Source organism: Wolbachia endosymbiont (group A) of Urophora cardui (genome assembly GCF_964028435.1).
In the GTDB taxonomy this organism is placed as follows: Bacteria; Pseudomonadota; Alphaproteobacteria; order Rickettsiales; family Anaplasmataceae; genus Wolbachia.
This window is the reverse complement of record NZ_OZ034774.1, coordinates 1,095,758-1,153,428: the sequence shown is the minus strand read 5'-3', so window position 1 is coordinate 1,153,428 and position 57,671 is coordinate 1,095,758. Positions and strand designations below refer to the sequence as shown.

Genomic DNA, 57,671 nt, shown 5'->3' with positions numbered 1-57,671 from the left:
CAAATATTTGCTTCAACCTATAGAAAAAGACTTCAATATAAGACCGTGCTCCATACTTAACTTTTTTCTTCCATTCATTAATACCATCTTCATAATTCTCATATGACCTAATTCTACTAATATACTTGTTTCTTTCTGATAAGTAGTCAGCTAAACAAATTTTAGTATCCTTCCTAGGGCGAATAATAGGCACAATATTGTATTTTCTGCATTCTTTATACACACTTTTTATATCATAAGCCGCATCTGCTCGAATAGAACAAATGTTATATTTATCACTGACTTCTTCTAACATATCGCAGACCGGCAAATAGTCTACAGCAACACCACTAGTGTAGTTCATGCTTATTGCTTTCTTATCATTTATGTTTAAAACAACATGTAATTTTCTTACTTGACCATAACCACTGTATTTTCTTTTTCGAATATTAAGCTTACTATGCCCACCGTTCTTATTGTAGATACTAACTCTAGTGCTATCTACGGCAATTTCAACATTTTCCAGATCATCTTTATTGCTTCTATGGTCATCAATCTTCAAATTAAGCTTTTTAAATCTTCTGGAAGCTTGTGTATAGCTGATAATCTTAAGTTTTTTGCCTATTTGTACCATATAACCTTTTACAAAACCTACAGCTTGTCTCAAGCCAATTCTAAAAAGATGAACTATTATGTGTATTAAAATTACAACTTTATCACTATAAGTGTTATTGCCACCTGCAACTTTTGGACTATTTTCATACCAATTTTCTATGGCTTGATTAACAAAATGAAAAACATTTCCTCTTTTTTTGAGAAACTCGTTATATTCTCTTTGGTTACTTACTCTCATTTTTTGTGGCATAAGTTGTACTTGTTTGAAAAATGCCTATTTTACAACAAAATGCGTTAGTAGCCATATATTAAAAAGCTTTTCTTCTTACAATAACCTCAACCAACACTAGCTATGCAACAAAGCCATTCGGAAGTGCAGATGTGTATAGTGCATCAGATACGCAACTCACTGAAGTATGTGGCCAGTAAAGATGCGAAGAGTTTTTTGAGCGATTTAAAGAAGGTATATCAAGCTTCAAGCAAGGAAATTGCCGAGAATTATCTGTTGGAATTGGATGAAAAATGGGGCACAAAGTACCCTATGGTTATAAAATCTTGGCAGAATAATTGGGAAAACTTGTCTGGTTATTTTAAGTATTCTGGTCCAGTTAGGAGGATAATCTACACCACCAATCCCATAGAGGGGCTACATAGGCAAATTAGGAAATTCACTAAGACCAAAGGCTCATTTACCAGCATAAATGCCTTGTATAAGCAGGTATATTGTGCTATAAAGAAGGCAGAGGAAAAGTGGACGATGCCTGTACATGATTGGGCATTAACTATCTCTCAACTTGATGTTTTCTTTCCTGGCAAATTGAAAATTGAGTTGAACTAAAAATGCGGTTTGACACAGTTTATTTAACACTCCCTAAGAAATTACTGGGTTGCTGAGTGTCTTGCTGGTTACTTTTTTCCTCTTCTACATCTACATTACTTTGCTCTACTTCATTTGATTTTTCCACCTCTTGTTCAGGTTTACTTCTGCTTATATCCTCTTTGGATTCTTTTCCTGATTCTGGTTGGCTTTGTTGCATCGCTAGCTATGATGGATTAAAGATAAAAAAGATGGAGAATATCAGTAGCTTATTATTCTGGTATTTATAACAAGAACGGTCAGTGAATACCTAAATTTGAGTAAAAGAAATTTCACTACCACTCACTAATCCGGCTAAAATTCAAGAATTTCAATGCTTTAGCTATTTTCAATAGAATTAAGTTTATTAATATAAATAATAAATTACTATTCTTAAATTTGATCAGATTGATTGCAAAAAAACAAGATTTTCAATAGGTTGCTTATAATCCTAGCTATAGTTAGCCTTTCATAAGTAGCGATGCAACAAAGCCATTCTGGTTCAGGCTCTTTTCCTGGTTTTGGATCTGTGTCATCCACATCTTCTTCAGACTTACTTCTGCTTATAAGTGTCTTATCTAACCATTCGGACATATTCTTGTCTGGATTATGAAAATACATTCGACTTATCTCCTTATTTTCATCAATAGAAATTACTACAGTTGCATTCTGACTTAATGGCCCCTCATTTAATCCATCACATTCACTAATGAGCGATTCATGAGAGTTCTTAATGTCTTTGATAAATTGAAGTTTTTCTTTTTCTGAAAAGTACTCGCATTTTACGTTATAAGTGGTGCCTTTGTATTTAAAACTAAACATCGATCCATGGTCTTTATATTCATCTACTAGTTCATGAATATTCTTGACATTTTGTATAGCTTTAAATTTTTCTTCTTCTGAAAGGTTCTTGTGATATTTATAAAGTGTACCTTTATATTTAAATTGAAACATCGATCCACGGTCTTCATATTCATCTAGTCCAAAATTCTTGACACGTTGTATAATTTGAAATTTCTCTTCTTCTGAAAGGTCCTTGCGGTATATACTATAAGTTGTATCTTTATATTTAAATTGAAACATCGATCCACGGTCTTCATATTCATCTAGTCCAGAATTCTTGACACGTTGTATAATTTGAAATTTTTCTTCTTCTGAAAGATCCTTGAGGTATATACTACCAGTTGTATCTTTATATTTAAATTGAAACATCGATCCACGGTCTTCATATTCATCTAGTCCAGAATTCTTGACACGTTGTATAATTTGAAATTTTTCTTCTTCTGAAAGATCCTTGAGGTATATACTACCAGTTGTACCTTTGTATTTAAAACTAAACATCGATCCATGGTCTTTATATTCATCTACTAGTTCATGAATATTCTTGACATTTTGTATAGCTTTAAATTTTTCTTCTTCTGAAAGGTTCTTGTGATATTTATAAAGTGTACCTTTATATTTAAATTGAAACATCGATCCACGGTCTTCATATTCATCTAGTCCAGAATTCTTGACACGTTGTATAATTTGAAATTTCTCTTCTTCTGAAAGATCCTTGCGGTATATACTACCAGTTGTATCTTTATATTTAAATTGAAACATCGATCCATGGTCTTTATATTCATCTACACCCATCTGCTTGCAAATAGCTTTATAATTTTTTTCTTCTACTTCAAGTCCAATTGCATTTGCCATCAGCTGATTATTTATACGGTCTAACTCCTCTACTTTTGCTTCGGAAAGCTTGAATTGAAACACATGACCGAATTCATGGGCTAAAACGTTGTCCGTATAAGCATCTTTATAGAGCAATACGCTTTCTCCGTTCGTCATCCCACCAGAAATATTGAGCGAAGATTGACTCCGTGAAAACCCAGGAACCAAAGTGCCATATCTCCTATAATCATCTCCATTATTAAAAATATAGGTATGCACAGTAACTTGAATATTACTAGCAATACAAAACTTTGCTTTATATGCTTCATAAGCATTTTTAATATCGAGCTTCATTTGCTCCTGTTCTTGTTGCGATACATTGTCATAATGTATTACGCAATTCAACTTTCCGTATTCAAAATTAAATTGATTAGGCAGCACATCTTGTACTCCTACGTATTTTGTATTCTCACCAAAGTTTCTTGATTGTGCAGTTTTATATAAATTATTATAGTATGTAAAAGAGTTTCCGTTAGGCAACTTAGGTATTTGTGCAATCGTTCTTCCATGGTTATCGTGGAAAGAAATTTTAGAATCACCAATCCTAAAATCCGTTATAGATTGCCCGCAAGTACCATCGTTTGCACAATCGTGATTATCTTTCTTATAAAACCATGCGTTAGTGTATTTTCCCATTTTGATACCTCACTACCAAACCTTACTATATTATTATCTTGGTAAAAATCATAATAATTCGTTAACTTGTATTTTAAATCTGTATATCAAATGTACTTTTCTCATAAAGTGCCAATTGTGAAGCTAATGAACTTTATTTGTTTAAAATTTTGCTGAAATAGCTCTTTTTATACTATGTTTTATATAGCTAAACTGACTTAGATTTACCGACAATTTGAAAAACGACAAATTCGTCATCCCGCTACTAGTTAGCGGAATCTATGCCGAGATACCGCGAATGAATCGCGGTATGACGGTTCGCGGCGGGATGACGATAAGCTCGTCATCCCGCTACTTGTTAGCGGCTGAGAGATACCGCGGCGGTATGACGTAGGAAAACCTTTCTTAGGTTAGCTATAGTTCGCTATATTATGTGATTTTATTTTTAGCGTTGCTTCTTATATTATGTGATTTTATTTTCCATAATGTATATTATGTAATTTTCAATGCTAATAAAACTACTTCCCAACCTTTTAAACAGCAACTTGTCGAACCTCCAGATTAGTACTTAAGAGAAAGTGTTAAAGTATCTCTTTAAGTATTACATATTAGTATTTGGAGATCATACTTATTATAGATCTCCAAAGTACTCATAACGCGTAAACTATGTATTCCACTGGGTTATCAACCAAGTTATTCACAATGCCGTGAATAACCTCAATATATGCTTAAATAAGAAAATTGGTATTTCGGTAAAAGACAAGGAAGAAGGCTTCTTCCTTCTACTGTTTTTAACTTAACTATATGGCGAATTTCTAAGCAGGTACCTTTTCTTTTTCTTCTTGTGCGTGAGCTTCTTCTAGTCTACCACTAGGTTTTAATACTGCATATGTAATAACGCCAGCAACAATCCCGACTGGCTTTGTTGCATCGCTAGCTATGATGGATTAAAGATAAAAAAGATGGAGAATATCAGTAGCTTATTATTCTGGTATTTATAACAAGAACGGTCAGTGAATACCTAAATTTGAGTAAAAGAAATTTCACTACCACTCACTAATCCGGCTAAAATTCAAGAATTTCAATGCTTTAGCTATTTTCAATAGAATTAAGTTTATTAATATAAATAATAAATTACTATTCTTAAATTTGATCAGATTGATTGCAAAAAAACAAGATTTTCAATAGGTTGCTTATAATCCTAGCTATAGTTAGCCTTTCATAAGTAGCGATGCAACAAAGCCATCCCGACTGCCAGCGCAGCAGCTACAGCTATGCCAACTATAGCTAATACTGATAATTGAACACCGGCAACACCACATCCAACACCGACTGCCAATGCAGCTATAACACCACAAGTGATACCAATTCCTATTGCTTTATTAGTTACTTGTTTAGTTTCTATCTCATGTTTCTCTTTCATTTTATCATTAAAACCTTTGGCAAAACCCTTGGCAAAACCCTTGGCAAAACTCTCGACAAAACTCTCGACAAAACTCTCGACAAAATCCCCAAGTTCATCAAAAAGCATTTGCTTGTCTTCAGGCGGCGTCCCATCAAATTTTACAACGTTGGGGAATTCAATATTTATAATCTCAGCGTTTAATATTTCATCAAGTGATATATCTTTCTTTGTCATCTCATTAGAAATAACTTTCAAGCCTTCTTGATTCTTAATAACTCTACTATAGTAAAATAGTTTTTTAGTATATCTTTCACCATTTTTGAACTCTATGGTTGTACCACGAGCACTAAGAACTGCTAGTAAATCATCTTTTGAAACTCCTTGTAGAATTTCAGCAACGTTACCATGATCTTTTATTGCGTTCTGTAACCGATCATATAATTTCCTTTGTTCTTCTGTTAAACCAAACATACAATTACTCCCATAAGTCTACTAAGTTTAATTATTGCATGTTTTATGTAAAAAATCAAATACAAAAAGTCTTATTAGGAATTATCACACACACTCAAACAAGAGAAAGGTGCTTGTGCTCGAAAAAGAACGTTACAAATACATATTTATTCAAACCTTTGCCTTCTTCTCAATATACCTACATATCAAAATGGACAATTCATATAGAATCAGCATTGGTATTGCAAGCCCTACTTGGCTTAATACATCAGGTGGAGTTAAGATTGCAGCGATAATAAAAATTACCACTATCGCGATTCTGCGTTTATTTGACAAACTTTGTGTAGTGAGTAACCCTACTCTCACCATCAATGTGAGTATTACTGGAATTTGAAATGCAGTGCCAAATGCAAACATAAATTGGAGAACGAGGTCTAAATATTCGCTAACTGATGGCATAAACTCTATCGGTATATCGAAGGATTTACCACTGTGTTCGAAGTTGATAAAAAACTTCCAGGCTAAAGGAAATATATAGTAATAGACTACAGTAGCTCCCGTTACAAATAAAACCGGGGTTGCAATTAAGTATGGCAACAACACTGCCCTTTCACTTTTATATAACCCAGGTGCTAAGAACATATAGAATTGCCATGCAAACACAGGAAAAGAAAACAAAAATGTGCTCATTATTGCGACTCTAAGATACACAAAAAATGCCTCTGTTAAGTCTGTGTAAATTAAAGAAAAACCTTCGCTATCTTTTGTTGCTTCTATTAAAGGTGCAAGTAAAAAACGGTATATATTTTCCTTAAAGTAGTAACAAAAACCAAAAGTAACGCAAAAAAATAGAAAGCAAAAGATAACTCTTTTTCTGAGTTCCGCAAAGTGCTCACAAAATGAAGCATATTTGTTTGGGTTTCCATTCATACTTTACTATGGCTCAATAATGCTATGTCTAACATTCTCAGCGAAAAAGCCCACTCATTGTCATACCACGCTGCAACTCTACAGATGTCGCCTGTAACATATGTACCAGTTGAATCCACAATTGCGCTATAAGGGTTATGCACAAAGTCTATTGAAACTAAAGGTTCCGTGCATATAGAAAGTACATTTGACATTGGAGAACCCTCTGTCATCCTAGTACCCTCTGATGTCATCCGAGTAGCTGACACTGGGATCCAGAAATTAGATTCCAGCGTCACGCGCTGGAATGACGTAGAGGAGAGAGCTGCATCCTTAAACATTTCATTTATTTCTTTAACGGTCGCTTTCTTATCAGTCGTAAATTTAAAATCAACCATAGAAACATTGCTAACTGGAACTCTGACGGCAGTGCCATCTAGCTTTCCCTTTAATTCAGGAATTACAGAACCGATTGTTTTTGCTGCCCAGGTTGTAGTTGGCACCATAGATAATCCGCAAGCCCTTGCTCTGCATAAGTCTCTATGATTGCCATCAAGAACATTTTGATCATTCGTATAGGCATGTATAGTAGTCATAAAGCCACTTTTTATACCTAGATTAGAGTGTAGGACTTTCACAATCGGAGCAAGGCAATTTGTAGTGCAAGAACCTGCTGATATTACTTTATGCTCTTTTTTGAGCATATCATTATTCACACCATAAACTATAGTTACATCAGCATCTGGAACTGGAGCAGAGACAATCACTTTCTCTGCATTGTGCCTTATTGCTTCTTCACGCTTGTTAAATGCACCAGTACATTCAAGTATTACATCAACATTCCAAGGAATATTTTCAGGGCTCCGTTCTCTATATAAAGAAAATTTTCTGCCATTTATAGATAGCCAATTTTGAGACTCATTAAAGTCAATATCACCACTGAATTTGCCATGAACAGAATCATATTTAATCAAATGTGCATGCTGCTTTGCACTGAGCGATCCATTCACAGCTACAACTTCTATTTGTTTGCTATATTCTTCTATTTCGAAAATAGCACGCAATACGCCTCTGCCTATTCTACCCAGACCATTAATTCCTACACGAATCGTCATCTCTTCATTCAAAAAATTTAATTATAGAGGATATCACTTGATATTTCATTCTATTCTTTTGCTTTTCTATCGATATGAACATTATAGCAAGGAGACAGGGCTAAAAAATTGCTTTACAAACTCCGCCAGCCCCCTTATCATGATAGTGAAGGTATTCAGTTATCTTCATCTGTGCAGATTAAACAGCAAGAAAACAACGTAGTTGGCGTCTTATTTTTAATTTTTTGCACTATGTGCACCTTATGTCTTCACAACATTTCTGGGTTTTTACCCACACAAGCTGAAACGCGCTTATAAGTCGTTTAAGACAGTATAGTACGCCAATTTGCAGGATTAGAGAGTGAACACTAATTACCACGGGGTTTCTTTTGCCTTTTTTTCTGCTTAGTAAATTTCTCAAACATTTTAGTTAAGGTTAGTTGCACTTAAAAGCAGCTAAATTGCAGTGTTTAAGACTTAAAAAACGCCAATACAGAAAATAGACAATGACTAGGGCTTCTTTTGCCTTTTTTTTCGTTTGGTAAATTTCTTAACGTTTGTAGCTAAAAGAGCCCAAGAGAGGTGTCATCCCGCTGCTTGTTAGCGGGATCTAGAGATACCGCGGCGGTATGACGTAGAAGCTATACTTTTATAACCCAGTGTCCAATCTGGATTCCAGTTAGCGTTTTTAGTAACTAAGAAAAGTGCTTTCCCTTTTTAGAGAACTGCAGTCTGGGCACTGGGATGACACCCTGACAACCGTCATCCCGCTGCTTGTTAGCGGGATCTAGAGATACCGCGGCGGTATGATGTAGAAGCTATACTTTTATAACCCAGTGTCCAATCTGGATTCCAGTTAGCGTTTTTAGTAACTAAGAAAAGTGCTTCCCCTTTTTAGAGAACTGCATATAATAGATTTGACATTGCAGTGCATTGTGCAAACAAAATTCCCAATACTACAGGAGGCTTTATGAATAAGAAATTTCTCTATTCACCATTGTCAATAAAAAGCATAGGAGAAAACGGTGTATTTTCTGGTTATGCTAGCGTTTTTAATATAGTTGATAAACAAAATGACCTGATCTTACCCGGAGCATTTGAGGAAAATTTAAACAGAAATAAAATAAAACTCCTTTGGCAGCACAATCCAGGTGAACCTATAGGTAATATTATAGATATTTGCGAAAATGATGTTGGCCTGTATATAACCGCACACTTACTTTTGGGCATCCAAAAAGCAAAGGAAGCGTACTTAATGCTCAAAACTGGAGTAATCAATGGACTTTCCATCGGCTATATACCTATAGAGTATGATGTTGATCATAAAAGCGGAGCTAGAGTGTTAAAACAAGTGGAATTATGGGAAGTCAGTTTGGTCACTTTTCCTGCAAACTTAGCTGCTCAGGTAATCAATGTGAAAAATCAGAACAATGAACAGGAAATGTTAGCAAGAGCGATAGAAAAAGCAAATGCTGTACTTACAGACATGTACATTTCTGCTTAAAGTGTATTAGGCGGGCAAAGACTTTACCATAATTTGATACCTGCGTTAGTATTTATTTAACATTTATACTAATATATATAACTTTACTACTGTTAAAATTTTCTGTAAATCGAAGTTAAAAAATAAGGTAATTTTATGCTAAATACTAACAATACGGTTAATTATGAAATTAATGTTAAACGAAAGGAAAAAAAATACAGTTGGTCTACTGTATTTGCTTGGTTGTACTTAAAAACGATTGGACGAATACTACCAAAGAAATGGAACAAATGGGCGGAAAATATTCTATCTAATAAAGTAACATTTCAAGATACGACAATGCAGACCGAATGTGTTGAAACAACGGATAAAAATATTGGAGCTGACTTAAAACCTGAGGTTGCAGAAAAAGGGAGCCAGAGTGAAGTAATAAGTAAGGATGGAGAGGTTCAAACTGAAGAAAATAGTGAGTTCACTGATGAGAGTTGTTTTGATACTATAGTAAATGATGAATTCATTGATGAAGAATACGATAGTATGGAAGAAGTAAGCATAGAGGAGGAAGGTGTAAGTCAGGAACTAGAACTTGAGCGTTTACAAAATGCCTTCTTAAAAAAGGAAAATGAGGATTTGGAATCTAAACTTGCAGAATGCAAAGAAGAGTTGGTAGAGGTGAAAGAAAAAGACACGAAAATAAATAGTTTAATGCGGTTAAATGAAGGATTAGATGAAGATAAAAAGGAAATGGATGCTAAAAATAACGAACAACAGCGCACTATATCTGATCAAGAGAAAAGAATAAGAGAGCAAGAAGCTTTCATTAAATCACTTATCGATAAAAATAAAGATATAAATGAGGCTGTTAAGAAAGACAATGAAGATTTGCAAGCGCAAGTAACAAAACTCAAGGAAAATTTATCTGTAAAAGAGAAGGAGTCAACAGAACAATTGGAGAAGATAAATTGTCTACAGCAAAAAGAAACAGAATTGAAGCAAGAAAGAAAGGAAGATGTTGAATTAAAAGACAGAATTAATGCTTTAAATAGTGAAAAAGAGGAGCAGTTAAAAGCTATGAAAGAAGAACGCAAAATGCATGAGGAAAGTCAGCGTGAGTTAGAACGCAAATTAGAGAGCTTGGGAAGTCAATTAAGAACTGCTGAAGTAGAGAAAAAGAGCTCAGAAAATGAGATTGCTAGGTTGCAAGAACAAGTGCAGATCTTAGAAGGAAGTAAAGAATGGGAGTTAGCTGGAATAGGTGATACCTTAAATAAAACTTCTTTGAGCGTGATGGAATTGTTAGCGCAGCAACTACCACTAAATAATCAAGAGCAACAACTACAGGGAAAAAAAGTTGACTTAGAAGATAAATTAAAAATTTTAATCAGTCAGCTAAACGCTACTGAAGAAGAAAAGCAGATCTTAGAAGGAAATAAAGCTGAAGAAATAGAAAGACTAAAGGCAGAATTGGAGAGAAAATTAGAGTCTTCACAAGGGGATAATAAAAAGTTACAAGAGCAAGTTGAACATCTGAATGTAGAATTAGAAAAAGTAAGAAGTGTTGCAATGTCATCTGTTAAAGCGCATACAGACACACTTGGAGAAAATTACGAGTTGAAAATACAGCAAGTTGAAAATTCAACAGCTGAAGATGAACAACAAAATGGGAAGTTAACAGAGAAAGATATACAAGAACAGACAAAAGCTCAAGGATCAAGTATAATAAGCTTAAAGCCAGCATCTACTAAAAAATCACTTAATTATTGGGAGTGTTAAATAAACTGTGTCAAACCGCATTTTTAGTTCAACTCAATTTTCAATTTGCCAGGAAAGAAAACATCAAGTTGAGAGATAGTTAATGCCCAATCATGTACAGGCATCGTCCACTTTTCCTCTGCCTTCTTTATAGCACAATATACCTGCTTATACAAGGCATTTATGCTGGTAAATGAGCCTTTGGTCTTAGTGAATTTCCTAATTTGCCTATGTAGCCCCTCTATGGGATTGGTGGTGTAGATTATCCTCCTAACTGGACCAGAATACTTAAAATAACCAGACAAGTTTTCCCAATTATTCTGCCAAGATTTTATAACCATAGGGTACTTTGTGTCCCATTTTTCATCTAATTCCAACAGATAATTCTCGGCAATTTCCTTGCTTGAAGCTTGATATACCTTCTTTAAATCGCTCAAAAAACTCTTCGCATCTTTACTGGCCACATACTTCAGTGAGTTGCGTATCTGATGCACTATACACATCTGCACTTCCGCATTAGGAAAGACACTGTTTATAGCTGCAGGAAAGCTTTTCAGCCCATCAACGCAGGCAATAAGGATATCTTCTACTCCTCTTTCTTTGAGGTCATTTAGCACTCCCAACCAGAAGTTAGCTCCTTCACTTTCAGCCAAATAAAAACCTAATACTTCTTTTTTGCCATTTTGATCTATGCCTAATATGTTATACATGCATTTACTTACGCAATGCCCGTCCTCTTTGACTTTAAAAAACCATGAAAACTATCGGATATACAGACTGCAGCGGGCGACTACGCCATTCGTTGATTACTGGTAGCAATTTGTCAGTAATACTTGATATCTCTGCCACCGATATTTTGTGATCATAAATTTCCTCAACATGTGACACTATATCTCTATAGCCCATACCACTGGCAAATGTGCTCAAAATCTTCGTTTCAAGCTCTGGATGTAAGTTTGTTTGCCTTTTTTTGACTATTTGTGGTTCGAAACTTCCTTCCCTATCTCTTGGCGTCAAAAGCTCAAATGACCCTGCGCTTGTACGTAAAGTCTTTGCATTCCTCCCATTTCTTCGATTATTCTCTTCGCTTTCAGCCGACAAGTGGTTTTCTATTTCACCTTCCAGGCTTACCTCCAGCAACTTTTTTATAAACGGTGTTAATGCTCCATTTCTTCCTGTCAACGGTCTTCCTTCTCGTATAGACGACAGGATATTTGTTTCTAATTCTTTATAATCTACCAAACCGGTAGTTCTGTTTACTACTTTCTGACTCATTGTCAAACCTCCATTTTTTTATATCAATTTATTACTTTTTTTTCGGTTTGACACAGTTTATTTAACACTCCCATTTCTTATCCAATATTTTTCCAGCAATTAAATCCGTTATTGATTCTATCTCATCATTCTTTTCATGGTTATTTGGGTCTAAAGAGGAAGAACAATCTGATAACAATCTTTCTTTGCTTAACTTATTAGAAGAACAATCCGATGATAATCTTTCTTTGCTTAAACCTGATGTTAATCACGATGCTGACGAAAATTACGTAGGCAATTACTCAGATTATCACCAACATGATGACCTAATATAGTGAAATAACGAACTTTTATCCCCTACCCTTCTAGTTGTATTTATAACTTTGCAGATATGGGAGGCGATAAAGGGAACTTAAACAACTAGATAAAAAACTAGGTGGATCATTCCGAAATTCTTGCATTTTTTGTCTATAATTTTGTAAAGAAATAACTTTTACTTTATCATAATCAAGTTTCCAGAAAGAGAGTGGTATTGCTTAAATAATTAGATAAAAAACCAGGTGGATCATTCGGAAATTCTTGCATTTTTGTCCATAATTTTGTTAAACAACTTCCCTTTTGGTCATGTCGAACCAAATTTCTTTTTCACACCACCTTTTAAGCCACCGATGACAGCTTCGTTAGTTTTTGTCATAATGCGATCAAACACTCCCAATAACCTCTTTAATAGGTTTGGAGTTAGCGAAGAGATAAGATCAACAGATACGTTATTGTTTTTGTCATCACCACTTGCTTTATAGTCTATTGAAACGATTCCCCTACTTTTCCCGCCAGTAAGAAGTTTCCCAATTATAGGAATTTTTAACAAAGATTTATTAATTGAATATGCTGGTATTACCTGTCCTTCAACTTGGAATTTATAATTTCTAATGTCGAGCTTACCGCTAGTGCTAATGCCTAATTCCGCCCCTTCAAGCCAAGATTCTTCAATTTCGACAGAGCCATCTTTGTATGAGAAAGGTACATTACATTTATAAAAGTATACACCTTCATCCTTTATAGCATTTACAATACCAGGAAGCGAAGACATCGATAATAAAGTAGTGAGTAGTGGAGCATCTTTGATATAAAAATTACTAATAGATAACATGCCATAATGTTCTTCATTTTCTCTTTGAGGAGATAGATAAAGAGAAAGTTTACCATTTTTGACTGATTTACTAATGCCTAAGGAACGCGAAAGTATACCTGCATTATCCGCATATATTTCGAGCCCTATTCCACTGTATTCCGCTAGTATGTTGCTGCTATCTTCTAGAAACTGTCCTGTAAATTGACTTCCATTGCAATTACCTTTAGTACAGGTTACATTCAGCTTAGCATTTTTGATAACGACGCCTTCTTTCATAATTACATTGTCAACATTCATACTAATTTCTATATCTTTGTTTAATCCATTATTGTTTTTGCCAAGCAAGCCTAAAATATCACTCAAATTGATTTTCTCACCATAAATAGTTATGGCATTTTTTTCCTTACCTGATTCAATTTCTATACTAAAATCATTATCAGGCAATTTAAAACTACTAGAATTTAAATATAAATTTCCATTTCCTACTCTTCCGCTGAATTTTATATCTAGGTCATTTCCTATAACATCTAATTTGTCTACTAACAATTCATCGGCACCTTTTAATTTTACAGAGAACAAAACTTTATTGTGATCTTCAAAACGATTTTTCCACCCAAAATAACTTGAACGTGATTCAAGCTCTGATAAATCCATATTACCATTAACATGTCCCGTCTTATCTTGATTTATCACCGATTCTATATTTGTATTGACATAGCCACCTATATTTTCATCAAAATCAAGTATTTGAGCGGGTAAATCTCCTGTCAAATTCCAGGCAAAACTTTCATTCCTATTGCTACTTTTCAGGTCAAATAATAGCTGTGTGTTATTCACCATACCACTACCATTTAAATCTATAAAGTCACTGCCAAAACTAAGCTTAATGTCATATTTACCAAGACTTGCATTATAGACGGCCAAATTATCAATTTCAAAATGAAAATTTGCTGAGAAGTCTACTTTTTTGTCATCATCATTTAGATTAAAAATGCGAAAATTAAATACAGATTTTGCCATTCCACTTACTTTATCCCTTTCAACCTTCACCACATCATCCAGCTTAAATCTTATAGGCTCATATAAACCATACGCATCACTTACAGCTTGGCCATTAATGGTTAGAACTGAATTTTCCTTATTGAGAGATTTCATTTCAATATCACCACCATTAATAGTGAAATTCTGAAACTTAGCGCTATTTGCAGTAATTTTGAGATCGTTATTCTTGATGATCAAATCACCCTTTAATTCCTTTACTTGCTCAAAATCTTCATCAAATTTTACGCTACCATTTTCTATATCAGCAACAATTACAATGTCTGACAGATCGTCATCAACCAAATTGTTAATTTTGCCATTGAAACTTACAATGGTATTTAAAACATCCCCATTAATATTATCACAATACCAGCTTCTAAATTTACTATTCACTACACCATCTGGTACATAAGTACATAAATCCTTTGCAGCAAACTTGCTAATATTAATTCTAAGCAAAGCATGACTTGTACTAAAGTTCATCTTGCCTATTAAAGAGAGATACGTGTCATTTAACTTAAAATGGAAGTTTTTTACACTAATAATTCCATCACTATATGTTAAATTTATATTTACATTAGTTAAGGCCAAATTTTTGTTCAAATAATTTTCTGTATTCAATACGTATATATTTCCATCTACAATTTCATCCTTTTTATTAATTTTCACTGAGAAGCTTCCTTTGAATCCTATATTTTTGTCCAAATTGTAGCTTTTAACTAATGTAGAAAACTCGCTCAATAGTCCCAATTTTAGATTATAAAATGTCCCGTATACATTTAGCAAATTGTTGCGATTTTTTATTGTAATTGATAAATCATCCAAAAATCCCTTGCCATCTTTTGTATTCACATGAATATCTAAAACATTAAAATCTTCCCCCTTCCCTATATATAATTTATCAATAAAAAATTCATCTTCTGTGCTTTTATCAATAGCGATGTTAGTAAATTCAATTTTTGAATCCGCATTTAAGTCAAAAAAAAATTCCCTTATTGTTTTTAATAGATTTTTTGCACTGCTTTCTGTCATCTTGAAATTCTTCCCTGTCATTCCAGCACTCGTCCTTGTCATCCAAGTAGCTTGACTACTTGTTTCTTTTTTTCTAGATTCCAGCGTCACGCGCTGGAATGACACCGAAGGAAGGCGGTTACTATTTAAATAATGATTATCCAAAAGGTCTAATGAGTTTTGCGGATTAACATTAGTTTCTTCTCTCTTGATACATACATGCACATTATCAGCTGAAACCTGAGAGAGATTTGTGCTAGCTTTAGATAAGGAACTTAACTTAAAATGTACAAAAAGCTCAGGAACTTTTATAGTAAAATTAGGGTTTGCTATTGCCAAATCTGTAATGACTAAATACGGATCTTTGCCATCTTTCTGCCAAACAACTGAGGTATTCTCCATATTAACGCTTGAGCCAACAAATATTTTTGATATTTTATGTTTAACATAAAAATTAATATAATTAATATTGATTTCTAAAGGCTTTAAAAAAATAAAGAAGCACAATATGAACAATAAAGCTACGGAAAATAATATAGTAATTTTTTTAAGCATCGATTATTGCTTTTCTTGCTAAAATATCAGCCTCCTCATTATATTTATTGCCACTGTGTGCTTTAACCCACTTCCAATCAATTTCGTGTTGTGAAGCAACGTTGTCTAGCTCTTTCCACAATTCCATATTTTTTACTGATTTTTTATTACTTGTTTTCCAGCCATTCATTTTCCACTTATTTATCCACTCTGTTATGCCATGCTTAATATAAAGACTATCCGTATATAAATTAATATTACAAGAAAATTTCAATACTTTTAGCCCATTGATCACCGCTGTTAACTCCATTTTATTGTTTGTGGTATTTTCTTCTCTACCATAAATGTCTTTTCTATAATCTTGAAATAATATGATAGCTGCCCATCCTCCCGCTCCAGGATTACCAGAACACGCCCCATCCGTGTATATTGTCACTTCTTTCTTACTCATCTTTGTTTATATCGGTTAACAAAGTATATAGTTGCTTTTATGAAAGCACAATTTCTAAAGGTAGTTTAAGCTGCACCTTTAAATTTTATTATAGAAACAAAAAAAAGTGTGACAACGAGCATTACCAAAAGGAAAAGTAAAAAATAGTTTTTATGCTTCTGCCGTTCTTTCATAACTAAAATAAATCAATAGAACAAAAAATAATACTGGCGAATAGGGAAAATAGATAAGAAATTGAATAAGAAAACATTTGTTTCTGTGAGTTGTGGTTCTTGAATCTGAGAATTGATATAGCGTACCAAATAAAGATGCAACCTGCAAAAATTGCCATGCTTAGATAAAGTAAAGCCTTTTTCAAAAATAGAGCTGGAAGCAAGCTGGTTAATACCAGCAACACACTATAAATTAATATATATTTTCTTGTTTTTTCCGGACCATAAACAATATTGAACATAGGAATCGATGCTCTTGCATAGTCTTCAGACTTATTTAAAGATAGGGCCCAAAAGTGTGGTGGAGTCCACATAAAAATTACTAAAAATAAAATGAAACTTTCCCAACTGACAGAATTAGTCACAGCTGCCCAGCCAATCATTGGAGGAAAAGCACCTGCTGCACCACCGATAACGATATTCTGTGGAGTACGCCTTTTTAGCCAAATTGTATATACGAAAACGTAAAATAATATGCTAACTGCAAGCAAAGCAGCAGAAATATAGTTTACTGCTATTGCCATGATAAATACTGACAATATTCCAAGAGTTATACCAAATTCAAGCGCACTTTCTGCAAGAATTCTTCCTGAGGGTATAGGGCGGTTTTTTGTCCTTTCCATGAGCAGATCTATGTCTCTGTCATACCACATATTTATAGCACCTGCAGATCCTGAGCCAAGAGCAACACATATAAGAGATATTAGTGCTAGAAAAGGGTGCATACTACCTGGTGCAGTAACCATACCAGCAACTGCAGTAAATACCACAAGATACATTATCCTTGGCTTCAGCAAACGCCAAAAATCCAGTATTGTTGATTCAACATTTAGCAAAACACTTGTGTACATTCTATTTTACCACTGGTGGCTTTTCGAAAGTATGAAAAGGCGGTGGTGAAGATACTGTCCATTCCAAGGTGTCACCTTCCCAAGGATTATCTCCAGCTTTTTTGCCCCATTTAAAGAGATGTATAACTATAAACACAAAAAACATAACTGAAACAAAGGACATATATGAGCCAATTGAGGATATATAATTCCAAGGAATAAACGCATCAGGATAATCAGGTATACGCCTTGGCATGCCAGCTAATCCTAAGAAATGTTGAGGTAAAAAAGTGATATTGGTACTAATAAAAGTAAGCCAAAAGTGGATTTGACCTAAGCGCTCATTATATTGTTTACCCGACATTTTACCAATCCAATAATAAAAGCCAGCAAAAGCTCCAAATAATGCAGCAAGTGACATGACATAATGGAAGTGAGCAACAACATAGTAGGTATCATGCAGAAGCTTATCTATTCCACCATGAGAAAGAATTATTCCCGTTATGCCACCGCCAACAAACATGAAAATAAAACCTAGTGCAAATAGCATAGGGGTCTTAAACTCAATTGCTCCACCCCACATAGTTGCAATCCAGCTAAAGACTTTTACACCAGTTATAACACCGATAAAAATTGTGGTAGTGCTAAAAAATGCAGCAGCGTCAGCACTAAGCCCAACAGTGAACATATGATGAACCCACACCATAAAGCCAAATACTGCTATACCTATCATAGCATAAACCATCCCTATGTAACCAAATACAGGTCTGTGAGAAAAAGTTGATACAACCTGACTTATGATGCCAAATGCAGGAAAAATAATTACGTAAACTTCTGGATGACCAAAAAACCAAAATAGATGTTGAAATAACACAGGATCTCCGCCACCGGCAGGATCAAAAAAGGAAGTACCAACATTGCGATCAGTAAGAAGCATAGTTATAGCACCGGCAAGCACTGGTAAGGCAACAATCAACATAAATGCTGTTAGCAAGACAGACCAAACAAACAGTGGCATCTTAGTTAATGACATTCCTTTTGTGCGCATGTTAAATATAGTAACTATAAAGTTGATCGCCCCAACAATTGACGACATACCAGCAACATGAAGTGCAAGTATAGCAATGTCAACTCCTGCACTTGGATGGGACATTACCTGTGATAAAGGTGGATATAAAGTCCAACCTGTACCTGGACCTTCACCAATAAACACTGAGAGAATGAGCAAAATAAAAGATGACACTAATAACCAAAAACTTAAATTATTCATACGAGGAAATGCCATATCTGGTGCGCCAATCATGAGAGGTACAAACCAGTTACCAAATCCTCCCATGAGGGCTGGCATTATCATAAAAAACACCATTATCAACGCATGCCCTGTAACCATTACGTTATATAATTGATAATTATTGTTAAGTATATTAATGTGCATTAGCTGAGTGCGAATAATCACCGATAATAATCCACCAATAATTCCAGCTAATATGGAAAAAATAATGTACAGTGTCCCTATTTCTTTATGATTAGTGGAAAACAACCAACGCTTTATGCCCTTTGGTACGTCACTCATATCTATACTCCAAATTTAACTCACTAATTTTCTATTTTCAATCCACTTATTAAAATCTTCTTTGCTTACTGCTTCAACAACAATTGGCATAAATCCATGGCCTTGACCACACAATTCATAGCACTGCCCGTAATAAACACCAGACTTTTTGATATTAAACCACGCCTCATTCAGCCTACCTGGTATCGCATCAATTTTTACACCGAAAGCCGGTACTCCCCAGCTGTGTATCACATCTCCTGCTGTAACTTGTAAACGAACGTTAGTATTAATGGGTAAAACGATGTTGTTATCAACAGAGAATAGCTTTAAATCTCCTTCGATAAAGTCTTCTTTTCCCTTAATATAACTATCAAATGACACACCTTGATATTCTGGATATTGGTAACTCCAATACCATTGATGGCCAATAACTTTCAGTGTTATATCAGCTTTCGGTATTTCTTCCTGTAGCTTCAGTAATTTAGCGTTTTCAAAGGCTAATATACCAACAATAATCGTTGGTATAACAAACCAAACAATTTCTAAAAGGACATTGTGGTTAGTTTGGCTTACGTTTGCCACTTTGCTTTTACGAAAGCGAAATACTACATAAGCAAGCAGCGCCCACACAAAAAGCATTATTGCAACCATCACAACCATTACAAACGAATGTGACCTAACTACAGCCTCCATTACTTCAGTTGCAGGAGCAGGAAATCCAAATTGCCAGGAAGTAGGAGCAGAGGCAACAGATATATTTGAGTAAAATATTATCAATAGTGCAAATAACTTCACCATATCTTTTGTTTGTTTGCTATAAAACTAAATGATATACTGTATAATAGTATATATAAACTTACTATGCAAATAGAGATTAGTGATGGTTAATAATTTTTTAGCATTCAATAAGTATAATAGTACAATACTAATTTGAGGAAAAAAGCATTTACATAAATCTATTGTAAGGAAAAATATTATAATATTTTAAATTAAGTATTTACTTTAAGTAAATTCTATAATAAGTTTAATAGTGTCTGTTACTGCTAATAACCCTCTAGCCTCACACCTAAAAGCAGTAACAGACACTATTAATTTATGACAAGTTTATAATTTGCAAGATCAAAATCTTACAAGTTCCTTTATTTTATTATACATTGCAGTTTGTTAATTAACTTTTAATGCCTATGGTAGCATTTACAGCTTGGACCAAAGATTTACGCATTATAGAAAATAATTATAAAAAAACACACTATATTTGTATACCATACAAACTTTTTTCATTCTGCATAGCTGAGTTACTAGATTCTGTAAACGAAATCTTTAGAGAAGCCAAATAGAGCTACCTTTCTATAAAAGACCTATCGACTGTTGCAATTATAGGTGTAAACAAGAATGATAAAAGAGTACGGGATTGAGTAACTATGTACACTTCTGCTGGCATACCAGGGTATAGGTATACATTTTTAAATTGAGCAAGCTCTGACTTTGGTATCACCACGCGCACTGAATAATAACGCCCTAGTCTTGGATCATCAAGAGCATCAGGAGAAATATGGCTTACTATACCACTAATTAAACTTAAACGACGTGCACTGTAAGCACTCAGCCGGACTTTAACCTTTAGCCCTTCTAGCCCATCAATAGAGACTATGTTGCTATCTTTCTTTTGTGCTGACAGTACCTCTTCTATGTTTCTGGTCTGAATTTTAGCATCTATTATTAGGTCATCATCCGATGGCACTACGCTCATGATTGGAACTCCAGATTGTATAACACCACCTTCAGTATGGTATCTTATATCTGTGACTATCCCATCTTGAGGGGATTTAATTATTGTACGTGCTAATGAATCTTCAGCAACCATCAGCCTCTCTTTCAAGTCTGCAATAGACGTACTAACTTCCTTAAGTTCAGCGTTTGCTCTTTCTTGAGAATCATTTCTCACGTTTATAATTTCTAATTCATTCTCTCCAATTTTTTGCTGCACTTGAGATATTGCAGAACGGTAATGTCCAACTCTGCCTTCAATTTCAGCAAACTGTTTTTCTAAAGCTAAAATGTGTGGTTTGCTTATATGGCCACTATCAAGTAATTGTCTTTTTGTTTCCAACTCCTCAGTTATCAAGTCATATTGCTTATGAGCTGCATTTAGTTGAAAGTTTAGCCCAGCTAATTCATCATTTAACTGCTTTATACGTTGTTGCAGTATGTCTGTTTTTCCCAATATGCTCTTTCTCTGAGAGTTGAACAACTTTACTTGATTCTTTATCGCTTTATTTACAAGTTCATCGTGAGATAATTTTTTAACCTCATCAGGAAACTCGAGCGTGTCTAAATCTCCTCTGATTGCAATAAGCCTTGCTTCTGTTGCTAAAAATGATAAGAGCTTCTCTTTGATAATACTTAAATTCGCCTTCTCGTTAACATCACTCAACAAAACTAGAGGCTCATCTTTTTTAACTGCTTGGCTCTCTTTGACTAAAATTTTGCTTATTATTCCTCCGCCCAAGTGTTGAACTATTTTCCTATTTGAAGATACAATAACTTCTCCACTTGCATGCACCGCACCGTCAATTGGAGCTATAGCCGACCAAATACCACCTATCCCAAAAAAGATGAGTATTACTACCAGACCAAAAAATAGTGGTCCCCATGTTACTCTCAGAACTTCATTTACGTTATTACTTTCGCGTTTTAAAATAAAATTTATCACTGCATCAATCAATGCAAACGTCTTATCCAAAAATTTTGGGTACTTCTTCTTTTTATTTTTTGCTCCTTGCATATTTATATTATCACTATGGCCAATCAGGCCTGTCAAAGAAAATCCAGCGCTAAGCTTTTTTAACTTACTTATCATAATACTACTGTGAATTTGTGTTAACTCAAGATAACACACAAAAACAAAGAATCTATAATTTAGGCATTCCATTTAGACTGCAGAGCACCAGAATAAACTATTTAGTAACAATTCCTGCATCAACTATGTTTTTAAAATTTTTTGACGTTTAACTTTATTATAACTTTTCCTTTATTTTGTGAATATCTGAGTTACTTATATTATGTAAGAAATCTATTGCCAACCAGTCGATATTCTGTTAGGAATTAAGATAATATAAAGTTATTATGTTTAGATTGGAAAGTAGAAAGTTCCTGATCACTGGCGCATCAGGCAGAATAGGGCAAGCAATTGTAAAAATTATGCACAAAGCCGGAGCAACTTTATGTATTTCTGGCACAAAAAAAGAAGTGCTCGAAGAAGTTGCTAAACAATATGAAAAAAATATGCACATACTCCCTTGTGACTTATCAAATGCTGAGGAAGTAAATCAACTAGTAAATAGAGCAAGTGAGTTGATGGAAGGCTTTGACGGGCTTATATGCAATGCGGGCATTACGCGAGACAGTTTATTATTGAGAATGACAGATGAAGCATGGCAAAAAGTAATTGATATTAACTTGAGCTCTACATTTAAGCTGAGTAGAGAAGCATGTAAGAGACTAATTAAGAATAATTGGGGAAGAATTATAAATATTTCCTCAATAATAGGGCTGACAGGAAACGCCGGGCAAGCAAATTATGCAGCGTCTAAAGCTGGAATAATAGCTATGAGCAAATCTATAGCAAAAGAAGTTGCAAGTCGTAATATAACAGTAAATTGTATTGCTCCTGGGTTTATAGATACTAAAATGACTGAAGTTTTAAATGAAGGACAAAAGGGAAAAATATTAGATAATATTCCAATGAAAAGAATGGGAACAGGGGAAGAAATAGCAGCAGGGGTCTTATTTTTAGCAAGTGATGAAGCAAAATATATAACAGGGCATGTGCTTAACATTAATGGTGGGTTATTTATGTAGCAACACTTATGTATAGACAAATTATAATTTTTACTTTAAAATAAAAATATGTGTAGGTTTGCGTTTGCGTTAATTTATTATTTAAAGGCAAGAAAATGAGCTCTATAATAAAAAGATTTTTTAGTGTTTTTTGTGTAGTATTACTTTTCTCTTTCTCAGGTTATGCAGCTACCACTGATCCTGATATGGATGACACAACTAAAGTAATATGCAATATTATTGGTTACGTTTGGGGAATAGGCGGTCCACTTATGACGGTAGTAATAATTGGTGCAGCTTTGCTTGCAATATTTGGCAGGATGCCGTGGCCAGCCCTCTTTGCTCTAGGCATGTTCTGTGGTGTATTTTTTGGCGCTAAAACTATCATAACGAAAATTATGCCCAACGTAAGTGATGAAGCAAAAGCTATGTTGGAAAAGTGTGGAAAATAACCCATAAAAGTGCAGAAATGCTTTTTTGTTATCCATTAAATTGCTTCATATCTTCAACTTGCAACAAATAAGGACTATCTTTTGGTAGAGTTTTAACAGCTAGCTCAGCATATTTTGTAAATTGCTTTAAATCACCTTCAATACAAGCCTTTTTTGTCAAGGCAAAATAATGCATTGCCGTATCAGCTTCACATTTATATGCAATGCTTAAATATTTCCAGACAAAAGCGTTATTTGGTTCTACATTCAAAATCTGCTCCAGGTAAAAAATCGCCTTTTTTGCATCACCGTGTAATAATAAAGTATGAGATAATGCAAGTTTCACTAAATAACTGTTTTTCTCAGATAAATACCTAAGCGATTCCTCATACATTTTTATTGCTTCACTTAAATTTCCGGCCTTGTATAGCATTTCTGCTTTTAATTCATATAGGTATGGGTCATTGCGTGACTCTTGAATCAATGAATTAACTTTAGCAATAGCCTCTTCTATCTTTCCTTGCCTATAGCAAACTATAGCATTTACATACTCAGAATTATTTTCATATTTATTAGATAACACATGAATAGGAACAAAGAAAGAGTCTAACTTTGCAACCACACGCTCAAACTTTAGTAACTTATCCGCAAAAATTGGTTTTACGTTGTTTTTGACCTTATAATTTTGTACAGCAAATATGCGTTTCTCACTAAGTGGGTGAGTGCGGAAATATTCCTCGGTGTTCTCATGCTCAATACTTTTAAAATAATCAAAAATCTCTTTCATACCTGAATTATCATAGCTAGATTCATCAAGGTACCTTAAAGCATAGCTATCTGCTACACTTTCTTGCTCTTGAGAATAGTTAAAAAATAGCCCTGAACTGAGTGCTACACCACTAAGCAAAATTGCACCAGCAACCTGAGGGTTAATGATAATACTAGAAACTAATCCTACCATATAACTAATCATTGCTATCGATTGAAAATAACCCATAGCACTACTCATTTGCAATATATGACCAGCAGATATGTGAGCAATCTCATGTGCTAATATACCAAGCAGGACATAAGGTTTAGCCGAGTATTGTAAAAGTCCTAAATGAATGAAGATACTGTTGTTGTTAATTACAAAAGCATTAATCGAATTATCATTAATTATAAAAACTTTCATTCGGTCACTATCAATGTTTGCAGCGAAAAATAAAGGTTGCGCTAGCTCTTTCACTATTGCTTCCACTTCACTATCTCTAATAATGTTAATAGAGTAAGCATTATTATAATATGCAAAAAAGAACAATAAGGTCAAAAACTTAGCAATTCTAAACATGGAAATTCTGTGCTTGTATAATTTATAGGAATTCTATATTTTAACACTTAAATTATACAAATTTATAAACGCTAGTTTAATTTTTTAACGTAACTGATAAGTTTGTCGATGGTAGTTAACTTAATTTTATGTTGTTCAGCAAATTTAAGTAACTGAGGTAAGCGCATCATAGAGCCATCATCATTCACTAATTCACAAATAACTGCTGAATGATCAAACCCTACTAACTTCGCCATTTCAACACTCGCTTCAGTATGACCAGCACGTTGTGCCACCCCACCTTTATGTGCAATTACAGGAAAAACATGACCTGGAGTTATGATATCATCCTGAGTGCCATCCTTGTTGATAGCAGCATGTATAGTTTTCGTTCTATCCTCTGCTGAAACACCGGTTGTAATGCCATAACGTGCATCAATTGATGTAGTAAATGCGGTATGATTTTCACCAATATTTTTCTTTTCCATGAAATTAAGGCCCAACCTCTTCATGTGAAATTTAGTCATTGCTAAGCACACAACCCCTGTACCGTACCTAACCATAAAAGCCATATGTTCTGGTTTTACTTTTTCAGCTAAGACAACCAAATCACCTTCATTCTCTCTACTTTCATCATCAACTAAAATGAATAATTTACCGGAACGAGCATCCTCTAATACATCTTCCACAGAAGAAATACCGGGTAGACTCATTGAAGCATAAGTGGCCTGTACCATAATAATTTACTTAAATTCAATCTTAACTATTTTATACAATTTCTCTCCATTTGGCACTGTCACTTCCACATACTCACCGACTTTTTTGCCGATTAAGGCACTCCCAAGTGGTGAACTAGTAGATATTAACTGCTTTGAAACATCAGCTTCATATTCGCCTACAACCTTATAAACATATTCCACTTCACCGTTATTATCACTTAACATGCTTAATGTCACAGTTGCACCAAACATTACTGAATCACCAGACAAATTTTTTACTTCTATTACTTCCGCATGTGAGAGCTTACTTTCTATCTCCATTATACGGCCTTCAATAAAACCTAACCTTTCCCGTGCTGCATGATACTCTGCATTTTCAGACAAATCACCTTGATCACGAGCATCAGAAATAGCCTGTATCACAGAAGGTTTTTCTTCCTTTAATTTTTCAAGTTCGGCTTGCATATTCTCAAAACCTTCCCTCGTCATAGGAAATTTATTAATAATGGATGAAGCCATAATCACCACCTAAACGCAATTAAATTGAGTAACGAAATTACTCACAACGTTAAAAATATCACCTTTTATATCATCACTCATGTCATTTGACAACTTTTTTAAAACCCCAGGGTGTACAGTATGAAAATAATTAATAAGATCATGTTCAAATTTATTAATGTAACTTATTTGTATTTTACTTAACTGATTATATAGGTTAGAAAAAATATACATCAGCACTACTTGCTCTTCTATTGACATAGGTAAATGTTGTTTTTGCTTTAATAACTCGACAAGATATTTACCCTTATTCAAGGATAATTGAACACTAGCATCAAGATCAGAACCAAATTTTGCAAAATCTTCTAATTCTCTATACTGAGCTAAGCTTAGCTTTATAGAACTAGCAACTTTCTTCACAGACTTTAGTTGTGCAGCAGAACCAACCCGTGAAACTGACAAACCTATATTTACTGCAGGTCGAAATCCTTTATAAAATAATTCAGACTCAAGAAAGATCTGCCCATCGGTAATTGAAATAACATTTGTTGGCACATATGCAGATACATCACCAGCTTGAGTTTCGACAATCGGCAAAGCAGTTAAAGACCCCTGCCCTTTTTTATCAGACATTTTAGCAGCTCTTTCAAGCAAGCGAGAATGTACATAGAATATATCTCCAGGGTAAGCTTCACGACCAGGAGGACGTCTGAGCAATAAAGACATCTGCCTATATGCCACAGCATGCTTAGATAAATCATCATATATAATCAAACAATGCATTCCATTGTCACGGAAAAATTCCCCAATAGTGCAACCAGCATAAGGTGCTAAAAATTGCATAGGCGCGCAGTCAGATGCACTAGCCACAACTACAGTTGTATACTCTAATGCTCCGCTTTCTTTCAGCTTATTTACCACTTTTGCTACTGTTGAAATTTTTTGTCCAATAGCAACATAAACACAGTAAATTTTTTGATTTTCGTTTACCTCATCGTTAATCTTCTTCTGATTGATAATAGTATCAAGCGCAATAGTAGTTTTACCAATTTGTCTATCGCCAATAATCAATTCACGCTGCCCTCTACCTATTGGAATTAGCAAATCTATAATTTTAATTCCTGTTTGTAGTGGCTCATGCACAGACTTACGATCAATAATGCCTGGCGCTTTAGATTCTATATCCATTCTGTTTTTGGCTCTAATTTCCCCACCGTCGTCTATAGGATGGCCCAACGCATTTACAACTCTCCCTAACAATTCATGCCCTATAGGCACCTGCACAACATCACCACTACATTTTACAACGTCCCCTTCTTTCACATCACGGTCATTACCAAGCACAACTATTCCAGCCGTATCATGATCTAAATCAAGAACTATTCCTTCTACACCGCTTGCAAAAAATACCTTTTCACCGAATTTTGCTTTTTCCAGCCCATAAACCAATGCGATACCATCTGTTACTGAAATTACTTCACCTATATTTTCCCGCTTTATAGGATTATCAAACGTCTCAACTTTTTCCCTTATTACACTTGCTATCTCAGAAACATTCATACTGTTCTTCATACAAAATTCCTTACTTTTAATATTTCCATTTTACTTAAGTCAACTAACCTATCTAAGTAACTTTTTAGCGAAGCATCGATCAAATTAAAACCATACCTAACTACGAAGCCACCTAGTATAGAAGGGTCAACCACATTGCTTACTTTTATTATTTTACCAAGAAAGCTCAAAGATTCAGTAATTATTTTTATATCAGATTCCTTTAAAGCTTCTGCTGACTTTATAGTAATTTCGAATTCATTTTCATTTTCTTTTGCAAGACTTAAGAATTTTTCTAATATAAGGATCAATAAACTAGAGCGTTTGTTTGCAAATATAACCATAATAAATTTTACTAAATTTTCACTCAAGTGCTCATTTATAGAAAGCATCACTTCTTTTTTGTGTGCAAAAGAAATCATAGGATGAGATAGGTACACAAAAACATCACGTTGATCCTTAAAAAAAGCCAATAAAAATTCTACTTCTTTCCTTATAATACCTAACCTGCTTCCTGAGACATGAAACAGCACTCTAGCGTAAGATGAAACTAAATTATTGTATTGGGTCTTTTTCATATTAAATCCAGTAAATCTAAATTAATTCAGCTACAAACCTTCCATTCTTCAATCCAAGCATTTTTTATATAAACAGGTCCTCTCTTTAAGGAAAGAAAATATAAATCATATCTGACTAAATAATCTAAAAAACTAAGGTTTGTACTTAAGAAATACTTAGAAGAATTTATAATAGACTGACATTGAAGATGAGATATCGGTATTTCTTTTCCAAGTAAACTTGTTTTAACTTCTATAAAAATCAGCTCCTTTTTTTTAGATACAATTAAGTCAATTTCACCGAACTTACAACGGTAACGGCGTTTTATAACATTATACCATTTCAGCTTTAAATATGCCAAAACTAACAATTCGCCAAAGTAACCTACAAAGTAGCGTAACCTACTTACCATAAGAAGAACAATTATGATAATAATTAACTTTGTGTAACTACTTTGCCTCCTTCTCTATTTTTACTATAAACCTTACCTCTTGCTGCAATATCCCTATTAACCAGTTCTATCACTGCCATTGAAGCGCAATCACCCTTTCGAGTGCTAAATTTTATTATTCTAGAATACCCACCTTTACGATCTTGATAACGGCTGGCTAAGACGTTTAATAACTTATCAACTGCTAACTTACTATTATGAAGGCGTGAAAGCAAAAGTCTTCTACCATGTAAAGTATTCTTATTCTTAGCAATTGTAATAAACTTTTCGACATATGGACGAAGTTCCTTAGCTTTTGGTAAAGTAGTTACAATCTGCTCATGGTTAATTAATGAGATAGATAGATTCTTTAACGTCGATAATCTATGTTCAGTGCAACGAGATAGTTTACGTTTTTTTATTCCATGTTTCATATATCACCTAATCTTCATCAGTATGTTGTTTAGCCAACTCATCTATATCCTTAGGCGGCCAGTTTAGCACATTCATACCCAAAGACAAGCCAAAATTAGCCAAAACTGCCTTAATCTCATTCAAAGACTTCCTGCCAAAATTAGCAGTTCTTAACATTTCACCTTCTGTTTTTTGCACAAGATCACCTATATAAGTGATGTTTTCGTTTTTCAGACAGTTATGAGACCTGACAGATAATTCCATTTCATCTACCTTACGCAATAAGACAGGGTCATAACCCAAATCTTTAGCACCACTAGACGAAGAAACCTGCGATTTTTTATAACTTACATCAGAACTAATAAAGGGCTGAAGTTGCTCCTGTAATATTCTTGCAGCAGAGTCAACAGCTTGACTTGGAGAGATTGTACCATCAGTTTCAATTGACAATATCAGCTTATCCTTATCAGTCACTTGGCCAACACGACTATTCTCTACCCTGTACGAAACCCTGTTGACAGGGCTATACAAAGCATTAACTGGAATAAAACCAATTAAATCCTGTTCACTCATAAGCTTCAAAAGTTCATTTTCTTTATACTTAGTTACAGGAAGATAACCTTTTCCGCTAGCCACATATATGGTCATGTTAAGCTCTACATTTTGCCCCAGCGTACATATTAACAAATCTTTATTAACAATAGAGCATTGATCATCAGTTTCTATCATCCCAGCTAATACCTGGCAAGGCCCTTTAGCGTTTAAATTTAAGCATTTATTAGAAGCACCATTTAATTTACAACTCAACATGCCCATATTTAATACTATATCAGTTACGTCTTCTCTTACCCCTTGAATTGAAGTAAACTCATGAGTTATACCTTCAATTTTTATTCCATAAACAGCACTACCTTTAAGAGAAGATAACATTACACGTCTTAATGCATTACCTAATGTTAAAGCAAAACCACTTTCCAACGGTTCTAGGACTATATCACCTTTTTCACTTGAATCATCTGATATTACCTTAACTGAACTAGGTTTAATCAATTTATCTAAATTGCTACAGAGAGAAACATTATTATTATAATACATAAAACAACCTTTTCAAATATCCTATACTCTTCTTTTTTTTCTTAACCTGCATCCATTATGAGGAATTGCGGTTTTATCTGCAATTGAAGTCACAGTCAACCCACAGCTCTGAAGTGCTTTAACCGCAGCTTCGGTACCAAAGCCAGGACCACGAATTATTACAGAGACAACCTTCATACCAAATCTCTCCATTGCATTCTTCGCAGCAGCCTCCGCAGCCTTACCTGCAGCATAAGGTGTGGATTTTCTCGAACCTGAAAAACCACATGCACCCACAGAAGTTTGACATAGCGTATTACCATGAACATCAGTTACATTTACAAAAGTATTATTAAAAGTTGCACGAATATGAACAACACCAGTAATAAACTCCTTTGTACTCTTACCAACCGTTTTGACTTTTTTCATTAAAACTCACAATAATAATAAATTTTATTTTTTCCCAGCAATAGGCAACCGAGATCTACCTTTACGAGTCTTAGCATTAGTATGAGTCCTTTGCCCTCTCACAGGTAAACCTTTTCTATGTCTCACTCCTCTATAGCATCCCATTTCCACTAAAGATTTTATGTTCATAGCCACTTCTTTTCTGAGCTCACCTTCTATAACATAATTTTGTCTAATGAAACTGCTGATCTTTTCTATATCTTCATCTCGTAATTCTGAAACACGTTTGCGCTTATCAACTTCACAAGCGTGACAAATTACATTCGCAGTAGCAATACCTATACCATATATATAAGTTAATGCAAAAGGAACACATTTCCTCACTGGAATATTTATGCCTGCAATACGTGCCACTGGTACCTCGATACTTTATTAATAACAACTCTTAATTTATACCATAAAACAACTCAGAGTCAAACCAAATTACAAGAAATTTTACTTTCAATCTCTTGCGTTACCTCATCAACACTCAAATTAGCGTCAATTGTTAATAATTTGCCTTTATAATACTCGCGTAAACCTTTCATTTGAAGGTGATATTCACTTATTCTCTTATTAATTGCAGACATATCAGCATCATCAATTCTTTTCTCTAACCTCGTACTTTTACATTTAGCACAAGTAGTACTCTTAAAAGAAGATACACTATATATGCTTTTACAGTCCAAACACGCGAGACGATTTTTTAATCTATCGATTGCAATATTATCGTCAAGCTGCAGTTCAATTACAATATCAACATCCCTATTATATTTTTCTTGCAAAACTTGAGTCAAAAAATGAGCCTGGTTTAAATTTCTCGGAAAACCATCTAATAAGCAATTATCATCCATTAATGCAAGCTGGTCATGCAATAATCCACATATAATTTCATCTTGAATTAAATTACCAGATTCCACGGTACCCTTTATTTTTTTACCTAACTCACTGCCATTAGATATAATATTCCTTAATAAATCCCCCACTGAAATTAATTTTAAATTATATTTTGCTATTAACAAGCTTGACTGAGTACCTTTACCAGAACCTGGAGGACCAAAAATCGTAATGATCATCTTACTTTCCTCGTTTTAGACTCATATTTCTTTATCCAGCTATCGTACCTATTCGAAAAAATATAAGATTGTATTTGCATAATAGTATCAGTAATAACGTTCACTATAATCAGTAGACTCGTCCCACCAAAAATAAATGGTATATCATAATAATATCTCATAACTTCAGGTACAGTACATATGACTACCAAATACGCAGAGCCAATGAATGTCAACTTAAAAACTATATCTTGAAGGTAATCAGAAGTATGTTTCCCAGGCCTTCTACCAGGTATAAAACCACCATTTTTTTTAAGAAAATCTGCGTTTTCCTCTGGATTAAATATAAAATTGGTATAGAAAAAATTAAAAAATACTATCAGCACCAAATAGGCTACAATATATACTACTTTATTTGCCATAAAGTAATTTAAAATAAAATCAGAAAAAGCGTGCCCCTTATAGAAATTTGCAATTGAAATAGGTGTCAATAAAATTGCATTAGCAAAAATGGTTGGTACTACACCAGATAAATTAATCTTCAATGGAATATAAGTAAAATCGTCATTATGTAATCTTTTAAATTGCTTTTTAGGATGTTGAACAATAACTTTTCTATAAGAAGACTCTACAAAAATGACTAAGACTAGCAGCAAAAAAAACAATACCAAAACAAAAAGGATAATAAATAACGATACGCTACCGTTTTTATTTAACGTTAACAGAGATGACAAAGCGCTGTGTAACTCTGATATTATGCCCGTGAAAATGATTAATGAGATACCATTGCCTATACCGCTAGCACTGATTCGTTCACCAAGCCATATTAAAAGCATAGTTCCACCTAAAAGGCTGAAAACACCTATTGTACGAAACATAACACCAGGTTCGATTACAACCAATACCCCTTCCCTATTCATCCCTTCCAATCCAACCAAAATTGGAATTGATTGAAATACACAAATTACTATGGTCAGGTAGCGTATATAAGAATTCATCTTTCTACGGCCTGACTCTCCATCATTCTTAACTTCCTTCATTCCTTTAATCGCAGAAGAAAGCAACTGAATAATGATAGAAGCCATTATATATGGCATAACATTCAATGCTAGAATTGTCATTCTAGCCAATGCACCACCAGAAAATAAATTAAATACTCCAAAAACACCTGAGCCCTCTTTGGGAAATATATCATTAATTACATCAAGATTAATTCCAGGAATAGGCACATAAGTACCCAAGCGATAGCAAATTAAAGCTATTAGCGTAAAAAATATACGTTTTAATAAAACGCCTTTATATAACAACGTAGGATCCAAGCTATTAAATGCGGATTTATTGCCCATGATTTACGATAGTATTTCCACACTACCACCAACTGAAGCTACAGATTTTTTTGCAGCTTCTGACGCAAAATCAACATGAAACACAAATTTTTCGCTCAACTTACCTTTATTAAGAAGTTTAATTTTATCCTTAATAGACTTTATAAAACCTAATCTATACAGCCTCTCCTTATCTATAACAGAGTCTTTCACTATTTTTTTAGCTTCCATTAAGCGCTGTATATCGCCAACATTAATTATAGAATATATGTTCCTACGTATAGGCTTAAAACCTCTTTTAGGCAAACGAGTATATATAGACTGTTGTCCACCCTCAAAACCATTTATGGAAACTCCACTTCTAGCCTTTTGCCCTTTATGCCCTCTACCGGATGTTTTACCTTTACCACAACCGATACCTCTACCCAGCAACTTAGGCTTCTTTTTCTTAGATAACTTAGTAAATATAGAGTTTAATTTTACAGCATTATTCATACTTTACCTGTTTCCAACTATCTCGCTAATCTTTTTGCCTCTTTTGCTTGCTACCTGACGAGGAGATAACATACTATCAAAAGCCTTAAATACCGCACATATAACATTATGAGGATTATTTGATCTAGTGGATTTAGCTACCACATCCTTTATACCTAACACCTCAAAAACTGATCTAATCGCTCCACCAGCAATAATACCTGTTCCGGCTCTTGCGGTTCTTAAAACTATCTCACCAGAACAAAATTTAGCTTTAATATCATGATGCAAAGTTCTACCTTCACGCAAGTACACTCTAATCATCGATTTCTTTGCAGCATTTACAGCTTTGACTCTTGCTTCAGCAACTTCTGCGTGCTTACCTATTCCACATCCTACCCTACCCTTCCCATCACCAACAACAACCAAAATTGAAAATGAAAATCTTCTGCCACCTTTGGTAACCGTTGTTACTCTTCGTACCGAAACTAAAAGCTCTGATAAATCATTATTATTTTGTAAATTCTTTATAGCCATATTCAAAACCTTCTAAAACTCAAATCCAGAACTTCTTAAAGCCTCAGCAAATTGAGAAACTAATCCTGTATATTTATACGCTCCACGATCAAATACTAGCTTTTGTTCTAATTTCAGACCAGATAAGCGCTCAATCATTAAAGAAGAAACCTGTTTTATAGTTTCAGCATTGACTTTTCCTTTACATACATCCTTAATTTTAGCATCCAAAGTAGAAGCTGAAGTGAGAGTTACTCCTTTTACATCATTAATTAACTGGACATAAAAATGCCTATTAGATTTAAATATGGATATACGCAAACGTTCAGCGCTCTTGTCAAGCTTCGCTCTATTACGCAACTTCCTTTTTTCATAGTTACTTAAAAAATTATATAACCTTCTCATCTTAATTACTTCTTTTTACTTACAACTTTACGCAACATAAATTTACCCTTTATTACAATACCCTTACCTTTATAAGGATCGTACTTCCTAATCCTGCATATATCAGATGCCACCATATAGACTTTTTGCTTATCCATACCACTAACTACTAAGTGAGTTGGCTTTATGCACTTAATCTCAACATCTTTAGGCACTTTATATTTAACATTATGGCTATAACCAAGATACAAAGTCAAATACTTACCATCACACTCTGCCTTATATCCAACACCATTAATCTCAAGATTAACAGAAAAACCATCAACCATGCCGTTAATAATATTATTAATATTACTCCTATAAGTGCCCCACATAGGCTTTATTTCATCATAATCATCTTTATCTTGATCCACAGAAAGGAGTAGCTGATTATCAACAATCCGGCACACAACATCACTGATTAAGCTAAGCTCTTTTTCAGCCTTAGCACTCTTTATTAACATCCTACCATTATTATATTCAACTGAAATACCAGCAGGAATATTGATAGGAGCAGCACCTATACGAGACATGAATTTCTCCTATTATTTAAAACACACGACACAAAACTTCTCCACCAACCTTTAACTTATGTGCATTATAATCAGTCATCACTCCTTTGGGTGTCGATATAATAAAAATACCAAGACCATTATATGCTTTAGAAATGTCCTTATACTTAGAATAACAACGACAACCAGGCTTTGACACCCTAACTATGTCACTAATTACAGGTGACTTCTCATAATACTTCAATTTTACAATGAAAGAAGGTAAATTATCTACAACTTGCTTTTCATAATCAAGGATATACCCTTCATCTTTTAAAATCTTCAGTATAGAAGAATTCACTTTAGAAAACAACACTCTTGTTGTTCTATGCATTGCCAATTGAGCATTACGTATCCTTGTTAAAAAATCACCAATACTATCAGATAACGCCACAATATACTCCTTATATTATATTTACCAACTAGACTTTGTAACTCCTGGAACTTGCCCAAAAGAACATAAATCACGCAAAACAATTCTACATAAACCAAATTTTCTATATACTCCTCTTGGTCTCCCAGTTAAAGCACACCTATTTCTAATTTTGGTTTTAGAAGAATTTCTAGGCAATTTTTTAATTAATTTATTTTGAGCTGTAAACCTTTCTACAATAGACAAATTCTTATTATTTATTATAGATTTCAATTTCTCTCTTTTTTCTTTATATTGATCGCACAGCTTTATTCTGCGAAGATTTCTTTCTATCATAGATTTTTTTGCCATATATTTCTCCTCTCAATTAATCAAAAAAAGGAAATTTAAGAGCCAGTAATAATTCCTTTGCTTCCTTATCACTAACTGCACTTGTTATAATATTAATATCCATACCTCTAATTTTACTTATTTTATCATAGTCTATTTCTAAAAACGAGATATGTTCCTTTATACCAAAGGAAAAATTACCATTACCGTCAAATTGCTTCACACTAAATCCTCTAAAATCTTTTTCCCTTGGCAAAGCAATATATATCAATCTTTCTAAAAACTCATACATTTTATCTCTACGCAAAGTTACTTTGCAACCTACTGTAGCACCTTTTCTGATCTTGAAGCCAGAAATAGATTTTTTTGCAAAAGTTGATAAAGGCTTCTGCCCAGCAATCAAATATAGGCTATCAAGTGGTTCATTTATTGCTTTACTATCTGTAGCAGCATCTCCAATGCCCATATTGATACACACCTTGACAAGTTTAGGCACTTGCATGATATTGCCGTAATTAAACTTATCCTTTAAGGACTTTACTATGCTATCTTTATACAATTCTTTAAACATATCAACCTAATCTATCACTTCTCCAGAAACTTTTGCAAAACGCACTTTTCTACCGCCTATAACCTTAAACCCCACTCTAGTTGGAGTTTTATATTTAGGGTCTAATGTTGCAACGTTGGATATATCAATAGCTAACTCTTTATTTAATATACCACCACTACTACCAGCTTTTGGTTTAGTGTGTCTCTTATGTACATTTACCCCAGAAACAATTACTTTCTTTTTAGCATCACATGCCACAACTTTAATCACTTTACCAATTTTTCCCTTATCTCTACCAGTTAAAACTATAACGTCGTCACCACTTTTTATTTTAGCACTCATTATAAAACCTCAACAGCTAATGACATTATCTTCATAAAAGAACCAGATGATAACTTTTTTACCGGACCAAATACCCGAGTGCCAAGTGGTTCACCTTGATCGTTAATCAAAACTACAGCATTGCTAGAAAAACGAATTACAGAACCATCAGATTTTCTAATAGGGCTTTTCACCCTCACCACAACTGCTCTATATACTTTTCCCTTCTCAACCTTCCCTCTTGGAGTAATAGATTTAGTAGATACAATAACTGTGTCACCTATAGATGCAGACTTTCTACCACCCAATAAACCAATACAAAGCACTGCACGCGCACCAGAATTATCAGCTACTTCCAACAATGTATTTTTTTGAATCATATAAATATCCTATTCAATGTGAGCTATTAACAACAACCCATTTTTTAGTAGTAGAAATAGGCTTGTGTTCTTGTATTAAAACCTTGTCCCCTTCTTTACAACTATTATTCTCATCATGTGCTGTATACTTCTTGTATTTTTTTATAACCTTTTTATACAGCTGATCCTTATACACTTGTAATACCGAAACCTTTACAGTCTTATCACACTTAGCCTTAGTTACAGTACCACAAAAAACCTTTTTAGGCATTCTTTTCCTCTCTTCTTCTTTTATTTAATGTAGTTAGAATACGAGCTATGCTCTTTCTTATTAAGCTAAAACGCGAAATATTGTTGCACTGCCCCAACTTCTTTTGAAAAACCAAATTAACAAACTCTTTTCTCAAATTTACAAGAATTTCATGCAATTCTTGTGAAGACCTCGATTCAATGTCAGCTATATCCATTGCAACTCCATTTAATTATGATTAGATACAAATTTACACTTCATAGGAAGCTTAGCGGTTGCCTTTTCAAGCGCCAATCTTGCTAAATGCATGGGAACATCACTGCTAATCTCAAACAACATTCTACCGGGCTTAGCTTTAAACACCCAAAATTCAACACTACCTTTTCCCTTACCCATACGTACATCTGCCGGCTTTTTACTAACAGGGGTATCAGGAAAAATTCTTATCCACACTTTACCAGAGCGTTTTAATGTTCTAGATATTACACGCCTTGCAGTTTCAATATGCTTAGACTGAATCCTACCTGCTTCTACAGCTTTTAAGCCATAATCTCCAAAAGATAATGTGCTACCACCTTTTGTATTACCCTTAATTCGCCCCTTAAATACCTTCTTATATTTACTCTTTTTGGGAACAAACATCTCAATATACCTTAATTACCAATATAAACCCAAACCTTAACTCCTATAATACCATATATAGTTTTTGCTTCACAAAAAGCATAATCTATATTAGCACGTAAAGTGTGTAAAGGCAAACGACCTTCTTTATACCATTCAGTACGAGCTATCTCAGCTCCGCCAAGGCGCCCAGAACAACTTACTTTAATACCTCTAGCACCCATCCTCAAACAACTTTGAATAGCTTTTTTCATCGCTCTTCTAAATGAAACCCTTTTTTCTAACTGTTGTGCAATGCTGCTTGATATTAAAACTGCATCTATTTCAGACCTTTTAACTCCTACTACATTCACTTCCACATTATTTTTTACTTTTTCAGCTATTTTTTGCTTTATCTTCTCAATATCTGAGCCTTTCTTACCTATTATCACTCCAGGTCTAGAAGAATGTATTATTACAGACACCAAATCGATTGTACGCTCTATAATTACTTTAGAAACACCAGCATGCTTAAAAGATTCATTTATATAACTGCGAATAGATAAATCTTGATGCAACCCTTGTTTATAACCCTTCTCAGCATACCAAACAGATGACCAAGTATTAATTATTTTTAACCTAAATCCTTTAGGATTAACGTTTCCCATACTTTTGCACTTTCCTTATTAATTTTCTATTTTTATGAATCATATAATTTCTCCCAATTTTACAGTTATATTACTATAACGTTTACTAACTCTATTAGCTCTACCCATAGCTTTTGGACATACCCTACGCAAAGTAAGAGACTTACCTATTGAAATTTCTTTTATATATAAATTATCGATATCCAATCCATAATTATATTGAGCATTAGCAATCGCAGAATTTAATACCTTCCTTATAAGACCCGCAGCTTTCTTTTCACAAAATCTTAATTGCACAGTGGCAAAAGAAACTTTTTTATTACGTACTAAACCAGCAACCAAATTCAATTTACGAGGAGTTGATTTTAAAACCCTAGAACCAGCTTTAACTATTACATCTCTGTTTTTCATATCAATTACCTTCTTGTCGCCTTTTTATCACCACTATGCCCAGTAAATTTACGAGTGGGCGAAAATTCACCAAACTTATGACCTATCATATTCTGATCATTAACATTAACAGGAATGTAATCCTTACCATTATAAACAGCAAACTTTAAACCTAAACAATTAGGAAGAATTACAGAAGCCCTGGAATGAACTTTTATAGCCATGTTAACAAACCCCTTGTTTAAAGCATTATTCACCGACTTTAATATAGAAGGATGACAAAAAGGAGGCTTCCACGCAGATCTACTCATAAACTAACCTTTCAATTGTTTTATATACTTATCACTAGATTTATTTTTCCTCCGAGTTTTCTTTCCTTTTGTTGCAACACCCCAAGGAGTAACAGGATGACGACCACCAGAGGTTTTTCCTTCCCCACCTCCATGAGGATGGTCAACCGGATTCATTGCAACCCCACGCACAGTAGGTCTAATTCCAAGCCACCTACTTCTTCCAGCTTTACCCAGCTTTCTATTCTTATGGTCAGGGTTAGATACTACACCAATAGTAGCCTTGCAAGAAGATAAAATCAACCTAATTTGACCAGACCTGAGTCGTAATAAAACATATTGGCCATCACGACCAACAATTTGCGCATAACAACCAGCAGCTCTAGCAATCGCAGCACCATTACCTGGCTTCAGCTCAACATTATGAACGAAAGAACCAACAGGTATATACTTGAGTAGCAAACAATTACCTGGCAAAATATCAGCATCATTTCCAGCTGTAACAATATCACCAGGCTTCATACCTTGAGGAGCTAATATATAAGACTTAATATCATCTTCCTTATATGATATTAACGCTAAAAACCCACTTCTATTTGGATCATACTCTATTTTTTCAACTATACCCTGACCACTTCTATTACGCTTAAAATCTATAACTCTATACTTCTTTTTGTGACCACCACCCCTATGACGAGTTGTAATTCTACCATAATTATTTCTTCCACCACTGGACTTTTTACCGGATGTAAGAGACTTTTCTGGCTCATCTTTTGATAAACCAACTTTACTTACTAACACAGTCCCACGAGAAGACGGAGTAACAGGATTAAAAAATTTCATACCCATATTAAACGCTCATTATATCTAATTTTTGACCATCTATCAAAGAAAAATAAACTTTCTTTTTCTGTTTTTCACAACCAACCACACCCCTGAAACGCCTATATTTAGGCTTAATTCTAACAACATTTATAGAAGAAATTTTAACATCAAATAGAGACTCTATTGCCAACTTTATTTGACGCTTATTTACATTTACAAAAACATACAAAGAATATTTATTAAACTTCTCCCTCAAAAAAGAGGCCTTTTCTGTAATTATAGGAGATTTTATTATATTATTATATTTGATCATAACAATCTACCTTCAAGATGCTTTAAAGTATCCTTTGTCAACATCACGCATTCGTGATTCAATATATCAAAGACATTTAACCCAATAGGTTTGATTAAGTCTACATAATGCAAGTTTCTAACAGCACGCAACAAATCATCTCCATAATCACCAACTATCAAAAAGGAAGAAAATTTAAAATTTTTAATACATTTACACATTTCAGACGTTTTCTTCACATCAATATTTAAATTATCCAGAATAATCACTTGATTATTTAAATACTTTAGAGATAAAGCAATTTTTAAACCAAATTTGCGTACCTTCTTATTAAGAGAATAAGTATGACTCCTCACAACAGGGCCGAAAATAATCCCACCACCTCTAAATTGAGGAGATCGCAAGCTCCCTTGTCTTGCCCTACCGGTACGTTTTTGACCATAAGGTTTAGCTGTTGTACCAGAGACATCACTGATACCTTTTGTTTTATGAGTACCAGCTCTTCTCTTTGCTAATTGCCATCTCACTATATCATGCAAAATACTCAATTTTTGCTTAGCAGAAAATATCAAAGGATTGAGCTGAGCAGTACCTACATTATTATTAGATAGATTAACTAAATTACATTCCATAACTAACTTACCAAATTACTAGCATCATCATTTACATCTAACAGTAAACCTACCGGAAAAGGAACATCTTTATGTAAAGATTTTTTAACTGCATCTCTTACAAAAACATAGGAATTTTTAAACCCAGGAACATTATTACCCTTCACAGCAATTATACTATCTTCATGATCAATGGATAATATCTTCATATTTTGTGCAGTTATTCTGCTGTTACCTAAATGACCAGCCATTTTCTTTCCTTTGAATACTCTACCAGGATCCTGACATTGACCAGTGGAACCTTGTGATCTGTGAGCAATAGAAACACCATGAGATGCCCTAAGCCCACTGAAGTTATGCCGCTTCATCACACCAGCAAATCCTTTACCTATAGAATAACCCGTAATATCAAGATATTGACCAACCACAAAATGATTGATTCCCACTTTTTTACCACATTCTATTCCCGACAGGTCATTTAATCTACTTTCGTATAACTTACATTTATTATTTATACCCTTTTTCTTTAAATATTCCAACTGAGGTTTTGCTATATTTTTAAAATCTCCTGTACCTAAAATGACTGAATTATAGCCACATTTATCTTGTCCTTTTATATCAACAATATAAGTTTCGCTGAGATGCAATAAAGTTACAGCCATGCGACTATTGTCAGAATACATAGCAGTATGACCAATATTCATCATTAGTAAACCAATTCTCCTCAGCGAATTTATTCTCTTCATTTCCTTCTCCTAAACCTTAACTTCCTTGACTTTTAAATCCACTTCTACGCCAGCAGAAAAAGATAAACCTGTAAGCATCTGCATCATAGTAGGAGTAAGATCATGTAAAACAATCAAACGCCTAGAAGTTCTCATTTCAAACTGTTCACGAGATTTTTTATCAACGTGAGGAGATCTATTAACAATAAATTTAGAATCTTTTCTTGGCAACGCAATCGGACCAGATAATTTTGCATTGGACCGCTTTAATTCATCAACAAATTTTCGAACACACTCCTCCAATAAAGAACAATCGAAAGCCTTAATGTTAATATATATATCTTGCTTCATCTTAGTTACTACTCTCACTCCAAAATTTCAGAAACAACACCAGAACCAACAGTTCTACCGCCTTCTCTTATCGCAAAACGCAATCCCTTATCCATTGCTATCGGTACTTGCAATTCTACTTCTACACTCACATTATCTCCTGGCATTACCATCTCCTTCCCATCTAGCAATTTTATGCTCCCGGTTACATCCGTTGTCCTTAAATAAAACTGTGGCTGGTAATTCGCAAAAAATGGTGTATGCCTTCCTCCTTCCTCTTTCTTTAATATATAAACCTCCGCCCTAAACTTTCTATGCGGCGTTATCGTCCCCGGTTTTGCTAATACTTGCCCTCTCTCCACTTCTTCTCTTTTTGTTCCTCTTAACAATATTCCTACATTGAGTCCTGCACTCCCCTTATCCAGCAACTTCTTAAACATTTCTACACCTGTGCATATCGTCTTTTGCGTCGCTTTCAGACCTATTATCTCTATCTCTTCTCCCGTCTTTATCTCTCCCTTCTCTATCCTTCCTGTTACCACCGTTCCTCGCCCCGATATCGAAAATACATCCTCGATTGGCAATAAAAATGGTAAATCCACAGGCCTTGGTGGAACTGCCACATACTCATCTAACTTTTCCATCAATTTATCTATTGATTTCTTTCCATATTCGCTACTGCCATCCTCCAGCGCTTTCAATGCAGACCCCACTACCACAGGCACTTCATCCCCTGGAAATCCGTATTTATTCAGCAATTCCCTCACTTCCATTTCTACCAAATCTATCATATCAGCATCAGCAACATCAGCTTTATTTATATACACCACGATATATCCAACACCTACCTGCTTCGCTAGCAATATATGCTCTCTCGTTTGTGGCATTGGCCCATCAACCCCCGACACTACCAATATCGCCGCATCCATCTGTGCTGCACCTACTATCATGTTCTTTACATAGTCAGCATGTCCAGGACAATCAACGTGTGCATAATGCCTTTTTTCCGTCTGATACTCAACATGCGCTGTTGCTATCGTTATCCCCCTTTTCCTTTCTTCTGGCGCCTTATCTATCTGATCGTACGCTACAAAATTTCCATAATGCTTTGTTATCGCCGCTGTTAACGTTGTCTTCCCATGATCCACATGTCCTATTGTTCCCACATTTACATGCGGCTTTCCAAATGCTTCCACTACTGCTGTCATAATTTAAACTTTTCTACCTAAAATACAAATACATCAATAAATAATATGTTGATTTTATAAAAATACAACAAAAAAAAGAGCGGATAGTGGGAATCGAACCCACGTCACTAGCTTGGAAGGCTAGAGCTCTACCATTGAGCTATACCCGCACAATGGAGGAGGTAGGATTCGAACCTACGTACGCAATGCGGACAGATTTACAGTCTGTTACCTTTAACCACTCGGTCACTCCTCCACAAAAATTTGTTAAGAGAACGCTATTTTAGTACCTTAACTCAAGCTTTTATTGTATTTAATACTAAACGCCTAAAATTAAAAAATCAAGCAATAAAACCTACCCTGATTAAAATCATGCAGATTTCATTTTATACAACACAATATTGCCAATAAAACGTCTAAATAAATAATGCGAATCATGCGTACCTGGCGCTTCTTCTGGATGATATTGCACAGAAAAGACTAAGTAATCCTTCATCATTATCCCCTCTACACTATTATCAAATAGAGAAATGTGAGTAATTTCAACATTACTTGGAAGAGAAGCTGAATCAACAACGAAACCATGGTTTTGGCTAGTGATCTCAACTTTTCCACTAATTACATCATAAACTGGATGGTTACTCCCTCGGTGACCAATATCCATCTTGATGGTCTTTGCTCCCAAAGTAATCGCAAGTAATTGATGACCCATGCATATGCCAAAAATTGGTATTTTAGATTTTATAATAATGTCTATCTCTGAAACTACACTTTCTCCTATTTCTTGCGGATCACCAGGACCATTTGAAAGCACTATACCATCTGGATTCATACTCAACACTTTTTGAGCAAAACCTGTGCTTGGTCTGATTAATTCAACTGTACAACCAAGTTCTATTAAGCGTGAAACTATACTGATTTTTACGCCAAAATCAACGATTACAACCCTATATTTTGCATTAAGGTCACTTTTAAAATTACTATGCAAGCTGACTTTATTGGTTATTTCTATCCCATTTACAGATTTGTATTCCTTCAATTTGTCCAACACATGCGTCTCGCTTGACGGGCATATCATTCCACTTTGAGATCCATGTTTTCTCAAATGTCTCGTTAAAGCTCTAGTATCAATTCCTGATATCCCAACCACGTTATTTTTCTCTAACCAATCATTTAAACTGATATATGAAGAAGGGTGGGACATAGAAGAAAGTTCACGCATAACCACACCACTTGCAAAAATTTTCTCTCCTTCATTATCTTTATGGTTTATTCCAATGTTACCAATATGAGGAAAAGTGAACGTTATAATTTGATCAGCAAAAGAAGGATCAGTTATAGTATGCTGATAACCGGTCATACCAGTGGTAAAACAGACCTCACCTATGCACTTGCCTTTTTTACCTACTGATTTTCCCCAAAAGCACTTGCCATCTTGTAAAATTAAAACTGCGTCCTGCACTTCATTATCTATTTAACTGATTCAAAACAGTATACAAGAATTTCAAATAATACGTAACTCTTTCTAAAATTCCAAATTTAACCACGAGGCGGCGAAGAACAACATGAAAAAAACTTTTAACGCGCCCTTTCATAAAATATGTTGACTATCTCCGTATTTTATATTAGGTATACTCCGGCAGTTATGAAATGGAGGTTTATTATATCAAATGAAATCCAACCTAAAAATAAGTTACTAATTGTAGGAGCTGGCTTACTATTCTTTGCGATGGTGTTCCCATCATTTTTTCTCTTAGCAAAAATAGCCATAGGATTAGCTATGATCGCAATTGCAACAATCGCGGTAAAAATTTTCTCAAAAACAATATCAAACGCTCTTGAAAAAGAAAAAGTAGATCAGAATCGGGCAGCACAACAAACAACACAAAGTAAAATTATAAACCTAGCTATTGGATTAACATTTATATTTGCAGGAGGATTATCAATGCTCATTATAGCAAAAACTGGCTTAATTGCAGCATGTGCAGCTATAACTGCTTTAGCTCTACACGAATATGTTAAAAATGAAAAAATAGGAAAAGAGATAAATGATAAATTCGATAAGGTAGCTGACGATACAATCAATTTTATTGTTAGCAATGTTGAAAAACTTATTCCAACAAAGCCGCCAGGCATAACAGCCTAAACTGTCTCCGTTCAGCAGAGTGGTTTAAGAAACAATAGATAGAAGGTTTTGAAAAGGGTTCAGCCTTCTTTTTATGTCCGCCTTGAGGAACTTCTTGTACAATTAGTTTCTCTTGAGAAAATGAATCTAACATTTTAACACTCCCTTTAACTCTTACATCATATATTGAAAAATAATTAACCTAACTTATAACTTGCACCTTTATCAGCTTGTTAGGTAGAATTATTAAAGAATTAGTTGAATAGGTATTATGATTCAATTCAACTCCATCCACAAGTTCTCCGCTTGTTACTCCAGTTGCAATAAACACTGATTCACCTCTTGTCATATCTTTTATGGTGTAGATTTTTTCTGGGTCATCAATATTTAAATTTTTTGCTCTTTCTCTTAACTGATCTGTGTCAAATATTAATCTTCCCTCCATCTGTCCACCGATTGAACTCAGCGCTGCAGCCGCAAGCACCCCTTCTGGTGCCCCTCCTATTCCGATATACATATCGTGATTGCCATTTACTAGTGAAACTACGGCCGCAACATCACCATCATCTATTAGTTTAACTTTTGCTCCTAACTCCCTGATTTTCACTATTAATTCACCATGCCTTTCACGATTAAGTATAGTTACTGTAAGATCATTTACTTTACATCCTTTTGCCTTGGCTAAATTGTCTAGATTCTTTTCAATGCTATTTTTTAGTGAGACTACACCCTCTGGGAGATTTTTTCCTACTGCTATCTTTTCCATATAAACATCAGGTGCATGTAAAAAATTACCTTTTTTCGTTGCAGCAAGAACGGACATTGCCCCTTGTTTATGGTGAGCGCAGATTGTGGTGCCCTCAAGTGGGTCAACAGCAATGTCGATTTCAGGACCATTTCCAGTGCCAACCTTCTCGCCAATATACAGCATTGGTGCTGAATCTCTCTCACCTTCACCAATTACGATAGTACCATTTATTTCCATTGAATTTAATACTGTACGCATTGCATCAACTGCAACCTGATCAGCCTTTTTTTCATCGCCGAAGCCTGCTAGTTTATATGCAGCAAGTGCTGCAGCTTCGGTCACTTTAACTAATTTATAGGCTAAATCTTCCATCATTTGCTTTAAGAACTATATTCAATATATATCATGCTACTTGAAACTGCAATATGTCTTGACTGGTTGTGGGAAAGTTGCTATAATAAACTAACATATAGTAGTAGGTTTAGTTATGGCATATAGTAATGATGATATTAGAGAGTTGTATCGAAAGATAGCTGCAATTGTAAAATATGATGATAAGGGAATTGCTAGTCTTAAAGATTTGCAAAAGGAACCAAAGTGGAAAGAAGTTAATTTTCAAGATAAGTGTGAAGGAGACAATTTATTAGGAGACTTACTTCTAAAACATGCAACCGAACATAACAACCCACGCGTTAAGGATCTTTTTCTTAGAAATGGGTTCAAGATTCCTCAACAAGAACAGATAACTACAGAGGTAAATGAGGAAAGAGAACCTGATGTAGAAGAAAATGGAGCAGGCAGCAATGCAGCAGATTCTAATAACTCCAGAGGTAGTCAATTTGCTACGTCATACAACAAGATAAAGGAAATTGTAACTAATAACCCTAGTATAACTGCTCAGGAATTTGGTGAGAAGCTTAAAAAAGAGAAAATAGATATAAAAATAACAAACCAGGATGGTTGGACTTTGCTTTATTATGCTGTTCGTTCAGAAGGGCCTAGTATTACCGGCGATCGCAGTATATTCCTAAGGGTTGTTGGATTGCTCACAAATTCAGACATTAAAGTCAATGGTATTCAAGATACGGCTTATACTTTATTAGATCATGCCGCAATAAAAAAACAAGCTGACGTTGTAAAGATACTTTTGAATAGTGGCAAATTTAATGAAGAAGAAAAATTTAACGCTCTGCGTCTTGCTATTGTTCAAGGTAATGTCCAAGAAGTTGGGGTATTTTTAGGTTATGTAAATGATGAAAGCAGACGAGCAGCTGTAGAGTTGGCTATAAATAATAGACAAAAAGAAATTACTCAGGTGCTTTTAAACTTTATTGTACCAGAAACACCTAATGTAGAAAAAAACGGAGCAAAACCTTGCAGCAGTAATGGGAACATTGGTAGTAGACCTGTAAATACACCAAATGGCCAGCTAAATCATAATAACGAAAATAAAACGCCTGTATCAACAAGGACTGACCAAACTGCCACACCAAATAATGATAATAAAGCTAACGGCTTCGTAGATGCTCAATTTTCTGTGCCAAATGAAAAAGAAACTAAATATAAAGAAAGCAAGGAAAATTTTTATACCTCATTAACAAAAGATGTTGTTGGAGTTGTTGTTACAGGGTTATTCATTGCTGCTGCTGTGATGGTTCCATCTGTGGCTGGTGCGGTGGTTTGTGGTGTTATAGCTGCTTTGGTTGCAACATATATCGGATTACATGTAAAAAATTCTACATTACCAAGCTATAGAGAAATGGAAAAAAATAAAGTTGAACACGTGAGTTCAGGTATACAAAAGGGGTGATTTAAGAGAAATCTTTGCCAAGCAGGATGTCATCCCAGTGCCCTGACTACTTGGATCCAGAAAACTTAACTTTAAATAAGTGGCTGCATAATAAAGACTAGATTCCAGTGTCAGCTACTTGGATGACACCTCTCTTGGGCTCTTTTAACCATAAACATTTAAGAAATTTACCAAATGAAAAGAAAGGCAAAAGAAACCCCGGTTAATATCTATTTAAAAACATTGGCGTTTTTTTATGTTTTAAACGTCTAATAACCGCGACTCAGCTGCTTTTAAATGCAACTCACCTTAGTTTAAATGTTTAAGAAATTTACTAAGCAGAAAAAAAGGTAAAAGAAATCCCGTGTTAGCTAGTTGTCACTCTCTAATCCTGCAAATTGGCGTTCTATACTGTCTTAAACGCTTTATAAGCGCGTTTCAGCTTATATAGCTAGAAATGTTGTGAAGACATAAGGTGCGCATAGTACAAAAAATTAAAAATAAGACGCCAATTACGTAATACTGGACTCCTGATATAATGTTGAACATTTTTTTTCTGCATTTCCGCCAGGGCAAGTTCTTGAAATCGAAACACTATATGTATATTATCGTGATCAATTTCAACGCGTTTGACTAATGCTCTAATTATATTAAGCTTAGCCTCCCAATCTGCTTGACCAAGTTCTGATTCAACCACAGAGGTAAAACCTTTTATACTACTTATGATAAAATCTATTTCCCTCTGTAGTTCCTTTTCATCAACCACCTCTTCCTTCTGGTTTCTCATTGCTTTTAACTTCTTCTCTATTTCCTCAGCTTCTAGATCATATTCCTCCTGAGTTATGCGTTCTCGAACATAGACATAATTTAGTCTTTTGATACCTTGTTCTAATTTGCTTATTTCTTTTTCAATCTCATCATTTGGTTGCTTATTTTTATGTTCTAAAAGCATAAGTTGATGTTCTTTTGCAACTTTATCCGTGTCTTTCAATACCTTCTTCATTTCTTCCCATATAACTGGTTCTAGTATCTCCATGCGTATTGATTTGTTGCTACATACTCTAGTCCCGCCAAAACGGCTTGCATCTGTACCAGTACAACGATAGTAGCTCCTTCCTCCCTTAGCGTTTTTTGCTGCATAGTAGGCATATTTGCAACACTGACATACCATTAGTCCTTGTAATAGGTGCCTTCTTCCACTTCGTTGTATTCTTGATCTCTTTCTATTTTCATCAAGTTGTTTTTGTACTATATCGAATAATTCCTCTTCAATTATCCTTGGTATTGTTATTTTTATCCAATTCTCCTCATCAGTACGATAAACAGAATAGTTCCTTTTGCGCACTTTCCATCTTGCCCTCACTGCTTTTCTTATTGGCCCTACCTTCGACTTACCAAATGCCGCTTCTCCTTTGTATGCTTGATTTCTTAATATTCTATGGATTGTACATACGTTCCACACTCCCTTGCGGATGATGATCCCTCGTGTTTCAAGTTGCTTTATTGCTGCAGCTTTTTGCTCTTCAGTTATATTTGTTAACTGTAGCCTTTTATCCTCTCTTAGTTCTTTTGATAATATTTGCTGTTCTGTTTTTTGCTCTGCAGCTTGCATAAAACACCTTATCTTGACAATTAATGCCATTTATATTGAACAATTACATAATGTGCAAACATTTTTTTACATAATTTAATTTGTAGAAAGTTTTGCCTCAAATGCCTTTTAATTGACTCTCTTCTACAGGGTAGTCATAATGTATTATTTAATTAAAGAGAGAGGGTGATTATGGAGCCGCTACATGAAATACTGGAAGTATTAAATAATGATCAAGATTTAAACTCGAATAATATAGTTAAAAAGATAAAGAAAAAACTAGAAGAGAAAAGCAAACTAGATAGTGGATTTGAAGGAGCATTAGCAAAGGAAGAATATAATGTATGGAAAGAAAGTAAGTTTTCATTAGACTGCCAATTTACTACTAATATTGCTAGTTGGCAAGGTACATTACTGCATGTAGCTGCTAAACATGGCCATACGAACATAATAAAAATTCTGATAGAAAGTGGTGCAGATGTTGATGGCAAGCATAGCCATACTCCTTTACATGCAGCTGCTGAAAGTAATCAGCTAGAAGCAGCAAGGATTCTAATAAAAAACGGCGCAAATGTTCATACAAAAGATATCTGGGAATGTACTCCTTTACATTATGCTGCAGTTAGTGGTAGTGAATCTATAATACGGCTTCTCATACAAAATGGTGCAGATCCTTGGGTGAAGGATAAAAATAGTGAAACTCCAGTATATAGCTATGTATACGGGCGTGCATGGCTCCTTTCACCTCTTACTATTACCCACAAATATAAATGTTTGTTGCATAGCTCTTAATGGCATAACTTTTGCTTGAAATAACTGTTTATATGGTGCAATTTACAGCTTTTAGTTGCTAAAATTATAACTCTTAGTTTAATAATTTTAATCCAATAAGCTTTCAGGTTAATAAAATTAAATTATTTGAGTAAATACAATACTATGTTTTTATTTGTGGGTAATAGTAAGCTTTCACCTGGGTCTGGTGATGGGTGTTTAGCACAATTTGAAAAAGCACGCAATGGAGGCCTCTTTGTTCGTTATTCAACACTGTTACTAGGCGCTGTAGCAGCAATAACACTTTTCACAACTGGCAATATTACACCAGATGCACCACGTATAATAGGCGCAGCAGCTTTAGTTACAGTAGCAGCACTTGCAGCTGGTCGTATTACATATGAAGCGTTTAAACCCAGTACTAAAATGGCAAAAGTAGAATATGAGCGTTTTGTAGCAGCACAGTAATCACCACAGTAGTCTATTTCTAAATAAAAAAAACTGTTACATTATATCTCATATTATGGTAAGCCTAGCATTAGGTGGTTCATATGAGGTAAAAATGAAAAACATTATCATCGCAGGCTCTGGTCCTGTTGGTTCATCTGTCCATCTCAGCCATAATTCTTGCACTTTTTTCCGAAACTCTGCATCTTTAGCTTTTGATTGCGGTTTTATTCCTGTTCCAACGCAATTACTCACTATCGTATCGATTATGTTTGCTGCATAGGAGTTCTTTCTTACCATATCACGAGACCGACTGCGTAAGTGTTCAAGGCTTTGGGAAAGTAAGCTATTTATACTTCCTGACTCTGGTTGAAAGTGCAATAATCTCCTTCCTGAACCTCCATGCTGAACCTTTAGACTTTGGTGGTTTGCGGAATAATTGCTTGAATGATTTTAGTAGCATTACTTTTCCTTATCTGAAACTTTCGATAATTCAGCTTCTAACTCTTCTATTGTTGGCAAAGCTGTTTTGATGTTTTCTGGTAGATTTTCAGTTATTCGATATTCCGCTAATCCTATTGGTTTATTTATGTCTTTGAGTGTATATTTAGCAAGTACATCGTCTTTAGATTTACATAAGATTAACCCTATAGAAGGTTGATCTGTCGAGTGCTTCAGTAAATCGTCAACTGCGGAAAGATAAAAATTCATTTTACCTGCATACTCTGGTTTAAAATCTTTATCTTTTAGTTCAATTACTATGAAGCAACGTAACTTTAAATGATAGAATAATAAATCAATATAAAAGTCTTTATTACCAACATCTAAATGAAATTGTCTACCAACAAATGCAAATCCCTCACCGAGTTCTAACAGAAATTTTTCCATATGCCCTACAAGTCCCTTTTCTACTTCTCTTTCGTGAGCATCCTTACCTATACTTAAAAAATCAAAAATATATGGATCTTTTAATGTGTAATGTGCTAGATCGGATTGTGGAGATGGTAATTTTTCTTCAAAGTTAGTAATAGCTTTCCCTTGACGTTTATGTAGACCAAGCTCTATCTGCATCACCATAATGTTACGTGACCAGCCATGTTCAATAGCTTCTTTTATGTAGAATAGCCTCGCTTCTTTGTCCTGAACTAAGTCCATTAGAAATACATTATGTCCCCACGGCAATTGGGCAACAAGTTGTTGCACAAATTCAATATCTTGATACTCCACTACAAATTGACGCATATATTTCAAGTTTCTCGTGCTAAAACCTTTCATTTCCGGGAATTCAGCCTTTAAGTCTCTACTTAACTGCTCAATTACTTTAGATCCCCAACTCTGACTCTTTTGTTTTTCTAGAATCCGCGTTCCAATATAATGATAAAGCAGTAGCAGTTCTTTATTTACTGTTCTTGCTGCCTTATAACGACTAATAGCAATATGTTCTTTCAACTGCTCTAAAAATTCTGTATATTCTTTTCCTATAATTTTTGTCATAGTGTTCCTTTCAACGATTTTTATCATTATATGATCCCTTTATTCGTTGCAATAACAATCTTTCTCTTCGGCTTCACACCTGCAACTTTTAACTCTGCTTTGATTCGTTGCCTGAGCTCCAATAAATCCTTTATTTGAACTTCCCCGTACCGAACTACATGGTCACCATATGCAATTGAGACAACCCTTTCCCCGCTTTGCAGCTTCTTTATCGCTTCTTCAACTTGGGCTAAATATTCACTGCTGTACATTCTTCTCACCCAGCCATCTACTCTTTCTTACCTTTTTAGGCTTTTTAGTTTTTTCACCTACTAAACTCTCCCATTTACTCTCTGGCCATCTATCAATCCCCAGGGCAATAGACGCAGCTCTTGCGTAAACTCTGCAATCTAGTACTTCATTTCGGTCTCTTATCTTTTGCCACTCTTGTTTGGTATATCCTTTTACTACCTTGGTAATTAGTTGCTCTGCGGTTAGCTGTTTAAAATACTCAGGTGTATACTCTGGAAAATGACAATACCCCGGCGCCCCTTCTGTTAAAACATTAAGTAGCTGAAAAAGCTCTGACTTTAATATCGATACCCCAACTGGCCACAGCTTCATTCCTCTCTTTAGCTTTTGTCCGCTAACTGTTACATCAACTCTACTTGGGCTGCTAAGTGGCACTAGCGCTTTGTTTGCCCCTTTCACTGCCATTACTCTCCCAGAGCCCTGGTGACCTCTTACCCAGTTGTATACCTCTTGTGTTGCATACCCAGCATCTACCGCCATCATGCTTATCATGTATTCAAGACCATTTTCACCGATAAAATGATGATTTAATAATTCCGAAAGTTTTCCCCATACTTCTTCTCCTCCCGGATCTCCTTCAAATACTTGGTAGTCTATTGACCAACTTTCTCGATTTCTTCCCCATGCTACAATTTCTGCCTCTAAACGATCTTTTTGTACATCAACCCCTGCCGTTAACACTACTTTGCCACACTTGCATTGCCTTTACCGGTGATAAAACGTTTTATCGTCTTGACAGGTACACCTTGATAAGGTATATGATGCTTTTCACACCAAGCAGCTAAAACAGCAAAGAAACCACCATAACAATGCGCAGCATCAGTTCCAAGGTGTCTCCTTACCTCCTCAAAGTACACTGTAGAAATGTCTTTCAAGGAATTAAGCCAATTACTAAAACTTAAAAAGCACATGCCACCTCCGCTGAAACGGCTAGAGTGAAAACTCTCACTGCCACTTTGGATTACTCCATCTGTAAGAATTGCCCAGCCGGTTTGCTTGCCGAGGTCGAGTGTTAGGATTGACATAACTGGAAATTTTCATCTAGAGACAGCAAATATATGCATGTAATATATATACGTAAATTCTCAGAAATTCGTCCAAAAAATGTGAAAAAAAGTTAAAATAATTTTAAGGCAGCTAATTACGTTTTTTACAACAGAAGTCTTCGCTATTTGAGTTGTTTCCATTTTGGAAATAACTGTTTATCGGGATTTTAAAGAGGTTACATGGGTTTTTGATAAAGGTGCTATCTCTCTATCCAAATCACTAATAACGCTATAACAATCCTCTAAAACGTTTTAAAGAATTGGGTTGCAGTAGAGACAATTGAAATGGGCTATGTAAAACTGTATCTTTTTGGTTTTAATTTCAAGAGCCTCCCTTCAGAAAGCCCTATATCTCTGCTTTTTTTGACTACTACAAAAGAAGCTTTTCTGTTGGAGACATAAATTTTGATCTTTGTCTCTATTTTGAACTATTGAGCGGTAGTTATCTGGTTCTTTACATTAAATAACTCAGATATATTATAGTGCATTTTTTATATTAACTAAATCTCTTAACCGGTCATTGTTAAATTCTGTAATCCAACTCTCGCCACTACTTATAGTTAGGTTTGCCAATTCCTTCTTGCTTTGAATCATCTCATCAATACGCTCTTCAAATGTACCTGTTGAAAGTAGCCTGTACACTATAACATTACGTTCTTGCCCGATACGATAGGCCCGATCTGTTGCTTGTGCTTCCACTGCTGGGTTCCACCATAAGTCATAATGTATTACATGATTTGCTGCTGTTAAATTAAGTCCTGTTCCTCCAGCTTTTAAAGACACTATAAGAATGTTGGACTGGAATAAGTTTTGAAAGTCATTAACCATTTCGTCTCGTGCTTTACGGGACAGTCCTCCATGTAAAAATGGCACTTTTGATTCAAACCTTTCTTCAAGCAATTTAGATATAATTTCACCCATTTCAGTGTATTGAGTAAATATCAATGATTTTTCTGCAACTTCACCAATACTAATCAATATTTCCTCAAGCATCTGCATTTTACCGGATTGTTCAATACTCGCACGCTTTTTCTTGCCAAACTGTGATGGATGGTTACAAATTTGCTTTAAAGCATTGATAAGTTTAAAGATTAGTCCCTTACGTTCAATTCCTTCACTTTTTTCTATTTTTCCCATATTCGCATCAACAACTTCTTGGTAAAGAGCCGCTTGCTCTGGAGTGAGAAAACAATAACAATTACTCTCAATTTTATCTGGTAAATCCTGAATGGCTTTGTTGCATCGCTACTTATGAAAGGCTAACTATAGCTAGGATTATAAGCAACCTATTGAAAATCTTGTTTTTTTGCAATCAATCTGATCAAATTTAAGAATAGTAATTTATTATTTATATTAATAAACTTAATTCTATTGAAAATAGCTAAAGCATTGAAATTCTTGAATTTTAGCCGGATTAGTGAGTGGTAGTGAAATTTCTTTTACTCAAATTTAGGTATTCACTGACCGTTCTTGTTATAAATACCAGAATAATAAGCTACTGATATTCTCCATCTTTTTTATCTTTAATCCATCATAGCTAGCGATGCAACAAAGCCATCCTGAATAATGCTTTTATCGCTCTTAAGTTTACGTAACATAAAAGGGCTAGTTATTTTCATGAACCTTTCTAGGCAAGATTTATCTCTCTCTTTCTCAATTGGTATTGCAAAGTTGGTCTTAAACTGGGTAGCACTACCTAGGTAAGATTTATTGGTAAAATCAAAAATACTCCAATACTCTAGCAGTCTATTCTCAACAGGTGTACCACTCATAGCTATTCTACATTTTGCTTTTATAGCTTTAATTGCTCTGGTTTGGTCAGCGTCACGGTTCTTAATATTTTGTGCTTCATCAATTACGAGCAAAAACCATCCAACTTTGTCAAGTTCTCTCTTATCGCTACGTGCAATACCATAAGATGTTAGAGCCACATCATAATCACTTGCTAATTCTCGATTTTGTCCGTGATAGATGAAAAGCTTTAATTCTGGTGCAAAACGTTCCATCTCTCGTTGCCAATTACTTAATATGCTTGTTGGAGCTACTATCAAAACTCTATCCCGATTTAAAAATCCTGCATTTTTACAATATAGAATAGCTGCAATAACTTGTATAGTCTTACCAAGACCCATATCATCAGCAATTATGCTACCAAACCCACTTTCTATGTTCTGTACAAGCCAGCTAAATCCGCGTTCTTGATATGGGCGCAATTGTGCTGTCAGATTGTTTGGCGTAGTTACAGGTGTATAAGTGTTAAGTTTTTTAAACAAGCTTGTAAGCTGCTGGTCAAATGCTACTTTAGTTTCATCCAACTCACCTGTTAAAACAGCTTGCACGAGTTCTGCTCGATTGAGAGAATTAGGTAGCTTATCAAAGTTTCTTTAGTAAACCTCCTACTTGTTTGTCATCTAGAAGTACATACTGATCCATAATACGCACAAGTTTACGAGAGTTTTTTAGTAGCCTCTTAAACTCTGAAATACTAAACTTCTTATCACCTATTGCTACTCTCCAATCAAACTTTAATATGTCCTCAAACATCATGAAGATTTCGTGATTATCATCATCTTCTTCTTTTATTTCATCTTTAGTAGACAAGTTAAGACTTAATTGCGGTTTGAAGACTTTTTGCAAGGATTCTGGTAAAACAGCTACAATGCCAATCGTTCTTAATATCGGCAAAGTGTCTGTAAACACTGATGAGAAACGATCTAAGTATAGAAATAATGTACGATTACTGTTGATTGATTTTTCTAATTCTGGTATATGCTCAAGCAAAAATGCAAGGTCAGATAAAATACTCAGTCTTAATTCTTTATTTTGATTAGGAAGTGCCTTATCTAATTTCATCGGTGGCTCTGTACCGTCCAGAGATATCTGTACGTCAAGTTCAAATCTGTCGTAATGATCCCGTATAATTAAATGAAATTTGTATGGTTTACCTGCTAAGTAAAGGTGTGACAACCAGACATTAATTATTTGCGATTTTTCTTTGTCGATTAGTCCATGAAACTTTTGATACTTGCCAGTGAAAAACAGTCTAAAGATGTTCACATATTTATATTCATCAAGTGATACAGGAAAATTGTTTGTTATATATCCTAAAAGGATGAGAGAAGTAGCAACATTTACCTGTTCCTCTGGTTCTATAGCACGTCCCTTGTACTGCACCAATAGAGGCGGACAAATAGATGATATCTTGCTATGAATTTCCTTAACTGATTCATTAAACAACGCAGGAATCCATCTCATTATAATTTCTTCTCTTTTGTTTTGTAATACTTGTGGTATTGACTCCTGCAACAATGTTGCAATAAACTTTGGTCCGCTTTTCCACTGTGTGTGAAAGAGTCTGGCAGCTCTTTTACTCGAAACACGATATGCACGTCTTCATGGTTAATCTCAATTCGCTTAACTAATGTTCTAATGATATCACGTCTAGTTAGCCAATCTGCGTTATCAAGACTTGAGTTAACGCTAGAAGAAAACTCTTCTAAAGTAGTCACCACTAGAGTTAAGTCTTGTTCAAGTCTTTTTTGATCAAATATCTTTTTCTTTTGCTCTCCGATCATTTGTAAGGTTTGTTTCATTGCTTTAATTCTTGGTTTAAACTCTTCTTCATTGATGTATCCTTGAGTATAGCCATCAATAAGCCTTGCAATGCCACAGTTTAATTGATCTTCTTTTTTCTCAAGAAAGTCACTTTTTTGATCTAATGGTGATTTTTTAATCTCTGAAAGTCTACGCTTGTATTCTTCTAATATCCGAGTAGGATTTTTCAATAGGTATTTTACCTCTTCCCATACAGCCACGTCTAATACATCTGTACGAATCATTCTATTATTACACATTTTATTGCCACCAAAGTGACCTCGCTCCGTACCAGTACAACGATAATATGTTCGACGAGCGCTAGAGCAAGTGCTAATACCATGATATCCATAATGACAAAGCTGACATACTGTTAAACCTTGCAACAAGTAATTTGCTCCCATTCGTCTTCTCCTAGCTATTCTTTTATTTTCAGTTAGCTGTTCTTGAACTATATCAAATAAATCTTCGTTTATAATATTAGGTACAGGAATATAAATCCAATTTTCTTTATCAGTACGAAAAGTAGAATAATTGTCTTTCGGTTGCTCACAAGAGCGTTTCTGTGGTCTTACGTGTTTTAATTTTACTCCTAGCTTTTTTTTACCGAATGCTGCTTGTCCTTTATAAGCAGGATTTTGTAATAGACGACAGACTACACTCCTATCCCAATACCTTTTTCCTGTTCGTGTTACGATGGACATAGCTCTTAATCTATGACATACTTCTCCAATGCTTACTCTTCCCCTTCCCACCCAAAAAAACATTTTACGAATGACTTCAGCTTCCTCTTCATTAATTTCAAAAAAGGCTTGTCCTCCTCCTATATGCTTATTTATATAACGATAGCCATAAGGAGCTCCACTCATTACATTTATACTGCCTTTATTGGCTGCGTGAATCTTGCCTCTACGACTTCGTTCCATAATTTTTGCACGTTCATATTCTGCTATCATACCCTGTATTTGTAATAGTAATTGAGATTCTGGATTATCGTCAATTTGACAATTCAAGAAAACTGTTTCTACACCCAATTTCTTAAATTCATCAACTAATAACATTTGATGTACATATTTGCGAGCCAAACGATCAGGAGAATGAATATAAACCTTATTAATATTACCTTCTGCTATTTGATCTCTTAATTTTTCTAAACTAGGACGTATTATATCAGAGCCACTAT

Annotated in this window: 63 protein-coding genes, 2 tRNA genes and 6 pseudogenes (2 of these 71 running past the window's edge); 10 read left to right on the top strand and 61 right to left on the bottom strand. The window is 34.7% G+C overall.

Annotated features, from left to right (window positions below):
* Positions 1–844 carry the 5' portion of an IS5 family transposase gene (locus ABWU38_RS05560; RefSeq protein WP_353272271.1) on the bottom strand. It extends 116 nt beyond the left edge of the window, so only the first 844 of its 960 coding nucleotides appear in the window; the start codon lies at positions 842–844; its stop codon lies beyond the left edge, outside the window.
* Positions 845–958: 114 nt separating this feature from the next.
* Between ABWU38_RS05560 and ABWU38_RS05555 the strand changes: the two are divergent.
* Positions 959–1,432: pseudogene (locus tag ABWU38_RS05555) on the top strand (transposase); the annotation flags it as partial.
* A 19-nt stretch (positions 1,433–1,451) separates the two neighbouring features.
* Here ABWU38_RS05555 and ABWU38_RS05550 read toward each other — a convergent pair.
* The 5 genes from ABWU38_RS05550 to ABWU38_RS05530 all read right to left on the bottom strand — a co-directional run bounded on the left by ABWU38_RS05550 (position 1,452) and on the right by ABWU38_RS05530 (position 7,660).
* Positions 1,452–1,631 carry a hypothetical protein gene (locus tag ABWU38_RS05550; protein WP_353272633.1) on the bottom strand — a complete coding sequence of 60 codons (180 nt, stop codon included), beginning with the start codon at positions 1,629–1,631 and terminating at the stop codon, positions 1,452–1,454.
* A 212-nt stretch (positions 1,632–1,843) separates the two neighbouring features.
* A complete protein-coding gene (locus ABWU38_RS05545; RefSeq protein WP_353272632.1) occupies positions 1,844–3,802 on the bottom strand; it encodes a hypothetical protein in 1,959 nt (652 codons plus the stop codon).
* Between the two features lie 1,198 nt (positions 3,803–5,000).
* The gene (locus tag ABWU38_RS05540) at positions 5,001–5,657 is read right to left on the bottom strand and encodes a hypothetical protein (RefSeq protein WP_353272631.1); all 657 of its coding nucleotides are present in this window, start codon (positions 5,655–5,657) and stop codon (positions 5,001–5,003) included.
* A 150-nt stretch (positions 5,658–5,807) separates the two neighbouring features.
* Entirely contained in the window at positions 5,808–6,566 is a 759-nt protein-coding gene (gene tatC / locus ABWU38_RS05535; protein WP_353272630.1) for a twin-arginine translocase subunit TatC, read from the bottom strand.
* Positions 6,563–7,660: a type I glyceraldehyde-3-phosphate dehydrogenase gene (locus tag ABWU38_RS05530; protein WP_353272629.1), complete on the bottom strand. Its 1,098-nt coding sequence runs from the start codon at positions 7,658–7,660 to the stop codon at positions 6,563–6,565. The genes tatC and ABWU38_RS05530 overlap by 4 nt, the downstream gene beginning before the upstream one ends.
* Before the next feature lie 949 nt (positions 7,661–8,609).
* Between ABWU38_RS05530 and ABWU38_RS05525 the strand changes: the two genes are divergently transcribed.
* Together ABWU38_RS05525 and ABWU38_RS05520 are read left to right on the top strand one after the other, a co-directional pair.
* On the top strand, positions 8,610–9,143 hold the full coding sequence (locus tag ABWU38_RS05525) for an HK97 family phage prohead protease (protein WP_353272628.1): 534 nt from the start codon (positions 8,610–8,612) through the stop codon (positions 9,141–9,143).
* 135 nt (positions 9,144–9,278) lie between these two features.
* Positions 9,279–10,895, top strand: a complete 1,617-nt coding sequence (locus ABWU38_RS05520) for a hypothetical protein (RefSeq protein WP_353272627.1) — start codon at positions 9,279–9,281, stop codon at positions 10,893–10,895.
* Between the two features lie 23 nt (positions 10,896–10,918).
* On the opposite strand, the pseudogene ABWU38_RS05515 reads toward ABWU38_RS05520, so the two are convergent.
* A pseudogene (locus ABWU38_RS05515) lies at positions 10,919–12,149 on the bottom strand (IS256 family transposase).
* Positions 12,150–12,334: 185 nt separating this feature from the next.
* Here ABWU38_RS05515 and ABWU38_RS05510 point away from each other — a divergent pair.
* Positions 12,335–12,463 carry a hypothetical protein gene (locus tag ABWU38_RS05510; protein ID WP_353272626.1) on the top strand — a complete coding sequence of 43 codons (129 nt, stop codon included), beginning with the start codon at positions 12,335–12,337 and terminating at the stop codon, positions 12,461–12,463.
* A gap of 287 nt (positions 12,464–12,750) precedes the next feature.
* Here the strand turns inward: ABWU38_RS05510 and ABWU38_RS05505 are convergent, their stop codons facing one another.
* The 6 genes from ABWU38_RS05505 to ABWU38_RS05480 form a co-directional block, all read right to left on the bottom strand.
* A complete protein-coding gene (locus ABWU38_RS05505) occupies positions 12,751–15,867 on the bottom strand; it encodes an AsmA-like C-terminal domain-containing protein (RefSeq protein ID WP_353272625.1) in 3,117 nt (1,038 codons plus the stop codon).
* Positions 15,860–16,297, bottom strand: coding sequence for a ribonuclease HI (rnhA, locus tag ABWU38_RS05500; protein WP_253309066.1), 438 nt, complete (start codon positions 16,295–16,297; stop codon positions 15,860–15,862). The genes ABWU38_RS05505 and rnhA overlap by 8 nt, the downstream gene beginning before the upstream one ends.
* Positions 16,298–16,472: 175 nt before the next feature.
* A complete protein-coding gene (locus ABWU38_RS05495) occupies positions 16,473–17,360 on the bottom strand; it encodes a heme o synthase (protein WP_253309067.1) in 888 nt (295 codons plus the stop codon).
* 1 nt (position 17,361) lies between these two features.
* The gene (ctaD, locus tag ABWU38_RS05490) at positions 17,362–18,912 is read right to left on the bottom strand and encodes a cytochrome c oxidase subunit I (RefSeq protein WP_353272624.1); all 1,551 of its coding nucleotides are present in this window, start codon (positions 18,910–18,912) and stop codon (positions 17,362–17,364) included.
* Positions 18,913–18,927: 15 nt separating this feature from the next.
* Entirely contained in the window at positions 18,928–19,692 is a 765-nt protein-coding gene (gene coxB, locus ABWU38_RS05485) for a cytochrome c oxidase subunit II (RefSeq protein ID WP_182182743.1), read from the bottom strand.
* A gap of 541 nt (positions 19,693–20,233) precedes the next feature.
* On the bottom strand, positions 20,234–21,754 hold the full coding sequence (locus ABWU38_RS05480; protein WP_253309070.1) for an HlyD family type I secretion periplasmic adaptor subunit: 1,521 nt from the start codon (positions 21,752–21,754) through the stop codon (positions 20,234–20,236).
* A 266-nt stretch (positions 21,755–22,020) separates the two neighbouring features.
* Here ABWU38_RS05480 and fabG point away from each other — a divergent pair, with 266 nt between their 5' ends.
* Entirely contained in the window at positions 22,021–22,755 is a 735-nt protein-coding gene (fabG, locus tag ABWU38_RS05475) for a 3-oxoacyl-[acyl-carrier-protein] reductase (RefSeq protein ID WP_353272623.1), read from the top strand.
* Positions 22,756–22,850: 95 nt separating this feature from the next.
* The gene (locus ABWU38_RS05470) at positions 22,851–23,186 is read left to right on the top strand and encodes a TrbC/VirB2 family protein (RefSeq protein ID WP_253309072.1); all 336 of its coding nucleotides are present in this window, start codon (positions 22,851–22,853) and stop codon (positions 23,184–23,186) included.
* A gap of 28 nt (positions 23,187–23,214) precedes the next feature.
* Here ABWU38_RS05470 and ABWU38_RS05465 read toward each other — a convergent pair whose 3' ends face one another.
* From ABWU38_RS05465 to carA, 36 genes are all read right to left on the bottom strand, one after another.
* Positions 23,215–24,495, bottom strand: coding sequence for a M48 family metalloprotease (locus ABWU38_RS05465; protein ID WP_353272622.1), 1,281 nt, complete (start codon positions 24,493–24,495; stop codon positions 23,215–23,217).
* Between the two features lie 71 nt (positions 24,496–24,566).
* Positions 24,567–25,211, bottom strand: a complete 645-nt coding sequence (ribB, locus tag ABWU38_RS05460) for a 3,4-dihydroxy-2-butanone-4-phosphate synthase (RefSeq protein ID WP_182182755.1) — start codon at positions 25,209–25,211, stop codon at positions 24,567–24,569.
* Between the two features lie 6 nt (positions 25,212–25,217).
* Entirely contained in the window at positions 25,218–25,712 is a 495-nt protein-coding gene (gene greA / locus ABWU38_RS05455) for a transcription elongation factor GreA (RefSeq protein ID WP_007549342.1), read from the bottom strand.
* A gap of 9 nt (positions 25,713–25,721) precedes the next feature.
* The gene (gene atpA, locus ABWU38_RS05450; protein ID WP_353272621.1) at positions 25,722–27,263 is read right to left on the bottom strand and encodes a F0F1 ATP synthase subunit alpha; all 1,542 of its coding nucleotides are present in this window, start codon (positions 27,261–27,263) and stop codon (positions 25,722–25,724) included.
* Positions 27,260–27,820: an ATP synthase F1 subunit delta gene (gene atpH, locus ABWU38_RS05445; RefSeq protein ID WP_253309075.1), complete on the bottom strand. Its 561-nt coding sequence runs from the start codon at positions 27,818–27,820 to the stop codon at positions 27,260–27,262. Before atpH ends, atpA begins: the two co-directional genes overlap by 4 nt.
* A 26-nt stretch (positions 27,821–27,846) precedes the next feature.
* Positions 27,847–28,212 (bottom strand): YraN family protein, encoded by a 366-nt coding sequence (locus ABWU38_RS05440; RefSeq protein WP_353272620.1) that lies wholly within the window; start codon positions 28,210–28,212, stop codon positions 27,847–27,849.
* Between the two features lie 23 nt (positions 28,213–28,235).
* A complete protein-coding gene (gene rplQ / locus ABWU38_RS05435; RefSeq protein WP_253309077.1) occupies positions 28,236–28,664 on the bottom strand; it encodes a 50S ribosomal protein L17 in 429 nt (142 codons plus the stop codon).
* A 7-nt stretch (positions 28,665–28,671) separates the two neighbouring features.
* Positions 28,672–29,739 carry a DNA-directed RNA polymerase subunit alpha gene (locus ABWU38_RS05430; RefSeq protein ID WP_253309078.1) on the bottom strand — a complete coding sequence of 356 codons (1,068 nt, stop codon included), beginning with the start codon at positions 29,737–29,739 and terminating at the stop codon, positions 28,672–28,674.
* A 21-nt stretch (positions 29,740–29,760) separates the two neighbouring features.
* A complete protein-coding gene (gene rpsK / locus ABWU38_RS05425; RefSeq protein ID WP_264732204.1) occupies positions 29,761–30,147 on the bottom strand; it encodes a 30S ribosomal protein S11 in 387 nt (128 codons plus the stop codon).
* Between the two features lie 24 nt (positions 30,148–30,171).
* Positions 30,172–30,540, bottom strand: a complete 369-nt coding sequence (gene rpsM / locus ABWU38_RS05420; protein WP_007550179.1) for a 30S ribosomal protein S13 — start codon at positions 30,538–30,540, stop codon at positions 30,172–30,174.
* 59 nt (positions 30,541–30,599) lie between these two features.
* Complete coding sequence (locus ABWU38_RS05415) at positions 30,600–31,241, bottom strand: adenylate kinase family protein (RefSeq protein WP_253309080.1); 642 nt, start codon at positions 31,239–31,241, stop codon at positions 30,600–30,602.
* On the bottom strand, positions 31,238–32,566 hold the full coding sequence (secY, locus tag ABWU38_RS05410; RefSeq protein ID WP_353272619.1) for a preprotein translocase subunit SecY: 1,329 nt from the start codon (positions 32,564–32,566) through the stop codon (positions 31,238–31,240). The genes ABWU38_RS05415 and secY overlap by 4 nt, the downstream gene beginning before the upstream one ends.
* Before the next feature lie 3 nt (positions 32,567–32,569).
* On the bottom strand, positions 32,570–33,040 hold the full coding sequence (gene rplO, locus ABWU38_RS05405; protein WP_096616812.1) for a 50S ribosomal protein L15: 471 nt from the start codon (positions 33,038–33,040) through the stop codon (positions 32,570–32,572).
* A gap of 3 nt (positions 33,041–33,043) precedes the next feature.
* Positions 33,044–33,556, bottom strand: a complete 513-nt coding sequence (rpsE, locus tag ABWU38_RS05400; RefSeq protein ID WP_253309082.1) for a 30S ribosomal protein S5 — start codon at positions 33,554–33,556, stop codon at positions 33,044–33,046.
* Between the two features lie 12 nt (positions 33,557–33,568).
* Complete coding sequence (gene rplR, locus ABWU38_RS05395; protein WP_250294835.1) at positions 33,569–33,940, bottom strand: 50S ribosomal protein L18; 372 nt, start codon at positions 33,938–33,940, stop codon at positions 33,569–33,571.
* A gap of 5 nt (positions 33,941–33,945) precedes the next feature.
* Complete coding sequence (rplF, locus tag ABWU38_RS05390; protein ID WP_253309084.1) at positions 33,946–34,491, bottom strand: 50S ribosomal protein L6; 546 nt, start codon at positions 34,489–34,491, stop codon at positions 33,946–33,948.
* Positions 34,492–34,507: 16 nt separating this feature from the next.
* Complete coding sequence (rpsH, locus tag ABWU38_RS05385; RefSeq protein ID WP_064124654.1) at positions 34,508–34,903, bottom strand: 30S ribosomal protein S8; 396 nt, start codon at positions 34,901–34,903, stop codon at positions 34,508–34,510.
* A gap of 21 nt (positions 34,904–34,924) precedes the next feature.
* The gene (rpsN, locus tag ABWU38_RS05380; protein WP_064124653.1) at positions 34,925–35,233 is read right to left on the bottom strand and encodes a 30S ribosomal protein S14; all 309 of its coding nucleotides are present in this window, start codon (positions 35,231–35,233) and stop codon (positions 34,925–34,927) included.
* Between the two features lie 16 nt (positions 35,234–35,249).
* The gene (rplE, locus tag ABWU38_RS05375) at positions 35,250–35,783 is read right to left on the bottom strand and encodes a 50S ribosomal protein L5 (RefSeq protein WP_190321300.1); all 534 of its coding nucleotides are present in this window, start codon (positions 35,781–35,783) and stop codon (positions 35,250–35,252) included.
* Positions 35,784–35,789: 6 nt separating this feature from the next.
* Positions 35,790–36,107 carry a 50S ribosomal protein L24 gene (rplX, locus tag ABWU38_RS05370; protein ID WP_373457552.1) on the bottom strand — a complete coding sequence of 106 codons (318 nt, stop codon included), beginning with the start codon at positions 36,105–36,107 and terminating at the stop codon, positions 35,790–35,792.
* Positions 36,107–36,466 (bottom strand): 50S ribosomal protein L14, encoded by a 360-nt coding sequence (rplN, locus tag ABWU38_RS05365; RefSeq protein WP_006279348.1) that lies wholly within the window; start codon positions 36,464–36,466, stop codon positions 36,107–36,109. Before rplN ends, rplX begins: the two co-directional genes overlap by 1 nt.
* Before the next feature lie 13 nt (positions 36,467–36,479).
* Positions 36,480–36,716 carry a 30S ribosomal protein S17 gene (gene rpsQ / locus ABWU38_RS05360; RefSeq protein WP_264732192.1) on the bottom strand — a complete coding sequence of 79 codons (237 nt, stop codon included), beginning with the start codon at positions 36,714–36,716 and terminating at the stop codon, positions 36,480–36,482.
* Positions 36,709–36,912: a 50S ribosomal protein L29 gene (rpmC, locus tag ABWU38_RS05355; protein WP_006279350.1), complete on the bottom strand. Its 204-nt coding sequence runs from the start codon at positions 36,910–36,912 to the stop codon at positions 36,709–36,711. Before rpmC ends, rpsQ begins: the two co-directional genes overlap by 8 nt.
* Positions 36,913–36,923: 11 nt before the next feature.
* Positions 36,924–37,337 (bottom strand): 50S ribosomal protein L16, encoded by a 414-nt coding sequence (rplP, locus tag ABWU38_RS05350; protein WP_250294844.1) that lies wholly within the window; start codon positions 37,335–37,337, stop codon positions 36,924–36,926.
* 11 nt (positions 37,338–37,348) lie between these two features.
* Positions 37,349–37,963, bottom strand: a complete 615-nt coding sequence (gene rpsC, locus ABWU38_RS05345) for a 30S ribosomal protein S3 (protein ID WP_253309088.1) — start codon at positions 37,961–37,963, stop codon at positions 37,349–37,351.
* A 39-nt stretch (positions 37,964–38,002) separates the two neighbouring features.
* Positions 38,003–38,353, bottom strand: a complete 351-nt coding sequence (gene rplV, locus ABWU38_RS05340; RefSeq protein WP_096616838.1) for a 50S ribosomal protein L22 — start codon at positions 38,351–38,353, stop codon at positions 38,003–38,005.
* 5 nt (positions 38,354–38,358) lie between these two features.
* A complete protein-coding gene (gene rpsS, locus ABWU38_RS05335; protein WP_006279181.1) occupies positions 38,359–38,643 on the bottom strand; it encodes a 30S ribosomal protein S19 in 285 nt (94 codons plus the stop codon).
* Between the two features lie 3 nt (positions 38,644–38,646).
* Entirely contained in the window at positions 38,647–39,471 is an 825-nt protein-coding gene (gene rplB, locus ABWU38_RS05330; protein ID WP_253309089.1) for a 50S ribosomal protein L2, read from the bottom strand.
* Between the two features lies 1 nt (position 39,472).
* A complete protein-coding gene (locus ABWU38_RS05325; RefSeq protein WP_353272618.1) occupies positions 39,473–39,760 on the bottom strand; it encodes a 50S ribosomal protein L23 in 288 nt (95 codons plus the stop codon).
* Entirely contained in the window at positions 39,757–40,371 is a 615-nt protein-coding gene (gene rplD, locus ABWU38_RS05320; RefSeq protein ID WP_064124641.1) for a 50S ribosomal protein L4, read from the bottom strand. Before rplD ends, ABWU38_RS05325 begins: the two co-directional genes overlap by 4 nt.
* A gap of 2 nt (positions 40,372–40,373) precedes the next feature.
* Entirely contained in the window at positions 40,374–41,096 is a 723-nt protein-coding gene (gene rplC, locus ABWU38_RS05315; RefSeq protein WP_353272617.1) for a 50S ribosomal protein L3, read from the bottom strand.
* Between the two features lie 9 nt (positions 41,097–41,105).
* Positions 41,106–41,426 (bottom strand): 30S ribosomal protein S10, encoded by a 321-nt coding sequence (rpsJ, locus tag ABWU38_RS05310; RefSeq protein ID WP_096616846.1) that lies wholly within the window; start codon positions 41,424–41,426, stop codon positions 41,106–41,108.
* 14 nt (positions 41,427–41,440) lie between these two features.
* Positions 41,441–42,613, bottom strand: a complete 1,173-nt coding sequence (gene tuf / locus ABWU38_RS05305; protein WP_353272616.1) for an elongation factor Tu — start codon at positions 42,611–42,613, stop codon at positions 41,441–41,443.
* A 78-nt stretch (positions 42,614–42,691) separates the two neighbouring features.
* Positions 42,692–42,762, bottom strand: a tRNA-Gly gene (locus tag ABWU38_RS05300).
* 4 nt (positions 42,763–42,766) lie between these two features.
* Positions 42,767–42,848 (bottom strand) — tRNA-Tyr (locus ABWU38_RS05295).
* A 114-nt stretch (positions 42,849–42,962) separates the two neighbouring features.
* Entirely contained in the window at positions 42,963–44,054 is a 1,092-nt protein-coding gene (gene carA, locus ABWU38_RS05290) for a glutamine-hydrolyzing carbamoyl-phosphate synthase small subunit (protein ID WP_253309091.1), read from the bottom strand.
* Positions 44,055–44,237: 183 nt separating this feature from the next.
* Between carA and ABWU38_RS05285 the strand changes: the two genes are divergently transcribed.
* Positions 44,238–44,738, top strand: a complete 501-nt coding sequence (locus tag ABWU38_RS05285) for a hypothetical protein (RefSeq protein ID WP_353272615.1) — start codon at positions 44,238–44,240, stop codon at positions 44,736–44,738.
* Positions 44,739–44,919: 181 nt separating this feature from the next.
* On the opposite strand, the gene glpX is transcribed toward ABWU38_RS05285, so the two are convergent.
* Positions 44,920–45,837 carry a class II fructose-bisphosphatase gene (gene glpX, locus ABWU38_RS05280; RefSeq protein WP_353272834.1) on the bottom strand — a complete coding sequence of 306 codons (918 nt, stop codon included), beginning with the start codon at positions 45,835–45,837 and terminating at the stop codon, positions 44,920–44,922.
* 115 nt (positions 45,838–45,952) lie between these two features.
* On the opposite strand from glpX, the gene ABWU38_RS05275 reads away from it, so the two are divergent.
* Positions 45,953–47,275, top strand: a complete 1,323-nt coding sequence (locus ABWU38_RS05275; protein WP_353272614.1) for an ankyrin repeat domain-containing protein — start codon at positions 45,953–45,955, stop codon at positions 47,273–47,275.
* Positions 47,276–47,705: 430 nt separating this feature from the next.
* Here the strand turns inward: ABWU38_RS05275 and ABWU38_RS05270 are convergent, their stop codons facing one another.
* Together ABWU38_RS05270 and ABWU38_RS08420 are read right to left on the bottom strand one after the other, a co-directional pair.
* Positions 47,706–48,464, bottom strand: coding sequence for a recombinase zinc beta ribbon domain-containing protein (locus tag ABWU38_RS05270; protein ID WP_410542163.1), 759 nt, complete (start codon positions 48,462–48,464; stop codon positions 47,706–47,708).
* A gap of 27 nt (positions 48,465–48,491) precedes the next feature.
* Positions 48,492–48,788, bottom strand: a pseudogene (locus ABWU38_RS08420) (recombinase family protein); the annotation flags it as partial.
* A gap of 249 nt (positions 48,789–49,037) precedes the next feature.
* Between ABWU38_RS08420 and ABWU38_RS05265 the strand changes: the two are divergent.
* Positions 49,038–49,637, top strand: a complete 600-nt coding sequence (locus ABWU38_RS05265) for an ankyrin repeat domain-containing protein (RefSeq protein ID WP_264688273.1) — start codon at positions 49,038–49,040, stop codon at positions 49,635–49,637.
* Between the two features lie 126 nt (positions 49,638–49,763).
* Positions 49,764–50,084 (top strand): hypothetical protein, encoded by a 321-nt coding sequence (locus ABWU38_RS05260; protein ID WP_353272612.1) that lies wholly within the window; start codon positions 49,764–49,766, stop codon positions 50,082–50,084.
* A 132-nt stretch (positions 50,085–50,216) separates the two neighbouring features.
* On the opposite strand, the pseudogene ABWU38_RS05255 reads toward ABWU38_RS05260, so the two are convergent.
* The 9 genes and pseudogenes from ABWU38_RS05255 to ABWU38_RS05215 form a co-directional block, all read right to left on the bottom strand.
* Positions 50,217–50,526, bottom strand: a pseudogene (locus ABWU38_RS05255) (phage portal protein); the annotation flags it as partial.
* A complete protein-coding gene (locus ABWU38_RS05250) occupies positions 50,526–51,557 on the bottom strand; it encodes a YhcG family protein (RefSeq protein ID WP_353272611.1) in 1,032 nt (343 codons plus the stop codon). The pseudogene ABWU38_RS05255 and the gene ABWU38_RS05250, both read right to left, overlap by 1 nt.
* A gap of 26 nt (positions 51,558–51,583) precedes the next feature.
* Positions 51,584–51,808, bottom strand: coding sequence for a gpW family protein (locus tag ABWU38_RS05245; protein WP_253309098.1), 225 nt, complete (start codon positions 51,806–51,808; stop codon positions 51,584–51,586).
* Positions 51,795–52,535: pseudogene (locus ABWU38_RS05240) on the bottom strand (terminase gpA endonuclease subunit); the annotation flags it as partial. The pseudogene ABWU38_RS05240 and the gene ABWU38_RS05245, both read right to left, overlap by 14 nt.
* A 5-nt stretch (positions 52,536–52,540) precedes the next feature.
* Positions 52,541–52,873: pseudogene (locus ABWU38_RS05235) on the bottom strand (Holliday junction resolvase); the annotation flags it as partial.
* A gap of 498 nt (positions 52,874–53,371) precedes the next feature.
* Complete coding sequence (locus ABWU38_RS05230) at positions 53,372–54,124, bottom strand: DEAD/DEAH box helicase (RefSeq protein WP_353272833.1); 753 nt, start codon at positions 54,122–54,124, stop codon at positions 53,372–53,374.
* 293 nt (positions 54,125–54,417) lie between these two features.
* On the bottom strand, positions 54,418–55,233 hold the full coding sequence (locus tag ABWU38_RS05225) for an SNF2-related protein (RefSeq protein WP_353272610.1): 816 nt from the start codon (positions 55,231–55,233) through the stop codon (positions 54,418–54,420).
* A gap of 34 nt (positions 55,234–55,267) precedes the next feature.
* Entirely contained in the window at positions 55,268–56,200 is a 933-nt protein-coding gene (locus tag ABWU38_RS05220) for an SNF2 helicase-associated domain-containing protein (RefSeq protein ID WP_353272609.1), read from the bottom strand.
* Positions 56,149–57,671, bottom strand: partial view of a recombinase family protein gene (locus ABWU38_RS05215; protein ID WP_353272608.1) — the 3' portion only. Its footprint extends 148 nt past the window's final position; the window shows 1,523 of its 1,671 coding nt (coding positions 149–1,671); its start codon lies beyond the right edge, outside the window — the gene reads right to left on this strand; the stop codon is at positions 56,149–56,151. Before ABWU38_RS05215 ends, ABWU38_RS05220 begins: the two co-directional genes overlap by 52 nt.

Excerpts from the sequence above, each read along its gene's own strand:
- ABWU38_RS05550 (WP_353272633.1), bottom strand. The coding sequence starts at position 1,631 with ATGCAACAAAGCCAACCAGAATCAGGAAAAGAATCCAAAGAGGATATA.
- ABWU38_RS05545 (WP_353272632.1), bottom strand. The coding sequence starts at position 3,802 with ATGGGAAAATACACTAACGCATGGTTTTATAAGAAAGATAATCACGAT.
- ABWU38_RS05540 (WP_353272631.1), bottom strand. The coding sequence starts at position 5,657 with ATGTTTGGTTTAACAGAAGAACAAAGGAAATTATATGATCGGTTACAG.
- tatC (WP_353272630.1), bottom strand. The coding sequence starts at position 6,566 with ATGAATGGAAACCCAAACAAATATGCTTCATTTTGTGAGCACTTTGCG.
- ABWU38_RS05530 (WP_353272629.1), bottom strand. The coding sequence starts at position 7,660 with ATGACGATTCGTGTAGGAATTAATGGTCTGGGTAGAATAGGCAGAGGC.
- ABWU38_RS05525 (WP_353272628.1), top strand. The coding sequence starts at position 8,610 with ATGAATAAGAAATTTCTCTATTCACCATTGTCAATAAAAAGCATAGGA.
- ABWU38_RS05520 (WP_353272627.1), top strand. The coding sequence starts at position 9,279 with ATGCTAAATACTAACAATACGGTTAATTATGAAATTAATGTTAAACGA.
- ABWU38_RS05505 (WP_353272625.1), bottom strand. The coding sequence starts at position 15,867 with ATGCTTAAAAAAATTACTATATTATTTTCCGTAGCTTTATTGTTCATA.
- rnhA (WP_253309066.1), bottom strand. The coding sequence starts at position 16,297 with ATGAGTAAGAAAGAAGTGACAATATACACGGATGGGGCGTGTTCTGGT.
- ABWU38_RS05495 (WP_253309067.1), bottom strand. The coding sequence starts at position 17,360 with ATGTACACAAGTGTTTTGCTAAATGTTGAATCAACAATACTGGATTTT.
- ctaD (WP_353272624.1), bottom strand. The coding sequence starts at position 18,912 with ATGAGTGACGTACCAAAGGGCATAAAGCGTTGGTTGTTTTCCACTAAT.
- coxB (WP_182182743.1), bottom strand. The coding sequence starts at position 19,692 with ATGGTGAAGTTATTTGCACTATTGATAATATTTTACTCAAATATATCT.
- ABWU38_RS05480 (WP_253309070.1), bottom strand. The coding sequence starts at position 21,754 with ATGATAAGTAAGTTAAAAAAGCTTAGCGCTGGATTTTCTTTGACAGGC.
- fabG (WP_353272623.1), top strand. The coding sequence starts at position 22,021 with ATGTTTAGATTGGAAAGTAGAAAGTTCCTGATCACTGGCGCATCAGGC.
- ABWU38_RS05470 (WP_253309072.1), top strand. The coding sequence starts at position 22,851 with ATGAGCTCTATAATAAAAAGATTTTTTAGTGTTTTTTGTGTAGTATTA.
- ABWU38_RS05465 (WP_353272622.1), bottom strand. The coding sequence starts at position 24,495 with ATGTTTAGAATTGCTAAGTTTTTGACCTTATTGTTCTTTTTTGCATAT.
- ribB (WP_182182755.1), bottom strand. The coding sequence starts at position 25,211 with ATGGTACAGGCCACTTATGCTTCAATGAGTCTACCCGGTATTTCTTCT.
- greA (WP_007549342.1), bottom strand. The coding sequence starts at position 25,712 with ATGGCTTCATCCATTATTAATAAATTTCCTATGACGAGGGAAGGTTTT.
- atpA (WP_353272621.1), bottom strand. The coding sequence starts at position 27,263 with ATGAAGAACAGTATGAATGTTTCTGAGATAGCAAGTGTAATAAGGGAA.
- atpH (WP_253309075.1), bottom strand. The coding sequence starts at position 27,820 with ATGAAAAAGACCCAATACAATAATTTAGTTTCATCTTACGCTAGAGTG.
- ABWU38_RS05440 (WP_353272620.1), bottom strand. The coding sequence starts at position 28,212 with ATGGTAAGTAGGTTACGCTACTTTGTAGGTTACTTTGGCGAATTGTTA.
- rplQ (WP_253309077.1), bottom strand. The coding sequence starts at position 28,664 with ATGAAACATGGAATAAAAAAACGTAAACTATCTCGTTGCACTGAACAT.
- ABWU38_RS05430 (WP_253309078.1), bottom strand. The coding sequence starts at position 29,739 with ATGTATTATAATAATAATGTTTCTCTCTGTAGCAATTTAGATAAATTG.
- rpsK (WP_264732204.1), bottom strand. The coding sequence starts at position 30,147 with ATGAAAAAAGTCAAAACGGTTGGTAAGAGTACAAAGGAGTTTATTACT.
- ABWU38_RS05415 (WP_253309080.1), bottom strand. The coding sequence starts at position 31,241 with ATGATCATTACGATTTTTGGTCCTCCAGGTTCTGGTAAAGGTACTCAG.
- secY (WP_353272619.1), bottom strand. The coding sequence starts at position 32,566 with ATGGGCAATAAATCCGCATTTAATAGCTTGGATCCTACGTTGTTATAT.
- rplO (WP_096616812.1), bottom strand. The coding sequence starts at position 33,040 with ATGAATAATGCTGTAAAATTAAACTCTATATTTACTAAGTTATCTAAG.
- rpsE (WP_253309082.1), bottom strand. The coding sequence starts at position 33,556 with ATGGCTATAAAGAATTTACAAAATAATAATGATTTATCAGAGCTTTTA.
- rplR (WP_250294835.1), bottom strand. The coding sequence starts at position 33,940 with ATGAGAAGGTTATATAATTTTTTAAGTAACTATGAAAAAAGGAAGTTG.
- rplF (WP_253309084.1), bottom strand. The coding sequence starts at position 34,491 with ATGTCTCGTATAGGTGCTGCTCCTATCAATATTCCTGCTGGTATTTCA.
- rpsN (WP_064124653.1), bottom strand. The coding sequence starts at position 35,233 with ATGGCAAAAAAATCTATGATAGAAAGAAATCTTCGCAGAATAAAGCTG.
- rplE (WP_190321300.1), bottom strand. The coding sequence starts at position 35,783 with ATGTTTAAAGAATTGTATAAAGATAGCATAGTAAAGTCCTTAAAGGAT.
- rplX (WP_373457552.1), bottom strand. The coding sequence starts at position 36,107 with ATGAGTGCTAAAATAAAAAGTGGTGACGACGTTATAGTTTTAACTGGT.
- rplN (WP_006279348.1), bottom strand. The coding sequence starts at position 36,466 with ATGATTCAAAAAAATACATTGTTGGAAGTAGCTGATAATTCTGGTGCG.
- rpsQ (WP_264732192.1), bottom strand. The coding sequence starts at position 36,716 with ATGCCTAAAAAGGTTTTTTGTGGTACTGTAACTAAGGCTAAGTGTGAT.
- rpmC (WP_006279350.1), bottom strand. The coding sequence starts at position 36,912 with ATGGATATAGCTGACATTGAATCGAGGTCTTCACAAGAATTGCATGAA.
- rplP (WP_250294844.1), bottom strand. The coding sequence starts at position 37,337 with ATGTTTGTTCCCAAAAAGAGTAAATATAAGAAGGTATTTAAGGGGCGA.
- rpsC (WP_253309088.1), bottom strand. The coding sequence starts at position 37,963 with ATGGGAAACGTTAATCCTAAAGGATTTAGGTTAAAAATAATTAATACT.
- rplV (WP_096616838.1), bottom strand. The coding sequence starts at position 38,353 with ATGAAAAACAGAGATGTAATAGTTAAAGCTGGTTCTAGGGTTTTAAAA.
- rpsS (WP_006279181.1), bottom strand. The coding sequence starts at position 38,643 with ATGAGTAGATCTGCGTGGAAGCCTCCTTTTTGTCATCCTTCTATATTA.
- rplB (WP_253309089.1), bottom strand. The coding sequence starts at position 39,471 with ATGGGTATGAAATTTTTTAATCCTGTTACTCCGTCTTCTCGTGGGACT.
- ABWU38_RS05325 (WP_353272618.1), bottom strand. The coding sequence starts at position 39,760 with ATGATCAAATATAATAATATAATAAAATCTCCTATAATTACAGAAAAG.
- rplD (WP_064124641.1), bottom strand. The coding sequence starts at position 40,371 with ATGGAATGTAATTTAGTTAATCTATCTAATAATAATGTAGGTACTGCT.
- rplC (WP_353272617.1), bottom strand. The coding sequence starts at position 41,096 with ATGAAGAGAATAAATTCGCTGAGGAGAATTGGTTTACTAATGATGAAT.
- rpsJ (WP_096616846.1), bottom strand. The coding sequence starts at position 41,426 with ATGAAGCAAGATATATATATTAACATTAAGGCTTTCGATTGTTCTTTA.
- tuf (WP_353272616.1), bottom strand. The coding sequence starts at position 42,613 with ATGACAGCAGTAGTGGAAGCATTTGGAAAGCCGCATGTAAATGTGGGA.
- ABWU38_RS05285 (WP_353272615.1), top strand. The coding sequence starts at position 44,238 with ATGAAATGGAGGTTTATTATATCAAATGAAATCCAACCTAAAAATAAG.
- glpX (WP_353272834.1), bottom strand. The coding sequence starts at position 45,837 with ATGGAAGATTTAGCCTATAAATTAGTTAAAGTGACCGAAGCTGCAGCA.
- ABWU38_RS05275 (WP_353272614.1), top strand. The coding sequence starts at position 45,953 with ATGGCATATAGTAATGATGATATTAGAGAGTTGTATCGAAAGATAGCT.
- ABWU38_RS05265 (WP_264688273.1), top strand. The coding sequence starts at position 49,038 with ATGGAGCCGCTACATGAAATACTGGAAGTATTAAATAATGATCAAGAT.
- ABWU38_RS05250 (WP_353272611.1), bottom strand. The coding sequence starts at position 51,557 with ATGACAAAAATTATAGGAAAAGAATATACAGAATTTTTAGAGCAGTTG.
- ABWU38_RS05245 (WP_253309098.1), bottom strand. The coding sequence starts at position 51,808 with ATGTACAGCAGTGAATATTTAGCCCAAGTTGAAGAAGCGATAAAGAAG.